The organism is Pseudomonas vancouverensis, assembly GCF_004348895.1.
Taxonomy (GTDB): Bacteria; Pseudomonadota; Gammaproteobacteria; order Pseudomonadales; family Pseudomonadaceae; genus Aquipseudomonas; species Aquipseudomonas vancouverensis.
In genome coordinates this window covers 397944-453506 of record NZ_RRZK01000007.1, presented here as the reverse complement: position 1 = coordinate 453506, position 55563 = coordinate 397944, and the positions used below count along the sequence as shown (strand labels likewise).

55 protein-coding genes and 2 pseudogenes (2 of these 57 running past the window's edge) are annotated in these 55563 nt (G+C 60.2%); 28 read left to right on the top strand and 29 right to left on the bottom strand.

What is annotated here, in order from left to right:
• From spoT to EIY72_RS06525, 4 genes are all read right to left on the bottom strand, one after another.
• A protein-coding gene (spoT, locus tag EIY72_RS06540; RefSeq protein ID WP_093228572.1) for a bifunctional GTP diphosphokinase/guanosine-3',5'-bis pyrophosphate 3'-pyrophosphohydrolase crosses the window boundary here: on the bottom strand, window positions 1–1241 show its 5' portion. It extends 865 nt beyond the left edge of the window; only the first 1241 of its 2106 coding nucleotides appear in the window; it begins with the start codon at window positions 1239–1241; its stop codon lies off the left edge, out of view.
• 57 nt (window positions 1242–1298) lie between these two features.
• Window positions 1299–1562, bottom strand: a complete 264-nt coding sequence (gene rpoZ, locus EIY72_RS06535; protein ID WP_007921129.1) for a DNA-directed RNA polymerase subunit omega — start codon at window positions 1560–1562, stop codon at window positions 1299–1301.
• Between the two features lie 167 nt (window positions 1563–1729).
• Entirely contained in the window at window positions 1730–2350 is a 621-nt protein-coding gene (gene gmk, locus EIY72_RS06530) for a guanylate kinase (RefSeq protein WP_093228574.1), read from the bottom strand.
• A gap of 12 nt (window positions 2351–2362) precedes the next feature.
• Window positions 2363–3226 (bottom strand): YicC/YloC family endoribonuclease, encoded by an 864-nt coding sequence (locus tag EIY72_RS06525; RefSeq protein ID WP_093228577.1) that lies wholly within the window; start codon window positions 3224–3226, stop codon window positions 2363–2365.
• Between the two features lie 269 nt (window positions 3227–3495).
• Here EIY72_RS06525 and rph point away from each other — a divergent pair, with 269 nt between their 5' ends.
• The 3 genes from rph (at window position 3496) to gltS (ending at window position 6193) form a co-directional block, all read left to right on the top strand.
• On the top strand, window positions 3496–4218 hold the full coding sequence (gene rph / locus EIY72_RS06520; RefSeq protein WP_093228580.1) for a ribonuclease PH: 723 nt from the start codon (window positions 3496–3498) through the stop codon (window positions 4216–4218).
• A 29-nt stretch (window positions 4219–4247) separates the two neighbouring features.
• Window positions 4248–4616, top strand: a complete 369-nt coding sequence (locus tag EIY72_RS06515; protein WP_093228583.1) for a DUF4870 domain-containing protein — start codon at window positions 4248–4250, stop codon at window positions 4614–4616.
• A 368-nt stretch (window positions 4617–4984) separates the two neighbouring features.
• Window positions 4985–6193 (top strand): sodium/glutamate symporter, encoded by a 1209-nt coding sequence (gene gltS / locus EIY72_RS06510; protein ID WP_093228585.1) that lies wholly within the window; start codon window positions 4985–4987, stop codon window positions 6191–6193.
• A gap of 77 nt (window positions 6194–6270) precedes the next feature.
• On the opposite strand, the gene EIY72_RS06505 is transcribed toward gltS, so the two are convergent.
• Window positions 6271–7050, bottom strand: coding sequence for an exodeoxyribonuclease III (locus EIY72_RS06505; RefSeq protein ID WP_053163881.1), 780 nt, complete (start codon window positions 7048–7050; stop codon window positions 6271–6273).
• 80 nt (window positions 7051–7130) lie between these two features.
• Here EIY72_RS06505 and pyrE point away from each other — a divergent pair, with 80 nt between their 5' ends.
• Window positions 7131–7775: an orotate phosphoribosyltransferase gene (gene pyrE / locus EIY72_RS06500; protein ID WP_042608114.1), complete on the top strand. Its 645-nt coding sequence runs from the start codon at window positions 7131–7133 to the stop codon at window positions 7773–7775.
• Window positions 7776–7864: 89 nt separating this feature from the next.
• Here pyrE and argB read toward each other — a convergent pair whose 3' ends face one another.
• The 4 genes and pseudogenes from argB to coaBC all read right to left on the bottom strand — a co-directional run bounded on the left by argB (window position 7865) and on the right by coaBC (window position 12108).
• Window positions 7865–8770 (bottom strand): acetylglutamate kinase, encoded by a 906-nt coding sequence (gene argB, locus EIY72_RS06495; protein WP_093228588.1) that lies wholly within the window; start codon window positions 8768–8770, stop codon window positions 7865–7867.
• Between the two features lie 17 nt (window positions 8771–8787).
• Window positions 8788–10191 (bottom strand): annotated as a pseudogene (locus EIY72_RS06490) (phosphomannomutase/phosphoglucomutase); the annotation flags it as partial.
• Window positions 10192–10438: 247 nt separating this feature from the next.
• On the bottom strand, window positions 10439–10894 hold the full coding sequence (gene dut, locus EIY72_RS06485; protein ID WP_065258173.1) for a dUTP diphosphatase: 456 nt from the start codon (window positions 10892–10894) through the stop codon (window positions 10439–10441).
• Window positions 10895–10899: 5 nt separating this feature from the next.
• A complete protein-coding gene (gene coaBC / locus EIY72_RS06480) occupies window positions 10900–12108 on the bottom strand; it encodes a bifunctional phosphopantothenoylcysteine decarboxylase/phosphopantothenate--cysteine ligase CoaBC (RefSeq protein WP_093228594.1) in 1209 nt (402 codons plus the stop codon).
• A 135-nt stretch (window positions 12109–12243) separates the two neighbouring features.
• Here coaBC and radC point away from each other — a divergent pair, with 135 nt between their 5' ends.
• Window positions 12244–12918, top strand: coding sequence for a RadC family protein (gene radC, locus EIY72_RS06475; RefSeq protein WP_093228597.1), 675 nt, complete (start codon window positions 12244–12246; stop codon window positions 12916–12918).
• 131 nt (window positions 12919–13049) lie between these two features.
• Here the strand turns inward: radC and EIY72_RS06470 are convergent, their stop codons facing one another.
• Window positions 13050–14636 carry an ABC transporter substrate-binding protein gene (locus EIY72_RS06470; protein WP_093228600.1) on the bottom strand — a complete coding sequence of 529 codons (1587 nt, stop codon included), beginning with the start codon at window positions 14634–14636 and terminating at the stop codon, window positions 13050–13052.
• 445 nt (window positions 14637–15081) lie between these two features.
• On the opposite strand from EIY72_RS06470, the gene rpmB reads away from it, so the two are divergent.
• Window positions 15082–15315, top strand: a complete 234-nt coding sequence (gene rpmB, locus EIY72_RS06465) for a 50S ribosomal protein L28 (RefSeq protein WP_003177273.1) — start codon at window positions 15082–15084, stop codon at window positions 15313–15315.
• A gap of 11 nt (window positions 15316–15326) precedes the next feature.
• On the top strand, window positions 15327–15482 hold the full coding sequence (rpmG, locus tag EIY72_RS06460) for a 50S ribosomal protein L33 (protein WP_003177274.1): 156 nt from the start codon (window positions 15327–15329) through the stop codon (window positions 15480–15482).
• Between the two features lie 107 nt (window positions 15483–15589).
• On the opposite strand, the gene EIY72_RS06455 is transcribed toward rpmG, so the two are convergent.
• Both EIY72_RS06455 and EIY72_RS06450 read right to left on the bottom strand, forming a co-directional pair.
• On the bottom strand, window positions 15590–15802 hold the full coding sequence (locus EIY72_RS06455) for a hypothetical protein (protein WP_093228604.1): 213 nt from the start codon (window positions 15800–15802) through the stop codon (window positions 15590–15592).
• 193 nt (window positions 15803–15995) lie between these two features.
• Complete coding sequence (locus EIY72_RS06450; protein WP_093228609.1) at window positions 15996–16358, bottom strand: cupin domain-containing protein; 363 nt, start codon at window positions 16356–16358, stop codon at window positions 15996–15998.
• A gap of 234 nt (window positions 16359–16592) precedes the next feature.
• Here EIY72_RS06450 and EIY72_RS06445 point away from each other — a divergent pair, with 234 nt between their 5' ends.
• Window positions 16593–18086, top strand: a complete 1494-nt coding sequence (locus EIY72_RS06445; RefSeq protein WP_093228612.1) for an aldehyde dehydrogenase — start codon at window positions 16593–16595, stop codon at window positions 18084–18086.
• Window positions 18087–18273: 187 nt separating this feature from the next.
• A complete protein-coding gene (locus EIY72_RS06440) occupies window positions 18274–19416 on the top strand; it encodes an MFS transporter (RefSeq protein WP_093228614.1) in 1143 nt (380 codons plus the stop codon).
• 40 nt (window positions 19417–19456) lie between these two features.
• Here the strand turns inward: EIY72_RS06440 and EIY72_RS06435 are convergent, their stop codons facing one another.
• Both EIY72_RS06435 and EIY72_RS06430 read right to left on the bottom strand, forming a co-directional pair.
• On the bottom strand, window positions 19457–21034 hold the full coding sequence (locus EIY72_RS06435; protein WP_093228618.1) for a phospholipase D family protein: 1578 nt from the start codon (window positions 21032–21034) through the stop codon (window positions 19457–19459).
• Window positions 21035–21094: 60 nt separating this feature from the next.
• Window positions 21095–22528 (bottom strand): aminotransferase-like domain-containing protein, encoded by a 1434-nt coding sequence (locus EIY72_RS06430; RefSeq protein ID WP_093228622.1) that lies wholly within the window; start codon window positions 22526–22528, stop codon window positions 21095–21097.
• Window positions 22529–22707: 179 nt separating this feature from the next.
• Between EIY72_RS06430 and EIY72_RS06425 the strand changes: the two genes are divergently transcribed.
• Entirely contained in the window at window positions 22708–22953 is a 246-nt protein-coding gene (locus tag EIY72_RS06425) for a DUF1127 domain-containing protein (RefSeq protein ID WP_093228625.1), read from the top strand.
• Between the two features lie 144 nt (window positions 22954–23097).
• Here EIY72_RS06425 and EIY72_RS06420 read toward each other — a convergent pair whose 3' ends face one another.
• A complete protein-coding gene (locus tag EIY72_RS06420; RefSeq protein ID WP_093228628.1) occupies window positions 23098–24411 on the bottom strand; it encodes an NAD(P)/FAD-dependent oxidoreductase in 1314 nt (437 codons plus the stop codon).
• 146 nt (window positions 24412–24557) lie between these two features.
• Between EIY72_RS06420 and EIY72_RS06415 the strand changes: the two genes are divergently transcribed.
• Window positions 24558–24911, top strand: a complete 354-nt coding sequence (locus EIY72_RS06415; RefSeq protein WP_093228632.1) for a YkgJ family cysteine cluster protein — start codon at window positions 24558–24560, stop codon at window positions 24909–24911.
• Window positions 24912–24924: 13 nt separating this feature from the next.
• Here the strand turns inward: EIY72_RS06415 and EIY72_RS06410 are convergent, their stop codons facing one another.
• Window positions 24925–25413 carry an Lrp/AsnC ligand binding domain-containing protein gene (locus tag EIY72_RS06410; RefSeq protein WP_007975155.1) on the bottom strand — a complete coding sequence of 163 codons (489 nt, stop codon included), beginning with the start codon at window positions 25411–25413 and terminating at the stop codon, window positions 24925–24927.
• Window positions 25414–25570: 157 nt separating this feature from the next.
• Between EIY72_RS06410 and dadA the strand changes: the two genes are divergently transcribed.
• The 6 genes from dadA (at window position 25571) to EIY72_RS06380 (ending at window position 31701) form a co-directional block, all read left to right on the top strand.
• On the top strand, window positions 25571–26875 hold the full coding sequence (gene dadA, locus EIY72_RS06405) for a D-amino acid dehydrogenase (RefSeq protein ID WP_093230784.1): 1305 nt from the start codon (window positions 25571–25573) through the stop codon (window positions 26873–26875).
• Complete coding sequence (locus tag EIY72_RS06400; RefSeq protein WP_093228635.1) at window positions 26847–27200, top strand: RidA family protein; 354 nt, start codon at window positions 26847–26849, stop codon at window positions 27198–27200. Before dadA ends, EIY72_RS06400 begins: the two co-directional genes overlap by 29 nt.
• A gap of 92 nt (window positions 27201–27292) precedes the next feature.
• Window positions 27293–28366, top strand: a complete 1074-nt coding sequence (alr, locus tag EIY72_RS06395) for an alanine racemase (RefSeq protein WP_093228639.1) — start codon at window positions 27293–27295, stop codon at window positions 28364–28366.
• 128 nt (window positions 28367–28494) lie between these two features.
• A complete protein-coding gene (locus EIY72_RS06390) occupies window positions 28495–29043 on the top strand; it encodes a cupin domain-containing protein (protein WP_008023455.1) in 549 nt (182 codons plus the stop codon).
• Between the two features lie 182 nt (window positions 29044–29225).
• A complete protein-coding gene (locus EIY72_RS06385; RefSeq protein ID WP_093228644.1) occupies window positions 29226–29642 on the top strand; it encodes a c-type cytochrome in 417 nt (138 codons plus the stop codon).
• A gap of 136 nt (window positions 29643–29778) precedes the next feature.
• Window positions 29779–31701 (top strand): acetyl-CoA hydrolase/transferase C-terminal domain-containing protein, encoded by a 1923-nt coding sequence (locus EIY72_RS06380; RefSeq protein WP_093228647.1) that lies wholly within the window; start codon window positions 29779–29781, stop codon window positions 31699–31701.
• A gap of 67 nt (window positions 31702–31768) precedes the next feature.
• Here EIY72_RS06380 and EIY72_RS06375 read toward each other — a convergent pair whose 3' ends face one another.
• On the bottom strand, window positions 31769–32341 hold the full coding sequence (locus tag EIY72_RS06375) for a xanthine phosphoribosyltransferase (protein ID WP_093228650.1): 573 nt from the start codon (window positions 32339–32341) through the stop codon (window positions 31769–31771).
• A 57-nt stretch (window positions 32342–32398) separates the two neighbouring features.
• Window positions 32399–34408, bottom strand: a complete 2010-nt coding sequence (rep, locus tag EIY72_RS06370; protein WP_093228653.1) for a DNA helicase Rep — start codon at window positions 34406–34408, stop codon at window positions 32399–32401.
• 264 nt (window positions 34409–34672) lie between these two features.
• On the opposite strand from rep, the gene EIY72_RS06365 reads away from it, so the two are divergent.
• Window positions 34673–36346 carry a putative bifunctional diguanylate cyclase/phosphodiesterase gene (locus EIY72_RS06365; RefSeq protein WP_093228657.1) on the top strand — a complete coding sequence of 558 codons (1674 nt, stop codon included), beginning with the start codon at window positions 34673–34675 and terminating at the stop codon, window positions 36344–36346.
• Window positions 36347–36402: 56 nt separating this feature from the next.
• Here the strand turns inward: EIY72_RS06365 and EIY72_RS06360 are convergent, their stop codons facing one another.
• Window positions 36403–37800: a NorM family multidrug efflux MATE transporter gene (locus tag EIY72_RS06360; protein WP_093230787.1), complete on the bottom strand. Its 1398-nt coding sequence runs from the start codon at window positions 37798–37800 to the stop codon at window positions 36403–36405.
• 158 nt (window positions 37801–37958) lie between these two features.
• On the opposite strand from EIY72_RS06360, the gene EIY72_RS06355 reads away from it, so the two are divergent.
• The 3 genes and pseudogenes from EIY72_RS06355 (at window position 37959) to EIY72_RS30305 (ending at window position 41042) form a co-directional block, all read left to right on the top strand.
• Window positions 37959–38879: a LysR substrate-binding domain-containing protein gene (locus EIY72_RS06355; RefSeq protein ID WP_093228660.1), complete on the top strand. Its 921-nt coding sequence runs from the start codon at window positions 37959–37961 to the stop codon at window positions 38877–38879.
• Between the two features lie 18 nt (window positions 38880–38897).
• A pseudogene (locus EIY72_RS30310) lies at window positions 38898–40187 on the top strand (Cache 3/Cache 2 fusion domain-containing protein); the annotation flags it as partial.
• Entirely contained in the window at window positions 40182–41042 is an 861-nt protein-coding gene (locus EIY72_RS30305; RefSeq protein WP_371315385.1) for a methyl-accepting chemotaxis protein, read from the top strand. The pseudogene EIY72_RS30310 and the gene EIY72_RS30305, both read left to right, overlap by 6 nt.
• Before the next feature lie 59 nt (window positions 41043–41101).
• Here EIY72_RS30305 and EIY72_RS06340 read toward each other — a convergent pair whose 3' ends face one another.
• Complete coding sequence (locus tag EIY72_RS06340) at window positions 41102–42595, bottom strand: YifB family Mg chelatase-like AAA ATPase (protein ID WP_093228668.1); 1494 nt, start codon at window positions 42593–42595, stop codon at window positions 41102–41104.
• Between the two features lie 239 nt (window positions 42596–42834).
• Entirely contained in the window at window positions 42835–43104 is a 270-nt protein-coding gene (locus tag EIY72_RS06335; RefSeq protein ID WP_093228672.1) for an accessory factor UbiK family protein, read from the bottom strand.
• 416 nt (window positions 43105–43520) lie between these two features.
• On the opposite strand from EIY72_RS06335, the gene glnK reads away from it, so the two are divergent.
• The 4 genes from glnK to sutA all read left to right on the top strand — a co-directional run bounded on the left by glnK (window position 43521) and on the right by sutA (window position 46299).
• Complete coding sequence (gene glnK, locus EIY72_RS06330) at window positions 43521–43859, top strand: P-II family nitrogen regulator (RefSeq protein ID WP_002555808.1); 339 nt, start codon at window positions 43521–43523, stop codon at window positions 43857–43859.
• A 35-nt stretch (window positions 43860–43894) separates the two neighbouring features.
• Window positions 43895–45232 carry an ammonium transporter gene (locus EIY72_RS06325; RefSeq protein ID WP_093228675.1) on the top strand — a complete coding sequence of 446 codons (1338 nt, stop codon included), beginning with the start codon at window positions 43895–43897 and terminating at the stop codon, window positions 45230–45232.
• Between the two features lie 216 nt (window positions 45233–45448).
• Window positions 45449–45874, top strand: a complete 426-nt coding sequence (locus EIY72_RS06320) for a secondary thiamine-phosphate synthase enzyme YjbQ (RefSeq protein WP_046818495.1) — start codon at window positions 45449–45451, stop codon at window positions 45872–45874.
• A gap of 101 nt (window positions 45875–45975) precedes the next feature.
• Entirely contained in the window at window positions 45976–46299 is a 324-nt protein-coding gene (gene sutA / locus EIY72_RS06315) for a transcriptional regulator SutA (RefSeq protein WP_093228680.1), read from the top strand.
• A gap of 105 nt (window positions 46300–46404) precedes the next feature.
• On the opposite strand, the gene EIY72_RS06310 is transcribed toward sutA, so the two are convergent.
• From EIY72_RS06310 to lptM, 6 genes are read right to left on the bottom strand one after another with little or no spacing between them, the layout of a single operon-like run.
• Window positions 46405–47112 carry an HAD family hydrolase gene (locus EIY72_RS06310; protein WP_093228684.1) on the bottom strand — a complete coding sequence of 236 codons (708 nt, stop codon included), beginning with the start codon at window positions 47110–47112 and terminating at the stop codon, window positions 46405–46407.
• On the bottom strand, window positions 47109–48008 hold the full coding sequence (gene xerC, locus EIY72_RS06305) for a tyrosine recombinase XerC (RefSeq protein WP_093228687.1): 900 nt from the start codon (window positions 48006–48008) through the stop codon (window positions 47109–47111). The genes EIY72_RS06310 and xerC overlap by 4 nt, the downstream gene beginning before the upstream one ends.
• Before the next feature lie 2 nt (window positions 48009–48010).
• Complete coding sequence (locus EIY72_RS06300) at window positions 48011–48736, bottom strand: DUF484 family protein (RefSeq protein WP_093228692.1); 726 nt, start codon at window positions 48734–48736, stop codon at window positions 48011–48013.
• Between the two features lie 13 nt (window positions 48737–48749).
• Window positions 48750–49580: a diaminopimelate epimerase gene (gene dapF / locus EIY72_RS06295; RefSeq protein ID WP_093228697.1), complete on the bottom strand. Its 831-nt coding sequence runs from the start codon at window positions 49578–49580 to the stop codon at window positions 48750–48752.
• Window positions 49581–49584: 4 nt separating this feature from the next.
• Entirely contained in the window at window positions 49585–50832 is a 1248-nt protein-coding gene (lysA, locus tag EIY72_RS06290) for a diaminopimelate decarboxylase (RefSeq protein WP_093228702.1), read from the bottom strand.
• Between the two features lie 12 nt (window positions 50833–50844).
• Window positions 50845–51021, bottom strand: coding sequence for an LPS translocon maturation chaperone LptM (gene lptM, locus EIY72_RS06285; protein WP_093228707.1), 177 nt, complete (start codon window positions 51019–51021; stop codon window positions 50845–50847).
• Window positions 51022–51231: 210 nt separating this feature from the next.
• Between lptM and cyaY the strand changes: the two genes are divergently transcribed.
• The 3 genes from cyaY (at window position 51232) to rnk (ending at window position 52329) form a co-directional block, all read left to right on the top strand.
• Entirely contained in the window at window positions 51232–51564 is a 333-nt protein-coding gene (gene cyaY, locus EIY72_RS06275) for an iron donor protein CyaY (protein WP_093228710.1), read from the top strand.
• Window positions 51565–51567: 3 nt separating this feature from the next.
• Window positions 51568–51792, top strand: a complete 225-nt coding sequence (locus EIY72_RS06270) for a DUF1289 domain-containing protein (RefSeq protein ID WP_093228712.1) — start codon at window positions 51568–51570, stop codon at window positions 51790–51792.
• Window positions 51793–51918: 126 nt separating this feature from the next.
• The gene (gene rnk, locus EIY72_RS06260; RefSeq protein WP_093228716.1) at window positions 51919–52329 is read left to right on the top strand and encodes a nucleoside diphosphate kinase regulator; all 411 of its coding nucleotides are present in this window, start codon (window positions 51919–51921) and stop codon (window positions 52327–52329) included.
• A gap of 7 nt (window positions 52330–52336) precedes the next feature.
• Here the strand turns inward: rnk and EIY72_RS06255 are convergent, their stop codons facing one another.
• Both EIY72_RS06255 and EIY72_RS06250 read right to left on the bottom strand, forming a co-directional pair.
• Window positions 52337–55183 (bottom strand): class I adenylate cyclase, encoded by a 2847-nt coding sequence (locus EIY72_RS06255; protein ID WP_093228719.1) that lies wholly within the window; start codon window positions 55181–55183, stop codon window positions 52337–52339.
• Window positions 55184–55368: 185 nt separating this feature from the next.
• Window positions 55369–55563: the 3' portion of a TIGR02647 family protein gene (locus EIY72_RS06250; RefSeq protein ID WP_093228722.1), read on the bottom strand. It continues 51 nt past the right edge of the window; only the last 195 of its 246 coding nucleotides appear in the window; its start codon lies off the right edge, out of view; the stop codon is at window positions 55369–55371.

Sequence of the window (55563 nt, the reverse complement as noted above, 5' to 3'; positions counted from 1 at the left end):
ACCGCGTAGGCGAAGTCGACCGCCGTGGAGCCTTTGGGCAGCTCCATGATCCGGCCTTTGGGCGTGAACACGTAGACCTCGTCCGGGAACAGGTCGATCTTCACGCTTTCGATGAATTCCAGCGAGTTGCCGGCACGTTGCTGCATTTCCAGCACGCCTTTGACCCACTGGCGGGCGCGGGCGTGAGTGCCTTTCGGTTGTTCGTCGCCGCTGGATTTGTACAGCCAATGGGCAGCGATGCCGTTGTTGGCCATCTCCTCCATTTCACGGGTGCGGATCTGGATCTCGATCGGAACACCGTGCATGCCGAACAGCGTGGTGTGCAGCGACTGATAGCCGTTGGCCTTGGGAATCGCGATGTAATCCTTGAAGCGACCCGGCAACGGCTTGTACAGATTATGTACAGCACCCAGCACGCGGTAGCAGGTATCGACCTTGTCGACGATGATCCGGAACGCGTAGACGTCCATGATCTCGTTGAAGGCCCGGCGCTTGCCACGCATTTTCTTGTAGATGCCGTAGAGGTGTTTCTGGCGACCGCTGACCTCGCCCTGGATGCCGTCGATGGCCAGGCAGTGGCTCAAGGATTCTTCGATCTTGTTGACGATTTCCTTGCGGTTGCCCCGGGCGCGTTTGACCGCCTGGTAGATCCGCGCGGAACGCATCGGGTGCATGGCCTTGAAGCCGAGGTCTTCGAACTCTATGCGAATGGCGTGCATGCCCAGCCGGTTGGCGATGGGTGCATAGATTTCCAGGGTTTCCTTGGCGATACGTCGGCGTTTTTCGCCGGACAGCACTTCCAGCGTGCGCATGTTGTGCAGGCGGTCGGCCAGCTTGACCAGGATCACACGAATATCGCGCGCCATGGCCATGGCCATCTTCTGGAAGTTTTCGGCCTGGGCTTCAGCCTTGGTCTCGAAGTTCATCTGGGTCAGCTTGCTGACCCCGTCGACCAGTTCGGCCACGGTTTCGCCGAACTGCGCTTGCAGCGCTTCCTTGGCAATGCCGGTGTCTTCGATTACGTCATGCAGCATCGCAGCCATCAGGCTCTGATGGTCCATGTGCATATCGGCAAGAATATTTGCCACCGCAAGAGGGTGCGTGACGTACGCCTCGCCGCTGCGGCGGCGCTGGCCGTCGTGGGCTTGTTCGGCGTAGAAATACGCTCGGCGGACCAGGTTGACCTGGTCCGTGCCGAGGTAGGTCGATAAGCGATCGGCGAGGGCGTCTATGCTCGGCATGATGTCTCCTGCCGTAAGCTGTGATCCCGCGCCGTGCTACGTCGACCAGGCATAGGCTTAGACGGCCTCGTTGGACTCGTCCTCGAATGCAGCGAAAAGCGGTTCATCTTCAACGATTTCGGCTTCGGCGATGGCTGCGTAGTCGATCAGGCCTTCAGCGATTTCGCGCAGGGCGACAACGGTAGGCTTGTCGTTTTCCCAGGCTACTTTCGGCTCTTTGCCGCCGGTGGCCAGTTGACGGGCACGCTTGGTAGAGAGCATGACCAGCTCAAAGCGGTTATCCACGTGTTCTAGGCAGTCTTCAACGGTTACGCGGGCCATGGTCTTCCTCGTAGCAAATGCAATATGCGCGCTGCCCGGATGGGCGAGCGGACTCAACAGTTTAAAAAATCACCAGCGATTAGGGAAGCGCTGATTTTTTGACCAAGCCCTTCAACGCGCTGCAAGTGCCAATGTAAAGCCCTTGCAGCTGTTTTGGGAAGAGCTGTTTAACCGAGCAATTCGGCCAGCAATTTGCCGTGACGCTGCTGCTGGCGCTTCTGAATCAGCTGATTGGCGCGGAAAATCGCCTTCAGATCGTCCAGTGCATGGGCGAAATCGTCATTGATGATCAGGTAGTCGTAGTCGACATAGTGGCTCATCTCGCTGACCGCCTCGCGCATACGGCCGTCGATGATCTCGTCGCTGTCCTGGCCGCGGTTGGTCAGGCGCTGGTGCAGGGCCTGTAGCGATGGCGGCAGGATGAAAATCGAGCGGGCCTGCGGCATCAACTTGCGAACCTGCTCGGCACCTTGCCAGTCGATTTCCAGAATCAGGTCGTGGCCTTCGTCCAGGGTCTGTTGCAGATGGCTTTGCGAAGTGCCGTAGAGGTTGCCGAAGACTTCGGCACGCTCCAGGAAATCGCCGTGTTCGATCATCTTCACGAACTCGCTGCGCTCGACGAAGTGGTAATTCACCCCGTTCACTTCACCTGGGCGCATGGAGCGGGTGGTGTGGGAAATCGAGACGCGGATTTCCGGATTGGCGTCGGTCAGGGCCTTGACCAGGCTGCTTTTGCCCGCGCCGGAGGGGGCGGAAATGATGTACAGGGTGCCGGTGCTGTGGGTCATGTCGGTTTTGCCTTACTCAATATTCTGCACTTGTTCGCGCATCTGCTCGATCAACACCTTGAGGTTGACCGCAGCCTGGGTGCTGCGCGGGTCGAAGGCTTTGGAGCCCAGTGTGTTGGCTTCGCGGTTGAGCTCTTGCATCAGGAAATCCAGGCGGCGCCCGGCCGCACCACCGGACTTGAGCACCCGGCGAACTTCGATGATGTGAGTGCTCAGGCGATCCAGTTCTTCGGCGACGTCGCTTTTTTGCGCGAGCATGACCATTTCCTGCTCGAGACGCTGCGGATCCATCTCGGCTTTCATGTCGGCAAAGCGGTCGAGGACTTTCTGGCGCTGGGTGGCGAGCATCTGCGGGATCAGTTCGCGCAGGGTCACCACGTCTTCTTCGATGGAGGTCAGGCGCTCGTTGATCAAGCGTGCCAGCTCCGCGCCTTCGCGCTCGCGGCCGGCCTTCAGCTCCTTGAGACCTTGATTGAACAGCGCCAGTGCTTCGGCATTCAGCGCTTGCGGATCCGTCGCGTCGCCGACCAATACGCCAGGCCAGGCCAGCACTTCCAGCGGGTTCAACGGCGCCGGGTTGTTGATCAGTCCGGCAATGGTTTCGGCAGCGGCGACCAGCTGCGCCGCGCGTGCCTGGTCAATCTGCAGGGCCTTGCCGGTGTTTTCCTCGGTGAAGCGCAGGGTGCACTCGAGCTTGCCCCGCGAAACGCCCTGACGCAGGGCTTCGCGTACGGCTCCTTCGAGGTCGCGGAAGGTTTCCGGCAGGCGCAGGTGCGGCTCAAGGTAGCGGCTGTTGACCGAGCGCAGTTCCCAGCTCAAGGTGCCCTGGGCGCCGGCTTTTTCGACGCGGGCGAAGGCGGTCATGCTGTGCACCATGGCGGTACCTCACAATGCAGATCGGCACAGAACAGCGGTTCCGGGAATCCGATATCAATGAATTAAAGCCGACTGGCAGCAAAGGCGCAGGATTGTAGCGCAGTGGCGCGGATGCGCCCAAATACCGGGCCTGACAAACGCTTGCAAACCTTTGCCGGTACGCGGTCCAGAGCCCTCGGTCGTCGGGGGATTTTTTTAAGAAGTGCCCAGTGACGGTCGGCGGCTCTATAATGCTCGGCAGTTTTCCGTCCCCAGTACAGGTATTCCCTATGATACGTCCAAGTGGTCGCGCTGCCGATCAGCTCCGCTCGATCCGCATTACCCGCAACTACACCAAACACGCCGAGGGTTCTGTACTGGTCGAGTTCGGTGATACCAAGGTTATCTGCACCGTCAGCGTTGAGCCGGGCGTGCCACGTTTCCTCAAGGGTCAGGGCCAGGGTTGGTTGACCGCCGAATACGGCATGCTGCCGCGTGCCACCGGCGAGCGTAACCAGCGTGAAGCCAGCCGTGGCAAGCAGGGCGGTCGCACCCTGGAAATCCAGCGTCTGATCGGTCGCTCCCTGCGCGCTGCGCTGGACATGTCCAAGCTCGGTGACGTGACCCTGTACGTCGACTGCGACGTGATCCAGGCCGATGGCGGTACCCGCACGGCCTCTATCACCGGCTCCATGGTTGCCTTGATCGATGCGCTGAAAGTGATCAAGAAGCGTGGCGGCCTGAAGGCTGGCGACCCGGTCAAGCAGATGATCGCAGCCGTCTCCGTGGGCATGTACAAGGGCGAGCCGGTGCTTGACCTCGACTACCTCGAAGATTCGGCCGCCGAGACCGATCTGAACGTGGTGATGACCAGCGCTGGCGGTTTCATCGAAGTCCAGGGCACTGCCGAAGGCGCGCCGTTCCAGCCTGAAGAGCTGAACGCGATGCTGGAGCTGGCGAAAAAGGGCATGAACGAAATTTTTGAACTGCAGAAGGCTGCACTGGCCGACTGAGCAGGGCTTTGAAGCGCAAGGAGAATGCGATGAGTGATGAGCAAGAGTTGCTACCCAAGCCGAGCCAGGAAGTTCGTCAGTGGGCCATGTTTTGTCACTTGTCCGCCTTGCTGGGGATCTGGATTCCATTCGGTACCATCATCGGCCCGCTGATTCTCTGGCAGATGAAACGAGAAATGGACCCGTTTATCGATGCTCAGGGTAAGGAAGCACTTAACTTTCAGATCACCGTCGCGATTGCCTCGGCGATCAGTTTCTTGCTGATGGTGGTGATAATCGGCTTCTTCCTGTTTGGCCTGGTTGCCATTGGTGCGTTGGTGCTGACCATCATCGCAGGCGTGAAGGCCAACGATGGGTTGCCTTACCGTTACCCATTCACCTGGCGATTGATAAAATAGCCTTTAGTTGAAAGTGCATGTTTGAAAATACCCTGACTTGTCAGGGTATTTTTTTGCAACTAAATAAAACTTAGTGCGTATGTAGGATTAATCTGCGAAAGATGAGTGGTGCAATAAATTTTATACCGATCGTAAACTTACATCTTTAGTCACAACTGTTACGTTCCTATGTCGTACACCTCCTTGGCAGCAAGACTTTGTGGTTGTTAAAGTTGCCGTACGTAATATTCAATCAGAAATATTTCGAGACATTCAAGCCGTCGAAGGTTCTTGAATTCCAGTGCAATCAATATTGATGCCATCAACCGATTCGTGAGGCGTTCGCAGATGCAAAGTTCGCCTCTGAATACATAGACAAGAATATCAAAATGATTCAGCTAGATTTTTATGGAACGCTCGTGGCCGCCTCACTGGTACTTCTGTTGGGGCGTGCTCTCGTGGCTCGTGTCGGTGTCCTGCGCAACTTCAACATACCCGAGCCAGTTGCCGGCGGTTTGCTGGTGTCGTTGGTGTTTTTGCTATTGCGTATGTTTGATATTCAAGTCCGCTTTGACACCTCAATGCAAACACCCTTGATGCTGGCCTTTTTTGCCACCATCGGTCTAAGTGCCGACTTTGCCAGTCTCAAGAAAGGCGGGCGCATCGTGGTTGTATTCCTGTTGACCGTCAGTGGTTTTTTGCTGCTGCAAAACGCCATGGGTATCGGACTCGCAACTGCACTGGGGCTCGATCCGCTGATGGGGTTGTTGACGGGTTCAGTGACCTTGGCGGGCGGTCACGGAACCGGTGCCGCGTGGGGAACGTTGTTCAGTGAGAAATACGGTCTGGCTTCTGCTTCTGAGCTGGCAATGGCCTCCGCGACCTTTGGCCTGGTATTGGGCGGCTTGATTGGTGGCCCCGTCGCTCGCTTGCTCATCAAGCGGGTGCATGTCACCGGCTGCAACAAGCAGGAGGCGCCTCGTCTGCCAAAGGGGTTCGAGCAGCCGAACAAGGAGCGTTCAATCACGCCGTTTTCGTTCATCGAAACCCTGGCCCTGATCGCAGTGAGCCTGCTGGCGGGCAATCTTTTGAATGGTTGGTTGCTCGGTACAGCATTCGAGTTGCCGACATTCGTTTGTGTACTGTTCGTGGGCGTGCTGTTGCGCAACGGTCTTTCGGCCCTGGGCCTGTATCAGGTGTTTGAGCGAGAGGTTTCCGTCCTCGGTAATGTCAGCCTGTCGCTGTTTCTGGCAATCGCGCTGATGTCGCTCAAGCTGTGGGATCTGGCAGCACTGGCCTTGCCGATTTTCATCATTCTGGCGGTACAGGCATTGTTCATGGCGCTGTTCGCGATTTTCGTCACGTTCAGGGTGATGGGCAGCAACTACGATGCGGCCGTATTGGCGGCAGGGCATTGTGGTTTTGGCCTGGGAGCAACGCCGACGGCCATCGCCAACATGCAAGCGGTCACTCAACGCTTTGGACCTTCGCCCATTGCGTTCCTGGTCGTGCCGATGGTGGGGGCGTTCTTCATCGATATCATTAATGTCATCGTGATCAAGCTTTACCTGACCCTGCCGTTTTTTGTCGCACTTTAAGGCGCAGCCGATTTGAATGAGGCATAAAAAATGCCCGTATCTTGCGATACGGGCATTTTTTGACTGCAAAACGGCGCTTAGATAGTCAGCGTCCAGTCGTAGTCCACGATCAGCGGCGCGTGTTGCGAGAACCGCGGCTGACGAGGCAGGCGTGCGCTGCGTACAAAGCGACGCAAGCCCGGGGTCAGCAACTGATAGTCGAAGCGCCAACCGAGGTTGAGCATTTCGGCCTGTTCGTTATCCGGCCACCAGCTGTACTGATCGCCTTCGCGGCTGACTTCGCGCAGGGCATCAACGTAGCCCATGTTGCCGACAATCTCGTCCATCCAGGCACGCTCTGGTGCCAGGAAGCCCGGTGATTGCTGGCTGTCGCGCCAGTTCTTGATGTCCAGCTTCTGCTGCGCCACGTACAGCGAGCCACAATAAATGTACTCGCGGCGCTTGCGGCGTTGTTTGTCCAGGTACTTGGCGAAGTCGTCCATGAGCTTGAACTTCTGGTTCAGGTCTTCATCGCCGTTCATGCCGGACGGGAGTAACAAGGTAGCAATACTGACTTTGTCGAAATCTGCTTGCAGGTAGCGCCCGTAGCGGTCGGCCGTCTCGAAGCCGAGACCGCTGATGACAGCCTTCGGTTGCAACCGCGAATACAAAGCCACACCACCTTGGGCGGGGACTTCGGCGTCGCAGGCATAAAGGAAGTATCCATCCAGTTGGAAGGCTGGATCGTCCAGTTCAAAGGCGGAGGCACGGGTGTCCTGCAGACAGATGACGTCGGCATTCTGTGCTTGCAGCCAACTGAGCAAACCTCGCTCGACTGCAGCCTGAATACCATTGACGTTCACACTGATGATCCGCATAAATGGCCCCAAAAATCGCGTGCGTGTATGATACACGGCGTGTACCTAATTAGCTAAATCCGTGGTATTTGGGGTTTTTCATGCAAGCGTATCAGCGCGATTTCATCCGTTTTGCCATCGATCGCGGCGTTTTGCGCTTCGGCGAGTTCACCCTGAAGTCCGGACGCACCAGTCCTTACTTCTTCAACGCAGGCCTGTTCAACTCAGGTTCCGCCCTGGCGCAGCTGGGCCGTTTCTATGCCGCGGCCATTGCCGAGAGCGGTATTCCCTTCGACGTTCTGTTTGGCCCGGCCTACAAAGGCATCCCGCTGGCGGCGACGACCGCCGTGGCGCTGGCCGAGCATCATGACCGTGACCTGCCATGGTGCTTCAACCGCAAGGAAGCCAAGGCGCACGGCGAAGGCGGCAGCCTGGTAGGCGCACCGTTGACCGGTGAAGTGCTGATCATCGATGACGTGATCACCGCCGGCACGGCCATTCGTGAAGTGATGCAGATCATTGCTTCCCAGGACGGCGCCAAGGCCGCCGGCGTGCTGATTGCCCTGAACCGCCAGGAGCGTGGCAACGGCGAGCTGTCGGCGATCCAGGAAGTGGAGCGCGACTTCGGTATTCCGGTGATCAGCATCGTTTCGTTGAACCAGGTACTGGAGTTCCTGGCGGACGATCCGCAGCTCAAGCAGCATTTGCCAGCCGTGGAAGCCTACCGCGCCCAATTCGGCGTCTGACACCGCCCGCTCCCACAAGGTAAAAGGCACAGGCAAAAAAAGACCCCGCTCAGCCAGCCTGAGCGGGGTCTTTTCGTTTACGCCAGCGCTTAAGGACGCTTGCGATTGCTGATCAGGGTACCCACGCCGGTATCGGTGAAGATTTCCAGCAGGATCGCATTCGGCACGCGACCGTCAATGATCAGCGAGCTGCCAACGCCGCCCTGGACGGCTTCCAGTGCGCATCGGATCTTCGGCAGCATGCCGCCGTAGATGGTGCCGTCGGCGATCAGTTCGTCGACCTGCTGGGTGCTCAGACCGGTCAGGACTTTGCCCGACTTGTCCATCAGGCCGGCGATGTTGGTCAGCAGCATCAGCTTCTCGGCTTTCAGTGCTTCGGCCACTTTACCGGCCACCAGATCGGCGTTGATGTTGTACGACTCGCCGTTCTCACCCACACCGATCGGCGCGATCACCGGGATGAAGTTGCCTTTGACCAGCAGGTTCAGCAGTTCGGTGTTGATGCCGACCACTTCGCCAACCTGGCCGATGTCGATGATTTCCGGCTGAGTCATTTCCGGGGTCTGACGCGTAACGGTGAGTTTCTTCGCACGAATCAGCCCGGCATCCTTACCGGTCAGGCCGATGGCACTGCCGCCGTGACGGTTGATTAGGTTGACGATGTCCTTGTTGACCTGGCCGCCGAGGACCATTTCCACCACGTCCATGGTCGCGGCGTCAGTGACGCGCATGCCGTCGACGAAATGACTCTCGATCGACAGGCGCTTGAGCAGGTCGCCGATCTGCGGGCCGCCGCCATGAACCACCACCGGGTTGATGCCCACGGCTTTCATCAGCACGATGTCGCGGGCGAAGCCGGTTTTCAGCTCCTCGCTTTCCATCGCGTTGCCGCCGTATTTGATCACCAGTGTCTTGCCGACATAACGGCGGATGTAAGGCAGCGCTTCGGACAGGACCTTGGCGGTATTGGCAGCGGCATCGCGTTCGAGGGTCATTCAGGGCTCCGGGTGAATCAGAACGGTAGTTGGAGATCAGGTGCAACACGCTTCAACTGGACTTTGAACACGTCCTTGATGCGTGCAAGTTCTGCCTCGTCATCGGCCTCGAAGCGCAGCACCAGCACCGGCGTGGTGTTGGACGCGCGCACCAGGCCCCAGCCTTTGGCGTAGTCGACACGCACGCCGTCAATGGTGGTCAGGTCGGCGCCTGCACCCCACTGCGCGTCGTGCAGTGCATCAATGATGCTGAATTTGCTCTCTTCGGTCACATGGATATTGATTTCCGGCGTGGAAATATCGTTCGGGAAGGTCGCGAAGAGCTCTTCAGCCGAGGATTTTTCCTTGCTGAGTATCTCCAGCAGCCGCGCGGCGCTGTAGATGCCGTCGTCGAAACCGAACCAGCGCTCCTTGAAGAAGATGTGCCCGCTCATTTCGCCGGCCAACAGGGCGCCGGACAGCTTCATTTTCTTTTTGATCAACGAGTGGCCGGTCTTCCACATTAACGACTGGCCGCCGTATTCCTTGATCAGCGGGAACAGGCGGCGGGTGCATTTGACGTCGAAAATGATTTCCGCGCCCGGATTGCGTGCCAGCACATCTCGGGCGAACAGCATCAGCAGGCGATCCGGATAGACGATGCTTCCGGTGTTGGTCACTACACCGACACGGTCGCCATCGCCGTCGAAGGCCAGGCCGATGTCGGCGTTGGTTTCCTTGACCTTGTCGATCAGATCGACGAGGTTTTCAGGCTTGCCCGGGTCCGGATGGTGGTTCGGGAAGTTGCCATCGACCTCGCAGAACAGCGGGATGACTTCGCAGTTCAGCGCTTCGATCAGTTGCGGGGCAATCACACCGGCCGCGCCGTTGCCGCAGTCGACCACGACTTTCAGGCGTCGGGCCAGTTTGATGTCCTGGACGATTTCAGTGGTGTAGCGGTCAAGGATCTCGACCTGGGTAACACTGCCCTGGCCGCTGCTCAGGTTGCCGGTCTTGAGCCGGTCGTGCAGCGCCTGGATCTGCTCGTTGGCCAGGGTGTCGCCAGCGATGACGATCTTGAAGCCGTTGTAGTTCGACGGGTTGTGGCTGCCGGTGAGCATCACGCCCGACTTGCCGGCCAGTACGTTGGCGGCGTAGTAGAGGGCCGGGGTCGGCACCAGGCCAACGTCACTGACATGGCAGCCGCTGTCGGCGATGCCTTTGATCAACTGCGCGACCAGCTCGGGACCTGACAGGCGACCATCACGGCCAACCGACACATTGGGTTCGCCCTGGGCGAGACTTTGCGAGCCGACGGCGCGACCGATCCAGTAAGCGGTTTCAGCATTCAGAAATTCCGGGACCGTGCCGCGAATGTCGTAGGCGCGGAAGATGCTGTCGGGGAATTTCGGGGCGACTTGGGCGGGGGTGCTCATCTGCGGGAATGCTCCATCTCGAAAGTGGCGGGACACGCCGACGATTCATTTCGACGGCAGGCTCAAACTGAAGGGTATGACGGCACTTTTCATCGAGAGTTCGTGGTGTGAAAGGGCCATGACGCCTTGTCTGTCGCCGATTTAGCCTGCCAATGCCTTGATTTTCGGTGCCAAGGCCTGACGCTGATGTTGCGCAAATTGTCTGGTGAAGGGCGCTTTTGCAAGCGCCCTCGGCCCAATGGTTTCTATCGGATCACTTGGTGCCGGAATGGCCGAAACCACCCGCGCCACGCTCGGTTTCAACGAACTCTTCAACCATCTCGAAATGCGCCTGTACCACAGGTACCAGCACCAGTTGCGCCAGGCGCTCGCCCACCGGCATGGTGAATTCGGTCTGGCCACGGTTCCAGCAGGAAACCATCAACGGGCCCTGATAGTCGGAGTCGATCAGACCGACCAGATTACCCAGCACGATCCCGTGCTTATGACCCATGCCCGAGCGCGGCAGAATCAATGCTGCGAGGTTCGGGTCACCGATATAGACCGACAGGCCGGTAGGGATCAGCACGGTTTCACCCGGTTTGATCACGATGTCCTGCTCCAGCATGGCGCGCAGGTCGAGACCGGCGGAGCCCGGTGTGGCGTATTGCGGCAACGGGAATTCGGTACCAATGCGTGGGTCGAGGATCTTGGCTTGCAAAGCGTGCATGTAAATTAAACCTGGTTCAGACGTTCGGCGATAAAAGTGACCAGCTGGCGAGCAATCTTGCTCTTGCTGGTCTGGGCGAAAACAGTGGCATGAAGCCCTCGGTCGATCACGCTGCAGGCGTTTTCTTCGCTGTTGAAGCCAATGCTCGGGTTGGCGACGTCGTTGGCGACGATCAAATCGAGGTTCTTGTCTTTCAGCTTGCGGGCAGCGTAGTCGAGCAGGTGTTCGGTCTCGGCGGCGAAACCGACACTGAACGGGCGGTCGGTACGGGTGGCGATGGTGGCCAGAATGTCCGGGTTACGGACCATTTGCAGGACAAAACCATCACCGCTTGTAGGATCTTTCTTGAGTTTTTGCGGGGCGACGACTTCCGGGCGGTAATCCGCGACCGCAGCCGAGGCAATGAAGATGTCGCAAGGCATCGCCGCTTCGCAGGCGGCCAGCATGTCGCGGGCGCTGACCACGTCGATGCGCGTGACGCGATCCGGGGTCGGCAAGTGCACCGGGCCACTGATCAGGGTGACGCGGGCGCCGGCTTCTACTGCCGCTTCGGCCAGGGCAAAGCCCATTTTGCCGGAGCTGTGGTTGGTGATGTAGCGCACCGGGTCTATGTTTTCCTGGGTCGGGCCTGCGGTGATCACCACGTGCTTGCCGGTCAGCGCCTGACGCTGGAAACAGTCTGCCGCGCATTGCGCCAGATCGGTGGCTTCCATCATGCGGCCCATGCCGACGTCGCCGCAGGCCTGGCTGCCGGAAGCCGGGCCGAAGGTCTTCAGGCCACGGCTTTCAAGGAGTTGCAGGTTGGCCTGAGTCGCCGGATCGCGCCACATCGCCTGGTTCATCGCTGGAGCGACGGCCACCATGGCGTCGGTGGCCAGTACCAGGGTGGTCAGCAAGTCGTTGGCGATACCCTGGGCCAGTCGGGCGATCAGGTCGGCGGTAGCCGGCGCGATCAGCACCAGGTCGGCCCATTTGGCCAGTTCGATATGACCCATGGCCGCTTCCGCCGCCGGGTCCAGCAGGTCCAGATGAACCGGGTGCCCGGACAAGGCCTGCATGGTCAGCGGGGTGATGAACTCGGCGCCACCGCGGGTCATGACCACGCGCACTTCGGCGCCCTGGTCGATCAGGCGGCGAACCAGGTCGGCGCTCTTGTAGGCAGCGATACCGCCGCCGACGCCCAGAACAATGCGTTTCCGATACAGCCGCTGCATAGGCCTGCCTTTCAATACGTGGGTGACATACGTGGCGAAACCCCCTCCCCAGGGTGAATTCGCCCGCAAAAAAGATGCGCTACGATATCACAGCGACCGCTACGGAACAGCGGCGCCCACAGACAGGGAGGTTTCATGAGTATTCGCAATTGGCCGGCAGCAGAACGACCGCGGGAGCGGTTGCTTGAGCAGGGCTCGGGGAGCCTTTCGGACGCCGAACTGCTGGCAATTTTCCTGCGCACAGGCGTAGTCGGCAAAAGCGCGGTAGACCTGGCGCGACACCTGTTGGCTCAGTTTGGCAGCCTGCGATCGTTGCTTGAGGCCGATCAGGAAACGTTCAGCAAGCAATTGGGGTTGGGTCCGGCGAAGTTTGCCCAGTTGCAGGCAGCTCAGGAAATGAGCAGGCGTCATCTGGCCGAGCGTGCGCGGCAGAAACCGGCACTGGAGAATCCACAGGCGGTTCGTGAGTACCTGAAATCGATGCTGCGCCACGAGCCCCACGAAGTATTTGGTTGCCTGTTCCTGGATTCCCGGCATCAAGTGCTGGCGTTCGAGGTGCTGTTTCGCGGCTCCATCGACAGTACCAGCGTTCATCCGCGGGAAGTGGTCAAGCGCGCCTTGGCCAACAATGCGGCAGCCTTGATCCTTTGCCACAACCACCCGTCGGGCAACTCCGACCCCAGCCAGGCGGACCGCGTGCTCACCAAACGCCTGCAAAAGTCGCTGGAGTTAATTGATGTGCGGGTGCTCGACCATTTCATCATCGGCGATGGAGATCCGCTGTCGATGGCTGAGTATGGGTGGATGTAACGGTTTTTCTGTAGGAGCGAGCCTGCTCGCGATGGTGGTAGGGGCGCCGAGTTCATTCAGGTGCCCTTCGTCATCGTTGAAGACCATCGCGAGCAGGCTCGCTCCTAAAGGGGTTTGCGTAGCCGGGCGGGTTATTTCAGGTTGACCCTGGAGTAATCCTGCCGACCAAACGGGCTGACCGAATAACCCTCGACATCCTTGCGCGTCAGGGCGAAGGCCGTTGGGTGAGCCAGCGGCAGCCACAGCGCCTGTTGCTGGATCTGGCTTTGCGCCTGCTCATAGAGCTTGCTGCGCACGCCTTGCTCGCCAGTGGTCTTGCCGGCGCTGATCAGCTTGTCCAGGTCCTGATTGCAGTAGCGAGCGAAGTTGGTGCCGGATTTGACCGCCGCGCAGGAAAACTGCGGAGTGAGGAAGTTGTCCGGGTCGCCATTGTCGCCGGCCCAGCCCATGAACAGCAGGTCGTGCTCACCCGCTTTGGCGCGGCGGATCAACTCGCCCCACTCGATCACGCGGATTTCGGCCTGGATGCCTATTTCCGCGAGGTCGGACTGAAGCAGCTGAGCGCCCAGGCTCGGGTTCGGGTTCAACAAACTGCCGGAAGGCCGGGTCCAGATGGTGGTCTGGAAGCCATCCTTGAGCCCGGCCTTGGCCATCAGCGCCTTGGCTTTTTCAATGTCATGCGGGTAGCCGGGCAGGTTCTTCGCATAGCTCCAGGTGTTGGGCGGGTAGGGACCATTGGCGGCTTCAGCAGTGTCTTCGAACACAGCCTTGATGTAATTGGCCTTGTCGAAGGACAGGTTGATCGCCTGGCGCACTTCGGGTTTGTCCAGCGGTGGGTGCTGACTGTTGATCGCAACGAATGCGGTCATGAAGGCGTCAGTTTTTTCGACTTTTAGTGTCGGCTCTTTCAGCGCTTGCTGTACGTCCAGTGGCTTGGGTGAAAGGGCTATCTGGCATTCGTTGCGGCGCAGCTTCTGCAATCGTACGTTGGCGTCCGGCGTGATGGCGAAGATCAGCGGGTCCACCGATGGTTTGCCGGCGAAGTAGTCCGGGTTTGCCTTGTAGCGAACCGAGGCGTCTTTCTGGAAGCGCGTGAACACGAACGGCCCGGTGCCGATGGGCTGGCTGTTGAGCTTCTCCGGCGTGCCGGCCTTCATCAACTTATCCGCGTACTCGGCGGAATAGATCGAGGCGAAACCCATGCTCAGGGTCGCGAGGAAGGTCGAGTCCGGGTGATCAAGGGTAAAACGCACAGTTTGCGGGTCCAGCGCATCGATCTTCTTGATCAGCGAGGGTAACTGCATCGATTGCGCGTGCGGGAAGCCGCTCTGGGCGACCTTGTGCCAGGCGTTGGCCGGGTCGAGCATGCGGTCGAAGCTGAAGATCACGTCTTCGGCGGTCAACTCGCGTGTCGGGCTGAAGTAGTCGGTGCGGTGGAATTTCACTTGCGGGTGCAATTTGAAGATATAGGTCAGGCCGTCGGGGCTGATTTCCCAGCTGTCGGCGAGGCTGGCGACCACTTTGCCGCTGTTGGTGTCGAAGTCCACCAGGCGATTCATCAGCACATCGGCCGAGGCGTTGGTGGTGGTTAGCGAGTTGTATTGCACCACGTCAAAGCCTTCGGGACTGGCCTCGGTGCACACGCTCAGGGCGGCCGCCTGGGCCAGTGGGCTGAGCAGAAGAGGGGCGAGCAACAGCGGTAGGGCAGCGAGGCGCATGGTCGGCTTCCTTTACAGATCGAAGGCCCATCTGCAAGTGCAGTCTGGAAAAGGCTTACCCTAGTGGGCTCGTTTACAAATGACTATCCCCTTTTTCACTTTGAGAGGACTATAGGCGCCAGATTTTGTTGTGCGGCGGGTCGCAAAACCCTCCGCTGGCGTGATGGTCGATTTTCTGCGACGAGCGGTCGCCATCGACGATAGCCTTTGTCCAAGGCGCTCGGAACCCGAAAATTGGGCTTTTTGTGAATTCAACGTACAGCGAATGTTGTTGCTCTCCAGTCTTTCTGGTATAAAGCAGCGCTCTTTTCTAGGGGCCCGGTTCCTTCACTGTAGGTGTAGCCGGTAAGACCTCTAAAGAATCGCGGCGCCTGGCGCCACAATGACTAGAGATTAAGCGGCCAACCCATGCCGGGTTGGGCATGTGGTTTTAGAGGGCTGAGGCATGTCTAGAGTATGTCAAGTTACCGGTAAGGGTCCGGTAACCGGGAATAACATTTCCCACGCAAACAACAAAACCCGTCGTCGTTTCCTGCCGAACCTGCAGCATCACCGCTTCTGGGTTGAAGAAGAGAAACGTTTCGTGCGTCTGCGCGTATCTGCCAAAGGCATGCGCATCATCGACAAGCGTGGCATCAGTGTCGTGCTGGCCGAACTTCGTCGCGATGGCAAGGTTTAAGGGAGCTAATCATGCGTGAATTGATTCGTTTGATTTCGAGCGCCGGTACTGGTCACTTCTACACTACCGACAAGAACAAGCGTACTACCCCGGACAAAATCGAGATCAAGAAATATGATCCGGTTGTTCGCAAGCACGTGATCTACAAGGAAGGCAAAATCAAGTAATTGATTTTTCCCGACTTACGAAAAAGGCCCGTATCGCGAGATACGGGCCTTTTTTGTTGCGCGTGTCAGTCCGTTTCAGATCTGACCTTTGAATGGCTCAAGGCCAATCAATTGCCCATCGTGACATGGGTGATGATGTCGTTTTCGACCAGCAGGTTGATGCGTGCGGGGTTGTAGTCTTTTGTCATGATGAATCCGACGCCTCGTGGCCGTACCGCGAGGCCAGTTTTATTGGCGAGTTCCGCGCGCAGTTCCTCGGTGTATTGGTTGCCGATGTACTGCTTTGCGGTGTCCAGGTGTTGTTGCAAATCGGTGGTCATTCAGTGCTTCCTTGCATGTGATGAGATGAGCGTATTTGCTCCCGCCAACCGTTATGGATGACGTGATGAAATCTTGGAGCAACCCAGATTTTTAATCACTTGCTGGACTGTATCGCGATGTTTGCCCTGCGCCTGGGCAGCAAAAAGCCCATCGACAGGGATGGGCTTTCGGGATGGTTCAGAGGGACTGACTTCAAGCTTTTTGTTCAAACGCCACATAGATCTTGCGGCACGGCTCCAGTACTTCCCAGGTACCACGGAACCCCGCCGGGATCACGAAGCGATCACCCGCGCGCACGGTTTTGCTGTTGCCGTCATTGTCGCGCAGTACGGAAACACCCTGCACGATTTCGCAGTATTCGTGTTCGGTGAAGTTCACTGTCCAGTGGCCGACAGCGCCTTCCCAGACACCTGCGTTCAACTGGCCGCACGGGCTGTTGTAGTGGTTGTACACCGCTTGCTCGGGATCGCCCTTGAGCACTCGGGCCGGGTCCGGGCGGTAGCGCTCGACTGCGGTGGTGGCCTGGCTGAAGTCGACGATATTCTGGATGCTCATTGTTGTATTCCCCCGTCATTGCGGTGCGAGTGGTGAAAATCACTAAAGTCTATGTTTATTAAAATGCACATCGCAAGGTCGTTTGTTGCAGTTATGTCAAATATATTGAAACTACACCGGCCGCTGGTTTAGGGTGGCGGTTGCCTTGGGCCGAAAGCAGGCTGGCCGGGCAGAATTCCTGACAGCGCCCGCGTCGAACGCGGGTGTCGTATTCAATAAGAGGAGGACACTCGCATGACCACCCTGACCCGTGCCGACTGGGAACAACGCGCCAAGGACCTGAAAATCGAAGGCCGCGCCTATATCAATGGCGAATACACCGATGCCGTCTCCGGCGAGACCTTCGAGTGCATCAGTCCGGTCGATGGCCGTCTGCTGGGCAAGATCGCCAGCTGCGACGCCGCCGATGCCCAGCGTGCTGTGGAAAACGCCCGCGCTACCTTCAATTCCGGTGTCTGGTCGCGCCTGGCGCCGACCAAACGCAAATCCACCATGATCCGTTTCGCCGGCCTGCTGAACAAGCACGCTGAAGAGCTGGCACTGCTCGAAACCCTGGACATGGGCAAGCCGATCAGCGACTCCCTGTACATCGACGTCCCGGGCGCGGCCCAAGCCCTGAGCTGGAGCGGCGAAGCCATCGACAAGATCTACGACGAAGTGGCCGCCACTCCGCACGATCAACTCGGCCTGGTAACCCGCGAGCCAGTGGGCGTGGTCGGTGCCATCGTGCCGTGGAACTTCCCGCTGATGATGGCGTGCTGGAAACTCGGCCCGGCGCTGTCGACCGGTAACTCGGTGATCCTCAAGCCGTCGGAAAAGTCGCCGCTGACCGCCATCCGCATCGCTCAACTGGCTGTTGAAGCCGGCATCCCGAAAGGCGTGCTGAACGTTCTGCCAGGGTACGGTCATACCGTCGGCAAGGCCCTGGCCCTGCACAACGACGTCGACACCCTGGTGTTCACAGGTTCGACCAAGATCGCCAAGCAACTGCTGATCTACTCCGGCGAATCGAACATGAAGCGCGTCTGGCTCGAAGCCGGCGGCAAGAGCCCGAACATCGTGTTTGCCGATGCGCCGAACCTGCAAGAGGCTGCCGAAGCCGCTGCTGGTGCCATCGCTTTCAACCAGGGCGAAGTCTGCACCGCGGGCTCGCGCCTGCTGGTCGAGCGTTCGATCAAGGACAAATTCCTGCCACTGGTGATCGAAGCGCTGAAAACCTGGAAGCCGGGCAATCCGCTGGACCCAGCTACCAACGTCGGTGCGCTGGTCGATACTCAGCAGATGAACACCGTGCTGTCCTACATCGAATCCGGTCATGCCGATGGCGCCAAGCTGGTGGCCGGTGGCAAGCGTACGCTGCAGGAAACCGGCGGCACCTACGTTGAGCCGACGATTTTCGACGGCGTGAGCAACGCGATGAAAATCGCCCAGGAAGAGATCTTCGGCCCGGTTCTGTCGGTGATCGCTTTCGACAGCGCCGAAGAAGCGGTGGCCATCGCCAACGATACTCCGTACGGCCTGGCCGCTGCGGTGTGGACTGCCGACATTTCCAAGGCTCACCTGACCGCCCGCGCCCTGCGTGCCGGTAGCGTGTGGGTCAACCAATACGACGGCGGCGACATGACCGCTCCGTTTGGTGGCTTCAAGCAATCGGGCAACGGTCGTGACAAATCGCTGCACGCGTTCGACAAATACACCGAGCTGAAGGCGACCTGGATCAAGTTGTAAGCCAGTGAAGGAGTCCGATGGTTAATCGGGCTCCTGACGTCGCAGATCCCTGTGGGAGCGAGCTTGCTCGCGATAGCGGTGTAACAGTCGACTTCAATGTTGAATGTTGCGCCACTACCGTGAGCAAGCTCGCTCCCACATTGTTTTGTGCAGCCTCGAAAAATAATTATCCACAGGAGCGTGGAACATGCGTTGGGCAACGTATTTCGCCGTTTTGGCGTCTGTCCTGAGTGTCGGCCTGGCCTTGGGCATCAGCATGCCGCTGGTTTCGTTTCGCCTCGAAAGCTGGGGTTATGGCTCGTTCGCCATTGGCGTGATGGCGGCGATGCCGGCCATCGGTGTGTTACTGGGGGCGAAAATTTCCAGCGATCTGGCGGCACGTTTCGGCACCGCCAATCTGATGCGGCTGTGCCTGTGGGCCGGGGCTGTTTCCATTGGCGTATTGGCGCTGTTGCCGAGCTATCCGATCTGGCTGGTGCTGCGCTTGATGATCGGGGTGATCCTGACCCTGGTATTTATCCTCGGTGAAAGCTGGATCAACCAGTTGGTGGTCGAGGAGTGGCGGGGGCGGCTGGTGGCGCTGTATGGCTGCAGTTACGCACTGAGCCAGTTGGCCGGCCCCGTGTTGCTGGGTTTTATCGGTACCGAGCACGATTACGGCTTATGGGTGGCTGTTGGCTTGTTGCTGGTTGCGCCCCTGTTGTTGCTGGGTCGCAGCGGTGCGCCCAGCAGCGAGGCCGCCAGCGTGACCTTGAGGGACCTGCTGGGCTTCTGCCGTGATCTGCCGGCGATTGCCTGGGCCGTGTCGCTGTTTGCCGCATTCGAAGCAATGATCCTGACGCTGTTGCCGGTCTATTGCCTGCGCCAGGGCTTCACCTCGGAAATCGCCTTGGCGATGGTCAGTACGGTGGTGGTCGGCGATGCCCTGTTGCAACTGCCGATTGGCGCCCTGGCGGATCGCCTGTCACGACGCGCCTTGTTTACCGGCTGTGCGGTGGTGTTGCTGGTGTCGAGCCTGGCGATCCCGTTGCTGATCGACACCTTGCTGATCTGGCCGCTGTGGGTGTTGTTCGGTGCCAGTGCCGGCGGGTTGTTTACCTTGTCGCTGATCCTGATCGGCGAGCGCTATCGCGACGATGCGCTGGTTCGGGCCAACGCGCACATTGCCCAGCTGTGGGGCATTGGCTGCCTGATTGGGCCTTTGCTGGCCGGCGCTGGCAGCCAGTGGATCAGCGGGCATGCGTTGCCGTTGCTGATGGCCGTGGGCGCTTTGGGGGTGTTGATCGTGGTGTCGCGCCAGGGGGCGTTTGGCACGGCGCAACCTGCATAACGACGGAAATCGACCGATCGCAGCCTGCTGGCTGCGATCCCTACAGCATCCGCTCCAGCCCGACCGTGTTGCTAAGCCAGGCATTGAAGCGCCGCCACCAGCTCCCCGGTTCTGTGGTCAGGGTGTGCAGCTGTCCGTCATCCTCGGTGACCCACACCACCTGGTCATTCTCCAGTTTCACCTCATAACTCAAGGCCGGTGCCATACCTTGCAGCGCCAGTTCGCGAACCCGCGCCGCCAGTTCCGGACTGTCTACCAGCACACCGACTTCTGTGTTCCACAGCACCGAACGCGGATCGAAGTTGAACGAGCCGACAAAGGATTTCTGACGGTCAAAGATCATCGCCTTGCTGTGCAGGCTTGAGTCGGACCCGCGATAACCCTTGCTGGAAAACAGGTGCGGGCCGCTACCGCCGCCACCGCTGCCTTCACCGGGCTGACGACGCAACTCAAACAGCTTCACGCCATGCTCCAGCAAGGCCTTACGGTAGGGCGCATAGCCACCGTGCACGGCCGGCACGTCGGTGGCTTCCAGTGCATTGGTCAGCAGACTCACCGAGACGCCCGCGTCAGCGCGTCCGGTGAGGTACACCAGCCCAGGCTGGCCGGGCACGAAGTACGCAGAGATCAGAATCAGTTCCTTGCTGACTTTTTCCAACTCCGGCGCCAATTGGGTCGTCAGCAGCAGTTGTGGATCAGGTTCGCCATCGGCCAGTACCTTGCTGGGTGCATCCCACAAAGCCTGGTTCCACGCCCAGATCAGCTCCCGGCGCCAGATATCCAGCCGCGGGTGGCGGGTGTAGCGCATCAGGTGTTGATAGAGCGCGTGGTTTTGCTGGCGAGTTTCGGCCAGGGACGCTTCCAGTTTGGCGCGGGTGTTTTCCAGGTCCCTGGCGGTCGGCTTGCTCGACAGGAATTCGTCGATCGGCTTGCTCAGGGCGCTGTTCCAGTACTGGTCGAAGCTGTGCCCGAGCTGCTCGGCAACCGGGCCGACGCCGAGCATGTCGATGTCGGTGAAGTTCATGTTCGGCTCGGCATCGAAATACTCGTCACCCAGATTGCGCCCGCCAACGATGGCCATGCTGTTGTCCGCCAGCCACAGCTTGTTGTGCATGCGTCGGTGCTGCTGCGACAGGTTGAACAGACGGCCCATGGTGCGCGTCACGCCTGTACTGCGACCCAGGTTCAGCGGGTTGAACACGCGGATCTGAATGTTCGGATGCACGGCGAGGGTGGCGATGACCAGGTCCAGGCCATCAGTGGCGGTGTCATCCAGCAGGATTCGCACGCGAACGCCACGGTCGGCGGCTTTGAGCAGTTCTTCGATCAGCATGCGTGTGCTGATGCCGTCGTGCACGATGTAGTACTGCAGATCGAGGCTGCTTTGCGCGTTGCGGATCAGTTCGGCGCGGGCCGTGAACGCTTCGGTGCTGTCAGGCAACAAGCGAAAACCGGACTGCCCTTGATAGGGGGCTGCTTGCGCCCGGACCGAACGACCGAAGGCCGAGTCTGACGCCGGCAGTGCCTGACTGGGGATGCGCTGTACGTCGACGTTGGCGCAACCGCCCAGGATCGAAGCGAGCAACAGAAGAGCGAGCAGGGATTGTCTGACTCTCACGTAGGATCGTTCCGATTGGCGGCGTGTGTTGGCATATGGACGACGGCTTCCGGATAAAGGTCAGTCGGTCAACGAGTCGGTTTCCGCCAGCAGCCTGATCGCTGTTGCGCCAACCTTGCGTACGGCTTCCTCGATGAGCGGTGTTGGCTTGGCAGCGTAGTTCATCCGCAGGCAATTGCGGTACTTGCCCGAGGCGGAAAAAATGCTGCCGACAGCAATCTGTACACCCTGATCGTGCAAGGCGCGATTGAGTTTCAGGGTATCGAAGCCTTCCGGCAGTTCGACCCAGAGCATAAAGCTGCCTTGCGGGCGACTGGCCCGGGTGCCGGCCGGGAAGTAACGGGTTACCCAGTCGATCATCACGTCGCGGTTGCGCTGGTATTGCGTACGCATGCGGCGCAGATGCGGTTCGAAGTGGCCGCCCTTGAGGAACTCGGCGATGGCGATTTGCGGTTGCGGGGCGGTGGAGCCGGTGCTGATGTACTTCATGTGCAGCACCCGCTCCAGATACCGGCCGGGTGCGACCCAGCCGATGCGCAGACCGGGTGCCAGGGTCTTGGAAAACGAGCTGCACAGCAGCACGCGGCCGTCCTCGTCGAAGGACTTGATGGTGCGCGGGCGCGGGTAGGTGTAGGCCAGTTCGCCATACACATCGTCCTCGATGATCGCCACGTCAAAACGCTGGGCGAGGTTCAGCAGCGCGCGTTTGCGCGACTCCGGCATGATGTAGCCGAGCGGGTTGTTGCAGTTGGGGGTCAGCTGAATGACCTTGATCGGCCATTGTTCCAGCGCTAGCTCCAGCGCGTCGAGGCTGATGCCAGTCAGCGGATCGGTCGGTATTTCCAGGGCCTTCATGCCCAGGCCCTTGAGGGTCTGCATGGCGCCGTGAAAGCTCGGTGAGTCCACCGCGACAATGTCCCCCGGCTCGCAGATCGCGCGGATGCTGGTGGACAGCGCTTCATGACACCCGGTGGTGATCACCAGATCGCTGGGGCTCAACTGGCACCCGGAATCGAGCATCAGCCGGGCGATCTGTTCGCGCAGCTCGAGATTGCCGTGGATGTTGTCGTAATACAGGCCTGGCATGTCCTGCCGACGACTGATGCGCGCCAGATCCCGCAGCAGCGGTTTCATGGTCGGCGAGTTGATGTCCGGCATGCCGCGCCCCAGCTGCACCACGTCCTTGCGCGGCACCGCGCGAATCAGCTCCAGCACTTGATCCCATTGGGAAATGTCCACCGGACGCTGGGCCGGGCGGCCAATCGCCGGCAGTTCAGGCAACTCACGACAGGCCGGCACGAAGTACCCGGATTTGGGCCGAGGCGTGGCCAGGCCACTGTCCTCGAGCACGCGATAGGCCTGCTGCACCGTGCTCAGGCTGACCCCGTGTTCGACACTAAGCGCCCGCACGGAGGGCAACCGGTCACCCGGGCGGTAGAAGCCCTGTTCGATACGCGTGCCGAGCAATTCGGCCAGGTTGACGTAGAGGGTCATGGTGCAGCCTCGAGGCAGGTGATTCGGTTGACCAGTACAGATCAGGCAAAAATACAGGATTCAGTCGTGTAAAAGGCAAATCTGTATGGAAATAATACAGTGGTGTTGAATCTGTAACGCTTTTGCTCACTCGCGCATCATGAAATCTCTGGCTACCCAAGTAAACAGGAGCAATCAAAATGAACGGCTTGAGCGATGTGCGGCTGACGTTACACAGTCAGGAACTGGTGGCAGGGCAGGAGGACAGTGCATGGAATTCGGCCATGCGCAATGCGCCATCCTGCATGAGCCGCTGGGATCTGTTCTGGCATCGTCTGCACACGCGCAAGGCGTTGCTGGCGCTGACACCCGAGCAGCTCAAGGATGTCGGGCTGACCCGTGAGCAGGCGCGGGAGGAGGGGTTGAAGCCTTTCTGGAGGCTCTGAGTGCAGGGCCTCATCGCGAGCAAGCTCGCTCCCACAAGGGGCGGTGGTGAACGCAAATCTTGTGTACACCGCCACACACTGTGGGAGCGAGCTTGGTCCGGGCGGCGATCCGACGATGGCGTCGGCAATGACGCAGGGAATCTTTCAGACCAACTCTTTAAGCCGATGCCACAGCATCCCCAATGCCAACAACGGCGAACGCAAATGCTTACCGCCGGGGAAGGTGATGTGCGGCACCTTGGCGAACAGATCGAACCCGCCGCCCTGTTGCCCGCTGATCGCTTCGGCGAGCAATTTGCCCGCCAGGTGCGTGGCGTTCACGCCGTGCCCGGAATAGGCCTGGGCGTAGTACACATTGGGTTGATCCTTGAGTCGCCCGATCTGCGGCAGGCGGTTGGCGCCGATGCCGATCATGCCGCCCCACTGATAGTCGATCTTCACGCCCGCCAATTGCGGGAAAACGTCGAGCATCTTCGGCTGCATGTACGCAGCAATGTCTTTCGGATCGCGGCCCGAGTAATGACAGGCGCCACCGAACAGCAGGCGCCTGTCCGCCGAGAGTCGGTAGTAATCCAGCGCCACCCGTTGATCACAGACCGCCATGTTCTGCGGCAACAGGTCATGGGCCTGCGCTTCGCTCAACGGCTCGGTGGCGATGATATAGCTGCCCGCGGGCAATACTTTGCCGCTGAGCTCCGGGTTGAGATTGTTCAGGTAGGCGTTGCAACCCAGTACCAGGGTCTTGGCGCGCACCGAGCCCTGAGCGGTATGCACCTTCACCTCGGAACCGTAGTCGATGCGGGTGACGGCGGATTGCTCGAACAGCTTTACGCCCAGTTGCTGCGCGGCAGCGGCTTCACCCAGGGCCAGGTTCAGTGGATGCAGATGCCCCGAGCCCATGTCGATCAGACCGCCGACATAGCGCTTTGAGCCGACCACGGTGTGCATCTCGTGGGCTTGCAGCAATCGCGTTTCGTAGCGATAACCGAGGCCGTGCAGTTCTTCGGCGTCCTCGGCAAATCCTTCCAGGTCTTTCGGTTTGTTGGCGAGGTCGCAGTAGCCCCAGGTCAAGTCGCAGGGGATCTGGAAACGCTTAACGCGTTGGCGGACGATTTCCACCGCCTCCAGCCCCATGAGCTTCATCTGCCGCACGCCTTCGATGCCGACTACATTGCTGAACTGATCGAGACCGTGACCGACGCCGCGAATCAACTGCCCGCCATTGCGCCCGCTGGCGCCCCAGCCGATCCTGCGTGCTTCCAGCAACACCACATTCAGGCCACGTTCGGCCAGTTCAAGCGCCGTGTTCAACCCGGAAAACCCGCCACCGACCACGCATACATCGGCCAGCACTTCACCCTTTAGCGCCGGGTATTCGGGCTGCGGCAGGCTGCTGGCGGCGTAATAGGACGCGGTGTGCTGCTGGGGCGGGGCAGGCTGTTGAGCACGGGCATTCATGTGCGTATTCCTGATTTTTGTGTTTAGAAAATTTGACGGAGCATAAGCCGGACCTTCCCGGGCGGGCAACATTGGTCGGCCAGCGCTGTCTGGATCGCGGTTTTTGCCGCACAATTGCGCTCCATTTCGCTCAAGGTCGGCGCTCGATGAGCTGCAACAGTCAGACAATTCGCACCCTGCGCCAGCAGATTCCCTCGTTCGAGTGCGTCCCGGGCTGCCATGACTGCTGTGGGCCGGTGACCACCTCACCCGAGGAAATGTCGCGCCTGCCGCGCAAGACCCGCGCCGAGCAGGACGCCGCGATGGATGAACTCAACTGTGTGCATCTGGGGCCAAACGGCTGCACCGTGTATGACGAGCGGCCGCTGATTTGCCGGCTGTTCGGCACCACCAAAACCTTGCCATGCCCGAACGGGCGTGGGCCTGTGGAGCTGATTCATCCACGGGTGGAGAAGCAGGTGTTCGAATACATGGCATCGAACCGGCAGGTGCTGGTTTAAGCGCTGCGAATCCTCAGTCCGGAATCGGCAACGTCAGGCTCTCCTTCACCTCTTCCATCACGATGTAGCTCTTGGACTCACGCACGTGCGGGAGCTTGAGCAGGATGTCACCCAGCAGCTTGCGATAGGAGGCCATCTCGGAAATCCGTGCCTTCACCAGGTAGTCGAAATCCCCCGACACCAGGTGGCACTCCAGCACATGGGGCAGTTTCAGCACCGCGCGTCGGAACTCTTCAAAGGTATCGCCGGATTTGTAGTCCAGGCTGATCTCGACGAATACCAGCAAACTACCCTTCAAATGCTGCGGATTGAGCCTGGCGTTGTAGCCCATGATGATCCCTTCGCGCTCCAGGCGCCGGACCCGCTCAGTACAGGGCGTGGTCGAGAGCCCGACCTTCTCCCCAAGCTCCGTAAACGAAATCCGCCCGTCCGCTTGCAGGATCCGCAGGATGTTGCGGTCGATCTTGTCCAGCTCACGTTTGGTCTGAGTGTTGGTACGCATAGGGGATGCGCCTCCGTGAAAAGGGTTTTTGCCGAGAATTGTCGCCAAATATAGGCGCTTATATAGTGAAAAGCACTGGCAAATCTTTTTTACACTGCGCGCATCTGTAGCTCTGAACAACAAACGTCAGCGGTTAGCCGCGATGAGGGATATGAAAATGCGCGTCATGGTCTTGGGTAGCGGCGTTATCGGTACCACCAGTGCTTATTATCTGGCCCGTGCCGGGTTTGAAGTGGTGGTCGTGGACCGGCAGCCGGCTGCTGCCATGGAGACCAGTTTCGCCAACGCCGGCCAGGTGTCGCCGGGTTATGCCTCGCCGTGGGCTGCGCCGGGCGTGCCGCTCAAAGCCATCAAGTGGCTGCTGGAGCGCCACGCACCTCTGGCGATCAAGGCCACTGGCGACATCGACCAGTACCTGTGGATGGCGCAGATGCTGCGCAACTGCACCGCCAGCCGTTACGCGGTGAACAAGGAGCGCATGGTCCGTCTGTCCGAGTACAGCCGTGACTGCCTCGACGAACTGCGCGCCGAAACCGGCATCGCCTACGAAGGCCGCAGCCTCGGTACGACTCAACTGTTCCGTACCCAGGCGCAACTGGACGGTGCCGCGAAAGACATCGCTGTGCTGAAAGAGTCCGGCGTACCCTTCGAACTGCTCGATCGCGAAGGCATTGCCCGCGTCGAACCGGCGCTGGCCAGCGTCACCGACATTCTCGCCGGTGCCCTGCGCCTGCCGAACGACCAGACCGGCGACTGCCAGATGTTCACCACCAAGCTGGCCGAAATGGCCAAGAACCTCGGTGTTGAATTCCGTTTCGGTCAGGACATCCAGAAGCTCGACTTCGCCGGTGATCGCATCAACGGCGTGTGGATCGACGGCAAGCTGGAAACCGCCGACCGCTACGTGCTGGCCCTCGGCAGCTACTCGCCGCAGCTGCTCAAGCCGCTGGGCATCAAGGCGCCGGTGTACCCGCTCAAGGGTTACTCGCTGACCGTGCCGATCACCAACCCGGCGATGGCCCCGACTTCGACCATTCTCGACGAGACCTACAAGGTCGCGATCACCCGTTTCGACAACCGCATCCGCGTCGGCGGCATGGCGGAGATTGCCGGTTTTGACCTGTCGCTGAACCCGCGTCGCCGCGAAACCCTGGAGATGATCGTCAACGACCTTTATCCTCAGGGCGGCGATCTGGCCCAGGCCAGCTTCTGGACCGGTTTGCGTCCAACCACCCCGGACGGCACCCCGATCGTCGGCGCCACGCCGTTCAAGAACCTGTTCCTGAACACCGGTCACGGCACCCTCGGCTGGACCATGGCGTGCGGTTCCGGCCGTCTGCTGGCTGACCTGATGGCGAAGAAAAAGCCGCAGATCAGCGCCGAAGGTCTCGATATTTCCCGTTATGGCAACAAAGCCCAGGAGTCCGCAAAACATGCCCGTCCAGCGCCAGCTCACCAATGAGCGCATGAGTCAGATCGTCACCCACAACGGCACGGTTTACCTGGCCGGGCAAGTGGGCGACGACTTCAACGCCGGGGTTGAGCAGCAGACGCGCGAGGTGCTCGCCAAGATCGAGCGCTTGCTCGATCAGGCCGGGACCGACAAGCAGCATTTGTTGTCGGCGACGATCTACCTGAACGACATCGACGCGCACTTTGCCGGCATGAATTCGGTGTGGGACCAGTGGCTGCCAAAGGGCGCCGCCCCGGCCCGTGCCACCGTCGAAGCGAAGATGGCCAAGCCGAGCATCCTGGTCGAGATCTCCATCGTCGCCGCCTTGCCGTAAGTATAAAGATCCCTCTCCCGGTGCGACTGGCGGTTTACGCCGTCAGCCAGCGCCGGTTTTTATTCCAATGACCCGACCAGAAGTCTGCCGCCATGCGTCCTGCCCGTGCCCTGATCGACCTTCAAGCCCTGCGCAACAACTACCGAATCGCCCGTGAACTGACGGGGGCGAAGGCCCTTGCCGTGATCAAGGCCGATGCCTATGGCCATGGCGCGGTGCGCTGCGCCCAGGCGCTGGAAGGCGAGGCCGATGGCTTTGCCGTGGCCTGTATCGAAGAGGCCCTGGAGCTGCGTGCAGCGGGTATTCGTGCACCGGTGTTGCTGCTGGAAGGTTTTTTTGAAGCCGAAGAGCTGGCGCTGATCGTCGAACATGATTTCTGGTGCGTGGTGCATTCGCTGTGGCAGCTTGAAGCCATCGAGAAGGCGGCGCTGAGCAAGCCGATCACCGTGTGGCTCAAGCTCGATTCGGGCATGCACCGGGTCGGTCTGCATCCGGCGGATTATCAGACGGCTTATCAGCGTCTGCAGGCCAGCGGCAAGGTCGAGAAGATCGTGTTGATGAGCCACTTCGCCCGCGCCGATGAGTTGCACGAGCAGGCCAGCGCCGATCAGGTGGCGGTGTTTGAAGCCGCCCGCAAGGATTTGTCCGCCGAGGTGAGTTTGCGCAATTCGCCGGCGGTGCTCGGCTGGCCGCAGATCCCGAGCGACTGGGTGCGTCCGGGCATCATGCTCTACGGAGCCACGCCGTTCGAAGAAGCCAACGAAGTGGCAGCACGTCTGCAACCGGTGATGACGCTGGAATCGAAGGTGATTTGCGTGCGCGAATTGCCGGCCGGCGAGCCGATCGGTTACGGCGCCAAATTCATCACCCAGAAACCGATGCGCGTTGGCGTGGTGGCCATGGGTTATGCCGACGGCTATCCGCGTCACGCACCGACCGGCACCCCGGTGCTGGTGGCTGGGCAACGCAGCCAGTTGATTGGCCGGGTGTCGATGGACATGCTGTGCATCGATCTCACCGACATACCGCAGGCCGGACTCGGTTCGACGGTCGAATTGTGGGGCAAGAACATCCTTGCCAGCGACGTGGCAATGGCTGCCGACACGATTCCGTACCAGATCTTCTGCAACCTGCGCCGGGTGCCACTGCTCTATTCCGGGGCTTGATGCACAAGGTTCAACGCCGAAAGTCGACTCGCTGACCAGGATTCAGGTCAAAGTGTTGTAAATACTGAACGCTGTCGCCATGATAACGTTCATTATTCCAACAATTCTGAATCCTGGAGGCGCAAGCTTTGGACGTCGGTGAGCGACTGCAATCCATCCGTAGGCTCAAGGGCCTTTCCCAGCGTGAACTCGCCAAGCGTGCGGGAGTCACCAACAGCACGATCTCGATGATCGAGAAGAACAGCGTGAGCCCCTCGATCAGTTCGCTGCGCAAGGTACTGGGCGGGATTCCCATGTCCATGGTCGAGTTCTTTTCCGAGGAAATCCTCCAGGAAAAACCCACTCAGATTGTCTACAAGGCCAATGAGCTGATCGACATCTCCGATGGCGCGGTGACCATGAAGCTGGTCGGCCGGGCGCATCCGAGCCGAGCCATTGCCTTCCTCAATGAAATCTATCCGCCAGGCGCCGACACCGGTGACGAGATGCTCACCCATGAGGGCGAGGAAACCGGCATTCTGGTCGAAGGCAAACTGGAACTGGTGGTCGGGCTTGAAACTTTTGTGCTCGAAGCCGGCGATAGCTACTACTTTGAAAGTACCAAGCCCCATCGCTTCCGGAATCCGTTCGATGTGCCTGCGCGACTAATCAGCGCAGCTACCCCGGCGAATTTCTAAGAAAAGAGGCGTCCTGCCAGTATCGCAGAGGCGCCCGGGCTGTTTTTCCGTCGCGAGCTAAGACCCCTTTGACTTTAGGGTTGTTTCAGAGCGACGGGCTTACCGCTATACTTGCGCCCGCCTGCGAACCGTGGCCGTAGGCGTGACTAGCCACCATTGAGGGTGAACGCGTGAATCTAATTATGAAAATGCTGGCTGCACCAGCAACCGTTTTGGCCCTATGGGCTGTCAGCGCTCAAGCTGCGACGAATGACGATATTGCCAAGCGCCTTGAACCGGTCGGTCAGGTCTGTGTTCAGGGTCAGGAGTGCAAGGGGATGGAAGTGGCAGCCTCCGCAGGTGGCGGCGGTGGTGCCAAGACCCCGGACGAAGTGATTGCAAAACATTGCAACGCTTGCCACGGCACTGGCCTGTTGGGCGCACCGAAAATCGGTGACGCGGCAGCCTGGAAAGACCGTGCCGATCACCAGGGCGGCCTCGACGGCATTCTGGCCAAGGCCATTACCGGTATCAACTCGATGCCGCCAAAAGGCACCTGCGCCGACTGCTCGGATGAAGAGCTGAAGGGCGCGATCCAGAAGATGTCCGGCCTGAAATAAGCGCGCATCTTTCGCGAAAAAGCCGCTTTCGAGCGGCTTTTTTGTGCCCGCGATTTGATCTTGATGGCTGTTCATTGCAGCAAAGACCCGGCAAGCTCGGTCCAACCCCAGGTCATGGAATGTAAGGGAGGATCCGATGGTTCAGCTGTGTTCTATCGAGCAAGCGGTCGATGAGGTGTTGGCGAGGTTGCCGACGCATATCCACATGGGTCTGCCGTTGGGTCTTGGCAAGCCGAACCCCTTCGTCAACGCCTTGTACCGGCGTATCGCCGCGCTGCCCGAACGCCGACTGACGATCTACACCGCCTTGTGTCTGGGGCGCCCAGCCTTGGGTGACGGGTTGCAGAAACGCTTCCTTGAGCCCTTTATCGAGCGAGTATTCGGCGACTACCCGGAGCTGGAGTTCCTCACCGATCTGCACCGCGACAGTCTCCCGGCCAACATCCACATTGAGCAATTCTTCATGCAGCCTGGCAGCCTGCTCAACAGTGCGGCCGCCCAGCAGGATTACGTCAGCAGCAACTACAGCCACGCCGCCCGCGACATCAACGCCGCCGGCTTGAACCTGGTGGCGCAAATGGTCGCCAGCCATGCCGATCATCCTGATCGCCTGAGCCTGAGCTGCAACCCGGATATCACCCTCGATCTGCTGCCTAAGATCGCCAAACGCCGCGCTGCCGGCGAGACCATCCTGATGCTCGGCCAAGTGCACAATGACTTGCCCTACATGCCCGGCGACGCGGAACTGGGTATCGACGACTTCGATTTGCTCATCGATGCCAAGGACAGCACCACGCTGTTCTCCACGCCAAACATGCCGGTGGGCTTTCAGGATCATTTCATCGGCCTGCACGCCAGCACCCTGGTGCGCGATGGCGGCACCTTGCAGATCGGCATTGGTTCGATGGGCGATGCGGTGACCGCGGCTTTGTTGGCCCGGCAAGCCGATAGCCAGGGTTACCAGGCGTTGCTGGCGGACGTGAACCTCAGCCAATGGGCGCAACTGATCGCCCGTGAAGGCGGCCTCGAACCATTCGCCAAAGGCCTCTACGGTTGCAGTGAAATGTTCGTCAACGGCCTGTTGGTGCTGGCGGACGCCGGAGTTTTGCGGCGCAAGGTTTACCCGGATGTGGAAACCCAGCAGCGCGCCAATACCGGCACGCTGGATGAAACGGCGCAAACCGATGGCATCTCGGTGCACGGCGGCTTCTTTCTCGGACCGCGCAGTTTTTATGAACGCCTGCGTGAGTTACCGCAGAGCAAGCGTCTCGAATTCAACATGACCCGTATCAGCTACATCAATGAGCTCTACGGTCAGGAGGAGCTCAAGCGTCTGCAGCGCCTCGATGCGCGGTTCATCAATACGGCATTCACCGTGACCTTGCTCGGCGCCGGTGTGGCCGATCAACTGGAAGACGGGCGCGTGCTCAGCGGCGTAGGCGGGCAGTACAACTTTGTGGTGCAAGGCCACGCGCTCGAAGGTGCTCGTTCGATATTGCTGCTGCGCAGCTGGCGCGAATCCGCCGGTGAGGTCAGTTCGAACATCGTCTGGGAATACGGCCACTGCACCATCCCCCGGCACCTGCGCGACATCGTCGTGACCGAGTACGGCATCGCCGATCTGCGGGGCAAAACCGATGCGGCGGTGATTGAAGCGTTACTGAACATCAGCGACTCACGCTTCCAGCAGGGGTTGATCGAGCAGGCGCAGAAGGTAGGCAAGTTGCCGAAGGATTTTTGTCTCGATCCGCGTTTTACCGACAACAACCCACAGCGTTTGCAGGACATTCGGGCGCGTCATCAGCAGCTGTTTCCGGAGTATCCGCTGGGCAGTGATTTCACCGAGGTGGAGCGCGATGTGTTGCGGGCGCTGAACTGGCTCAAGAGCAAGTTCAAGTTGAGCGAGATTCTGCAGTTGGGCAAGGCTGCGCTTGACGCGCCAGAGCCTTCGTCATTTCCCGAGCATTTGCAGCGCATGCAACTGAGCAACCCGGACGGGCTGAAGGAGGATTTGTATCAGCGGTTGTTGCTAACCGGCCTGAAGGCCACTGCGCAGTAACAGCCACACAAAACACTGTGGGAGCGAACTCGCTCCCACAAGTCTTGCGGCGTAGTTGTGTCAGTGATCAGTCGATGAAGGTCACGACACCGCCCGCCAGCGACTTCACACGCGCCAGCGATTCAACGCGATAGCCCTGCGAATCCAGCTCGGCACGGCCGCCCTGGAACGACTTCTCGATCACGATGCCCAGGCCGGCAACGGTCGCGCCGGCCTGCTTGATGATCGAAATCAGCGCCTGGGACGCCTTACCGTTGGCCAGGAAGTCGTCGATGATCAGCACGCGGTCGCTGCTGGTCAGGTGGCGCGGGGAGATGGCCACGGTGCTCTCGGTTTTCTTGGTGAACGAGTAAACGGTTGCCGACAGCAGGTTTTCAGTCAGGGTCAGGGACTGTTGCTTGCGGGCAAAAATCACCGGCACACCGAGGTTCAGACCGGTCATGATCGCCGGGGCAATGCCCGAGGCTTCGATGGTGACGATCTTGGTGATGCCCGAATCCTTGAACAGCGTGGCGAATTCGTCGCCGATCAGCTTCATCAGGGCCGGGTCGATCTGGTGGTTCAGGAAGGCGTCGACCTTCAGGACCTGGTCGGAAAGCACGATGCCTAGTTCGCGGATTTTCTGCTGCAATGCTTCCATGAAGCTGTCCTCATTTGGCGCTTTGTGCGCCGAAGGTCTAGTAAAATGTGGTCAATTCTAGCGCTTTAACATCGCGCGTATATCAGCCAATGCGCTATTGCCCCGCACGGCTTTGACTTCGGTCGGTGTGTCGTCGTTGCCTTCCCAGGCCAGATCGTCCGGCGGCAGCTCATCGAGGAAGCGGCTTGGCGAGCAATCGATGATCTCGCCGTATTGCTTGCGCTTGGCGGCGAAGGTGAAAGCCAGGGTCTGGCGCGCACGGGTAATGCCCACGTAGGCCAGGCGGCGCTCTTCTTCGATGGTGTCGGCTTCGATGCTGGAGCGGTGCGGGAGGATTTCCTCTTCCATGCCCATGATGAACACGTAGGGGAATTCCAGGCCCTTGGACGCATGCAAGGTCATCATCTGCACGCCTTCGGCGCCGTCCTCTTCTTCCTGCTGGCGTTCCAGCATGTCGCGCAGGACGAGTTTGCCGATGGCGTCTTCAACGGTCATTTCGCCGTCTTCGTCTTTTTCCAGGGTGTTCTTCAGCGCCTCGATCAGGAACCACACGTTACCCATGCGGTAATCGGCGGCCTTGTCGCTGGAGCTATTGGTGCGCAGCCAGTTCTCGTAGTCGATGTCCATGACCATGCTGCGCAGCGCCGAGATCGGGTCTTCGCCGGCGCACTGCTCGCGGACCTTGTCCATGAAACGCTTGAAGCGCGACAGGCGATCGGTGAAACGGCTGTCCAGATGCTCGCCCAGGCCGATTTCATCGGTGGCGGCGTACATCGAGATCTTGCGTTCGGTGGCGTAGTTGCCGAGCTTTTCCAGGGTGGTCGAACCGATCTCGCGACGCGGAACGTTGATCACGCGCAGGAAGGCGTTGTCGTCGTCCGGGTTCACGATCAGGCGGAAGTAGGCCATCAGGTCCTTTACTTCCTGGCGTCCGAAAAAGCTGTTACCGCCGGACAGGCGATACGGCACCTGGTGGTGCTGCAATTTCAGCTCGATCAGCTTGGCCTGGTAGTTGCCGCGATAGAGGATCGCAAAGTCGCTGTACGGACGGTCGGTGCGCAGGTGCAGGCTGAGGATTTCCACGGCCACACGTTCGGCTTCGGCGTCTTCGTTGCGGCAGCGGATCACGCGAATCTCGTCACCGTGGCCCATTTCACTCCACAGCTGCTTTTCGAATTCGTGGGGGTTGTTCGAGATCAGCACGTTGGCGCAGCGCAGGATGCGGCTGGTGGAGCGGTAGTTCTGCTCCAGCATCACCACTTTCAAGGACGGGTAGTCTTCCTTGAGCAACATCAGGTTTTCCGGGCGCGCGCCTCGCCAGGCATAGATCGACTGGTCGTCGTCGCCTACCACGGTGAACTGGTTGCGTTTGCCGATGAGCATTTTCACCAGCAGGTACTGGCTGGCGTTGGTGTCCTGGTATTCGTCCACCAGCAGGTAACGCACCTTGTTCTGCCACTTCTCCAGGATGTCGGCGTGTTCTTCGAACAGCTTCACCGGCAGCAGGATCAGGTCGTCGAAGTCCACCGCGTTGAACGCCTTGAGTGTGCGCTGGTAGTGGGTGTAGACGATGGCGGCGGTCTGTTCCTTGGGGTTGCGTGCGTTTTCCAGGGCCTGGGCCGGGAGGATCAGGTCGTTCTTCCAGGCGCCGATCATGTTCTTGATCTCGTCGACGCCGTCGTCGCCGGAGTATTCCTTCTGCATGATGTCGGTCATCAGGGCCTTGACGTCGGTCTCGTCGAAGATCGAGAAACCGGGTTTGTAGCCCAGCCGCACATGTTCCTTGCGGATGATGTTCAGGCCCAGGTTGTGGAAGGTGCAGACCGTCAGGCCGCGGCCCTCGCCGGCGCGCAGCAGGGTGCCGACCCGTTCCTTCATCTCGCGCGCGGCCTTGTTGGTGAAGGTCATGGCGACGATGTACTGGGCGCGGATGCCGCAGTTCTGGATCAGGTGCGCAATCTTGCGCGTGATCACGCTGGTCTTGCCGGAGCCAGCACCGGCGAGCACCAATAGAGGGCCGCCGACGTAGTTCACGGCTTCTTGCTGCCGGGGATTGAGTCGGGACATACGAAAATTCGGGAGTCGTTGACGAAATGGGCCGGCATTTTAACAGGCTCAGCGAATTGTGCTGCTCTGTCCGACTTGTGACGTACCACGCTATCTATATTTGCCGGTTTTGATACTTTCACGCAGGATGCGCAACGAATATACGGCTAATGTTCGTAATTCCGGATACAAAGGCCTCGTTTGATAACTGATGTCATTGGTCATTGGTTAACAGCACGGCATAATGCCTGCCGCCTACATCATTGCAGAGTCTAGGGAGCTAGCTTGTCTACGCCTGTCGAACCCTTGCGTTTGCTGCTACTGGCCGAAGAGCCAGCGTGGGCAGCGTTGTTGCGCGAGTGTCTGGCTCCAATGGGGAGCTCGGCCGTGCTCATCAGCGCGCCGAGTTGGGAGTCGGTCAGCAGTCTGTTCGATGACAACCGCAGCGCGGTGTTGTTGACGATCCCGGAACTTCAACCGGCGCCAGGCCGTTGCAGCCTGCCGACGGTATTGTTGCTCGACCATGAGCCGCTGACCCCACCTGACGGTGTGAGTGACTGGCTGGTGCGCGACCTGCTTGATCCCGGCATGCTGCGCCGGTGCCTGCGGCATGTGCGCGAGCGTGGTGTGCTGGAAACCACTCTGCAACGCCTGGCCGAGCAAGACCCGCTCACCGGCATCGCCAATCGCCAGGGTTTCCAGACCCTGCTGACCGCACGGCTGGCGGAAAACGACGGCCGTGGCCTGGCCCTCGGCCATCTCGATCTCGATAACTTCCGTTACGCCAACGACGCCCTTGGCCATCAGGCCGGTGATCGCCTGATCCTGCAAGTGGTTGCGCGGCTGAAGAACCAGCTCGAAGCCGGTGATCAACTGGCGCGGCTGGGCAGTGACGAATTCGCCTTGTTGATCGACACCCGTCGTGCGCCGCAACGCGCCGAGTGGATGGCCGAACGCATCAGCGAAGCCCTGGCGGAACCCTACTGGGTCGACGGCGAGAGCCTGTTGATCGGCTCCAGCCTGGGCATCGCCCATGCCCGCGCCCAGGCAGGTGCAGACCCCTTGATGTGGCATGCGCATATCGCCATGCAGCAGGCCAAGAGCACCCAGGGCTGCACCTTTCATATTTTCAACGAACGCATCAACCGCAATGCCCGCAGCATCGCCGACCTCGAAACCGAGTTGCGCCGGGCGCTGCGCCGCGATGAGCTGGAGTTGCACTACCAGCCGCGCTTGAATCTTGAAGACGGCCAGATCGTTGGCCTCGAAGCCCTGGTGCGCTGGCGCCATGGCGAGCGTGGCTTGCTGCCGCCGAGCGAGTTCGTACCGCTGGCCGAGCAGAGTGGCTTGATCGTGCCATTGGGTTACTGGGTGATTTCCCGGGCCCTGCGCGACATGCAGGCGCTGCGTGAGCGTGGCATCCCGGCGTTGCACATGGCGATCAACCTGTCGTTCCGGCAGTTTCAGGACAGCCAGTTGCTCCCGACGCTGAGCCGGTTGATTGCCGAACGCGGCGTCGAAGCGCAGTGGCTGGAATTTGAACTGACCGAAACCGCCGTCATGCGCCGCAGCGATCTGGTCAAGCAGACCATGGATGCCCTCGGGCGTCTTGGTGTGCGCTTCTCCCTTGACGACTTTGGCACCGGCTTCTCCTCTTTCGTGCACCTCAACAGCCTGCCGATCACCTTGCTGAAGATCGACAAGAGCTTTGTCGGCGGCATGGAGCAGCGCGAGGAGAACCGCAAATTGGTGCACGCGATGATCAACCTGGCGCACAACCTCAATCTCGAGGTGGTGGCGGAAGGCGTGGAGACACCGGAACAACTGGACTTGCTTCGCGGGTTCGATTGCGATCAGGTGCAGGGATATCTGATCAGCAAGCCGTTGCCGCTGGCGGATCTGGTGGAATACCTGACGTTTGGTTCCAGTCAGCAGCCCATGCTGGAAATTGTTAGCTGATCCCGATTCTTCATTCGGCAAATAACCTGTGTGAGCAAGCTCGCTCCCACAGGGGCTCAGTCTGGCTGAGCGACTGTGAAACCATTCTGTTGCGCCGGCTCTCGCCGGATCATCCGCTTCATTTTCCACTCGAAGGCCAGCGTCAGACTCACTGCCGCACAGGCCAGGCCAAGCGCTAACCCCCACCAGACACCCGTCGGTCCCCAGTTCAAGTGGAAGGCCATCCACCAGGCGGCCGGTGCGCCGATCAACCAATAGCAACCCAGCCCCACCAGGAAGGTGGTCTTGGCATCCTTGAGCCCGCGAATGCAGCCCATGGCGATGGTTTGCGTGCCGTCGAACAGCTCGAACCATGCCGCCACCGCCAGCAGGCTCACGGCCAGCTTGATGACCTCCTGAAACGCCGGGTCATTGTGGTCCAGGAACAGCCCGACCAACTGATTGGGCAGCAGCCAGAAGACCATCGCGAAACACAACATCGCTGCGGCACCGAAGGCCAGGCCGACCCTTCCGGCCAGGCGCGCGCGCAGCAGTTGCCCGGCGCCGTAATGCTGGCCGATGCGCATGGTGATCGCGTAGGACATGCCCGCCGGGACCATGAACGCCACCGAGACGATTTGCAGGGCAATCTGGTGCGCGCCCAATTGCGTGCTGCCCATGGTGCCCATGCACAGCGCAGCAAAGGCGAACAGACCCACTTCCACTGCGTACGTCCCGCCAATCGGCAAGCCGAGGCGCCACAGTTCCTTGAGATATGGCCGATTGAGCCGCGACAGACCCTGACGCAACGGGTAGGCGTCGTACGCCGGATGCCGGCGGATGTGCCACGCCAGGGCCAGGGCCATCAGGTTGGCGACAATCGCCGTGACCAGGCCGATGCCCATCAAGCCCAGTTTCGGCAAGCCGAACATCCCGGTGATCAACGCATAGTTGAGCAGGAAGTTGGCAACCGTACCGGCAAGGCTGATGACCATCACCGGCGTGGCGCGGCCGATGGCGCTGGTGAAACCGCGCAGGGCCATGAAGCTCAGGTAACCGGGCAATGCGAACGGCAGGAAAATCAGGAACTGCCCGGCCGAATGGACGTTGGTTTCGGTCTGGCCGAACAGCAGCAGCACCGGTTTGAGGTTCCACAGCAGCAGGCCGGCAACCAATGCCATCAACCAGGCCAGCCACAGCCCGGCCTGCGTCAGGCGGGTGGCGCCGACGATATCGCCGGCACCCTGACGGATCGCCACCAGGGTGCCCACCGCCGCGATCACGCCGATGCAGAAAATCGACACGAAGGAATAGCTGGCGGCGCCGAGCCCGCCACCGGCCAGGGCTTCGGGGCTCAGGCGCGCCATCATCAGGGTGTCTGTGAGGACCATCAGCATGTGCGCCAACTGCGAAGCAATCAACGGCCCCGACAGCCGCAGGATGGCCCAGAGTTCTGTACGTGCTGGATGCTGCATGATCATCACGCTCGACTTTCAAAGTGGACAGGAAAGCACCGATTCTCGGCGCTTTACGGGGGTTGCACAAAGGGATAAAAAGGATGGGTTGCATGATTTAAACTCATGCTGGAGAGTGCGAGCATATTTGTGCAAATTGCGCTGTAGGAGCTTTCCTGATGTCACGTCGTCTACCTCCCTTATATGCCTTGCGCGCATTCGAAGCGGCGGCGCGGCACAGCTCCTTTACCCGGGCTGCTGAAGAACTGTCGATTACCCAAAGTGCCGTCAGCCGGCATATTCGTACCCTCGAAGAGCACTTTGCCTGCCGCCTGTTTCATCGCAGTGGTCGCAATCTGCAACTGACCGAGTCGGCCCGCTTGCTGCTGCCGGGTATCCGTGAAGGTTTCGGTGCCCTGGAGCGCGCCTGCAATACGTTGCGCGCCGAGGACGACATCCTGCGTATGAAGGCACCGTCCACTCTGACCATGCGTTGGCTTTTGGCGCGTCTCAGCCGTTTCCGTCATTTGCAGCCGGGCAATGAAGTGCAGTTGACCAGTGCCTGGATGGACGTCGATTCAGTGGATTTCAACCATGAGCCGTTCGACTGCGCCGTGCTGCTGGGCAATGGTCATTTCCCACCGGACTGGGAAGCCAGTTACCTGTTTCCGGAAGAGTTGATCCCGGTGGGGGCGGCCAACCTGCGTGACGATCAGCCGTGGGATGTCACGCGCCTGGCCAGCACGGAGCTGTTGCACCCGACGCCGGATCGCCGCGATTGGCGCTATTGGCTGGAGCGCATGGGGCTGACCGATCAGGTGTCGCTCAAGGGTGGGCAGGTATTCGATACCCTGGAGTTGGGCATGATTGCCGCTGCACGCGGATATGGCGTGTCCATGGGCGATCTGCTGATGGTCGCCGAGGATGTCGCCCAAGGGCGCTTGAGTCTTCCCTGGCCAACAGCGGTGGCCAGCGGCCTGTGTTATTACCTGGTGTGGCCGAAAACCCGCCCTGGGGGCGAGCGCATGCACAGGCTCAGTGACTTCCTGCAGGGTGAAGTGCGGGCCATGGAACTGCCAGATGTCGAACATCTGAGCTGAAACGATGAAGCTGTCGCAATGACGGCTTCAAGTTATCTCCCGGTGAAGCACTCAAGTATTCACGTTAGCCGCCGAATATTGGCACATGGAACCTTCGTACAGGTTCGTCGAATTTCCCCCATTACCGAAAAATTTGCTGAGTGTGGCCGTGATCAGGACGATCCGCTTGCTCGGCCAGGAGTCGTCATGTCTCAACCTCGCGCCCGGATCGCCTCGCAACTGGGGCTCGCGCTCGCCGTGATACTGGCGATCGTCATCAGCGCAAGTACTTTGTTCGCCTTGCGTTCGCTGGACAGCGCCAACCTGGCGACCCGCGAAGAACACCTGGCCAGTGAAGCGCGTTTGCTGGCCGATCAGCTGAGCACATTCCACGGCACCCTGCGTGAAAGCACCCAGCGTCTGAGCGGCCTGTTCGAAAAGCGCTTCAGTGCTGGCCTGAGTGTGCATCCCGATGAGCCGGTGACGGTTGCCGGGGTGCGGACACCGGGCCTGCATCTGGGGAGTGAGGTGCTCAACAACAACTTCAAGGAAGTCGACGAGTTCAAGCAAATGACTGCCGGTGTGGCGACCCTGTTCGTGCGCAGCGGTGAAGACTTCATCCGGGTCAGCACATCCCTGACCAAGCAGGACGGCAGCCGTGCCATCGGTACGCTGCTCGATCATGGGCATCCAGCCTATTCGCGTCTGATCGCGGGGCAGGGCTACGTGGGCCGAGCCTTGTTGTTTGATCGCTCATACATGACGCAATACACGCCGGTGCGGGACAGTGCGGGCAAGGTGATCGCGGTGCTGTTTGTCGGCTTCGATTACACCGACGCGCAAAACGCACAATTCGCCAATCTCACCCGCTTCCGCATCGGCCAGAGCGGCTCCCTGGCGTTGCTGGACGAACAGAGCAAGTGGCTGGTGCCGATTGCCGGCGTACAGGCGCAGGATCCGGCCACTTCAACCATCGCCCAGTTGGCGAAGACGCCGGGCAAAGGTGAGTTCTGGAGCGACAAGGGTGAAGACTTCTACAGCCTGGCCGTGCCGTTCGAAGGCGGTCCGTGGTCAGTGGTGGCGAGCATGCCGAAACGCGAAATCAGTGCCGTGACTTGGAGTGTCGGAATTCAGTTGGCCATCGGCAGCTTGCTGGCCATGTTGGTAGCGGTCGGATCTGCGGTCTGGCTGTTGCGCAGTAAACTGGCGCCGCTGGGCGATCTGGTGCGTCAGGCTGAAGCCTTGGGCGCCGGCGATTTGAGCGTGCGTCTCAATGTGTCCAGCCACGACGAAATCGGCCAGCTGGCCCGTGCTTTCAACCAGATGAGCCAGGCGCTGTCGACCATGGTCGAGCACATCCGCCAGGCGTCACAGGAGGTCAACAGTCGTGCTCAGGTGCTGTCCGGATTGTCCGGCGGCGCTTATGAAGGCATGGAGCAGCAGTCCGGTGAAATCACCAGCATGGCCGGTGCCGTGGAAGAATTCAGCGCCACGTCGCTGAACATTGCCGACAACATGGGCAACACCGAGCGTCTGGCCCAGGAAAACGCCCGGCAAACCCGCATCGGCCGTACGTCGATGGATGAAGCGTCGGCATCGCTTGAACAAATCGCTGGCGCGCTCGGTAGCACAGCGACGGTGATCAACACCCTGGGTCAGCGTTCTCAGGAAATCGGCGGCATTGTTGGGGTCATTACTTCGATTGCCGAGCAGACCAACCTGCTGGCGCTCAATGCCGCCATTGAAGCGGCGCGGGCCGGCGAGCAGGGGCGTGGTTTCGCGGTGGTTGCCGATGAAGTGCGTAACCTGGCGTCCCGCACTCGCGAAGCCACTGATCAGATTTCCGGAATGATTCTGAGCATCCAGCAGGAAACCGGCAATGCCATCAGCACCATGGAGCAGGGCAATGTGCTAATGCAGGAAGGCTTGTCGCGCAATGCCAACGTAGCCAGCGCGCTGGCGCAGATCGATGAGCAGAGTCGTTCGGCAGGTCAGCAGTTTGCCGCGATTACCACGGCCACCCAGGAGCAGAGCAGTACGGCGACATTGCTCAGCAGCAATCTGCAAAGCATTGCGTTGGCCAACAGTGAGCAGCGGGAAGTGGTTTCGCATCTTGCGGTGACGGCCAAAGAGCTGGAAAGCCTGGCCGCGGGATTGCGATCCGAAGTGGACCGGTTTCGTTGAGGGGGTGATGAAACCGTCTTCGCGAGCCTGCTTGCGAGCAGGCGATTCGGTTTCAGAGCTTATTGGGTCGCCGGCCGATACTGCAACGCCTCCGCCAGATGCTCACGGCTGATCCCGTCAACCTGCTCCAGGTCCGCCAGCGTCCGCGCCACCTTGAGCAACCGATGCGCGGAGCGCAGCGACAGGGTCAAGCGTTCACATGCCGATTCCAGCCAGTGTTCATCCGCTGTGGATAACGCGCAGTGCCGCCGCAGCCCAGGCAGATCAAGAAAGGCATTGGCGCAGCCCTGGCGCTTTTGCTGGCGCTCCCTGGCGTCGGCAACCAAAGCTGCAGCGCTGGCGCTGTCATCCCCGGGTTTGCTCGTTGGATTCAGCGCGGTGGCCTCGCGGGCAACCGTCAGGTGCAGGTCGATACGATCCAGCAAAGGCCCGGAAAGCTTGTTGCGATAGCGCTGCACCATGTCCGGTGTGCACGAACATTTGCCGCTCGGCTCGCCGAGATATCCACAGGGGCATGGGTTCATCGCCGCGACTAACTGGAATCGCGCCGGGAACCGTACGCGATCCCTGGCCCGGGAAATCACGATGTGCCCTGACTCCAGCGGCTCACGCAACACTTCCAGCACTTTGCGATCGAACTCGGGCAGTTCATCGAGGAACAGCACGCCATGGTGGGCGAGGGTGATCTCGCCCGGTTGCGGTTTCGATCCGCCACCCACCAGTGCAGGGCCGGATGCGGAGTGATGGGGTTGGCGGAAGGGGCGTTGCGGCCAATGGCTCAGAGGTACACAACTGGCGACCGATTGGATCGCGGCAACTTCCAGGGCTTCGCTTTCCACCAGAGGGGGCAGCAACCCTGGCAGGCGACTCGCCAGCAGCGTCTTGCCCGTCCCCGGTGGCCCGCTGAACAGCAGGTTGTGCGCGCCCGCAGCGGCAATCAGCAAGGCGCGTTTGGCGGCCATTTGTCCTTGTACCTCGTTCAAATCGGGGTATGGCTTGCTCGCATGCATCAAGCCATCGGAGACGTATGGCTCGACCGGTGTGTGGCCGTTGAAATGCGCCACTGCTTGCAGCAGATGATCGACGGCGATTACCTTCAAGCCCGAGGCCAGACACGCCTCTTCGGCATTCGCCCGAGGCACCATCAGCGAGCGCCCGGCCTTGCGTGCGGCCAAGGCAGCCGGTAATACCCCGCGAACGGCACGCACGTCGCCGGAGAGCGCCAACTCTCCGAGGCACTCCACATCGTCGAGCGTCAGTGTCGGTACCTGCACGCTGGCCGAAAGAATTCCCAAGGCAATCGCCAGGTCGAACCGCCCGCCGTCCTTGGGCAAATCCGCAGGCGCCAGATTCAGTGTGATGCGCCGCGCCGGAAACTGCAGCCCGGAATTGATGATCGCGCTCCGCACCCGGTCCTTGCTTTCCTTCACCGCCGCTTCGGGCAAGCCGACCATGGTCAGTGATGGCAAGCCATTGGCCAGATGAACTTCAACGGTGACGGCAGGCGCTTCCACACCGACCTGAGCACGGCTGTGGACAATGGAGAGGGACATGGTCGTTCCTTGAAATGACAGAGACCGCTTCCTGCGGTTTTTCAAGGGTAGTCGGGGGAGGAGGTATTGCCGGGGGAGTCGCGGGGGTAAACATTCACTGGATGTTGCGGGGAGAGGCGAAGGGCGCCTGCAAGAGCGAGTTCGTTGGCGAAAAGCGCAGGACGCCGATCAGCATCCGGGTTTACGCGTTTTCGTTCACGACCATCGCGGGTAAGCCTGCTCCCGCAGGGGCCGTGATGTTATTCGGCTGGGTTGCTTGGTGGATTCAGCTTCGCTTCCATTTCCGCGACTTTCGCTTCGAGGCTTTCGAGGCGAGCGCGGGTGCGGGCGAGCACGACCATCTGGCTATCAAATTCTTCCCGGCTGACCAGGTCCAGTTTGCTGAAGGCGCTTTGCAGCAGCATTTTGAATTGGCTTTCGATTTCGGCTTTCGGCAGCGGGGTATCACCGCTGAACAGGCGCGAGGCGGTGCCGGTCAGGGCGTCGAGGAAGTCTTTTGGCGCGAGCATGGGCAATGTCCTGGAAACAATGTCGGGCAGTGTACCACGCAGTCTTGGTCGTCAATCCAGGCGAGGCAGTTGCACGCTTTTCGCGCATGGGGACGAATGGTCTCGCACCGTTGTTGTGCGTAACGTGTCGAGTGTGGTTGCGAAGTGGCCAGCATCCGCTGGTAACGGCTTGAAAACAGTCAGTTTTGTGGAGATGGCAAGCTTTCTGCTTAGATGCTGATGACCCATGCACTGATGCAGTCGCTGTGACGAATGCAGTGCGCCAAGCGAAGCGGGGAAGTTTCGTACGGAGCGGTTTAGCTGGCGTCGAACGGGCAAGTCGGGCCGACGATGCGTTACAAAGCCAGGCACTGCGCTTAGACTTGAGACGGGTTTGTTTTCCTGGGGCAAGTCCACCAATTCGGGAGAGAGTTTTCATGAAGCTAGTCACTGCCATCATCAAGCCGTTCAAGCTGGACGACGTACGCGAGTCGCTGTCCGAGATCGGCGTGCAGGGCATTACCGTTACTGAAGTCAAAGGCTTTGGTCGGCAGAAGGGTCACACCGAGCTGTATCGCGGCGCGGAGTACGTGGTCGATTTCCTGCCCAAGGTGAAGATCGACGTCGCCATCGACGACAAGGATCTGGACCGGGTAATCGAGGCCATCACCAAGGCTGCCAACACCGGCAAGATCGGTGACGGCAAGATCTTCGTGGTCAATCTGGAACAGGCGATTCGCATCCGTACCGGCGAAACCGATACCGACGCTATTTAAGCCGCCACAAACCCAACGCCCCAGGAGAAAACAATATGACTCTGCGTAAATTCGCAGGGCTAGGAGCCCTGTTGTCCATCGTAATGCCCGGCCTGGCTATGGCGGCAGATCCGGTGGCGGCTCCAGTCCTCAATTCCGGCGATACCGCCTGGATGTTGACCTCGACAGCCCTGGTGCTGTTCATGACCATTCCCGGCCTCGCGCTGTTCTACGGCGGCATGGTTCGCTCGAAAAACATTCTTTCCGTGATGATGCAGTGCTTCGCCATCACCGGTCTGGTCACCATCCTGTGGTTCCTTTATGGCTACAGCATGGCGTTCGACACGACGGGTATGGAAGCGGGCGTCGTCAACTACAACTCCTTCGTGGGTGGTTTTGCCAAGGCTTTCCTCGCCGGCATTACCCCGGCCAGCATTACCGGCCCTGCGGCGCTGTTCCCAGAGGCGGTATTCGTCACCTATCAGATGACCTTCGCGATCATCACCCCGGCACTGATCGTCGGTGCGTTCGCCGAGCGGATGAAGTTCTCCGCGATGCTGATCTTCATGGGCGTTTGGTTCACCCTGGTGTATGCGCCGATTGCACACATGGTCTGGAGCGGTCCGGGTTCGCTGCTGGGCGACTGGGGCGTGCTGGACTTTGCCGGTGGCACCGTGGTGCATATCAACGCCGGTGTGGCCGGGCTGGTGGCTTGCCTGGTACTGGGCAAGCGCAAAGGCTTCCCGACCACGCCGATGGCGCCGCATAACCTCGGTTACACACTGATGGGCGCAGCCATGCTGTGGGTCGGCTGGTTCGGCTTCAACGCCGGTTCCGCCGCTGCCGCCAACGGCACCGCCGGTATGGCGATGCTGGTGACGCAAATTGCCACCGCTGCCGCGGCGCTGGGCTGGATGTTCGCCGAATGGCTTACCCACGGTAAACCAAGCGCCCTGGGTATCGCTTCGGGTGTGGTGGCCGGTCTGGTGGCGATTACCCCGGCGGCCGGTACTGTAGGCCCGATGGGCTCGTTGATCATCGGTCTGGCGGCCGGTGTGGTGTGCTTCTTCTGCGCCACCTCCCTGAAACGCAAACTCGGTTATGACGACTCCCTGGACGCCTTCGGTGTGCACGGTATCGGCGGTATTCTCGGTGCAGTCCTGACCGGTGTCTTTGCTGCGCCGTCCCTGGGTGGCTTTGGCACCGTGACCGACATCGCCGCACAAGTGTGGATTCAGTGCAAAGGCGTTGGCTTCACGGTGATCTACACCGCGATCGCCACCTACATCATCCTTAAAGTCCTGGACATGGTCATGGGCCTGCGGATCAACGAAGAAGAAGAGGCTGTCGGTATCGATCTGGCGCTTCACAACGAACGCGGCTACAACTTGTAAGCACGCGCATGAAAAAACTTGCCCGGCTTGCCGGGCATTTTTTTGCCTGCAATTTGTCATTGAAAGAAACAGCTGAAAGGTTTTTTCCTACAGGTTTTACGTAGTTTGTGCCGGGTGTTTTTGTGCGGTCGAAGGCTTACAGGAATGAAGGAATATTAGGGCCTTTGTTTTTTCACAGAGCGCGCTAGAATGCGCCCCGAACGTGCGGAGAACTGTATGTGGCAACAGACTCTGATTACCCTGCGGGCGAGGCCCCGGGGCTTTCATCTGGTAACGGACGAGTTACTCGCCGGCCTGCCTGAACTCAAGGCGTGCCGGGTCGGTCTGTTGCATTTGTGGCTGCAGCATACCTCGGCGTCGTTGACCATCAACGAGAACGCCGATCCGGCGGTACGTCGCGACTTCGAACGATTTTTCAATCGTCTGATCCCACAAGGAACAGACGGCTATGAGCATAACGACGAAGGCCTGGACGACCTCCCGGCGCACTTCAAGGCCAGCGTACTTGGCTGTCAGCTCAGTTTGCCGATTTCGGCGGGCCGACTGGCGTTGGGCACCTGGCAAGGCGTTTACCTGGGCGAGCACCGTGATCATGGCGGTGCCCGTAAAGTCCTCGCCACCTTGCACGGTGAAGGGGCATAACCGCTGGTCAGCAGCGGTTGTTGAATTTTTTCTGGCAGCCTTCGACAGATGGCGAAGCTGGGCTATAACTAATCTGCTTTTCGCAAGTCATGAGGTAGAACATGAGCGACGATGATCTGGAAAACGACGACCTCGAAGTAGGCGACGAAGACGAGGGCGAAGAAGGCCTGGAAGCGGCGGCGGAAGACGTCGCTGAAGACGACGGTGGTGATGCGCCGGTTCCGACTGCCAAAGGCAAGGCCAAGGCAGCGGTATCGGTCGATGAGCTGCCGAGCGTAGAAGCCAAGAACAAGGAACGCGACGCCCTGGCCAAGGCCATGGAAGAGTTCCTGGCTCGTGGCGGCAAGGTGCAGGAAGTGGAGGCCAATGTGGTCGCCGATCCTCCCAAGAAGCCTGACAACAAGTACGGCAGCCGGCCTATCTGAGGCGGTTGTCTGCTTGCTGAAAAAGCCCGCCGTCGCTGCGGGCTTTTTCATGCCTGAAAGAAAACTCTCGAGCGCGACACAGGCTCGCCCCTGCAGGGTGTCGCGTCAGGCTAAAGGCGCGTTCCACCGTGTCAACAACTCCGGTAGCTCGGTGAGGCTTTGGATTTCTGCATCAGGTAGCCGATCGGCTTCCCAGACCTTCCCGGTCGGATTGAACCAGATCGCCCGCATCCCCGCTTGTTGTGCACCGGCAATGTCATCGCCCGGATGATCACCAATGTGCACGGCCGCCTGAGCGCTCGCGCCACCGCGTTGCAGGGCTTCATGGAACAGACGCGCATCCGGTTTGGCGATGCCGATGTCTTCGGCGCACAAGGCAAACTTGAAGTAGTCCGCCAGACCCAGTCGACGAACATCGGCGTTGCCATTGGTGACTACGCCCAAGGCGTAGTGATTGGCGAGAATCTCCAGGGTGGGCTCGACCTCGGGGAACACTTCGATCTGATGCCGGGCATGCAGGAATACTTCAAAGCTTTTGTCGGCCAGATCCGAGGCTTCGGCCTGTGCGTAACCGGACTCTTGCAGCGCATGAAACAGCACCCGGCGGCGCAATGCACTGATGCGATGTTTCAGGGCCGGCTCGCTGCTCAGCACGCGTTCGCGAATGGCCCACAGGTGCTCCACCGGTACTGCGCCTAGGTTTGGGGCGTGCTCGCTCAGCCATTCTCGCAAAACGGCTTCGGCACTGACGATCACCGGGGCGGTGTCCCAGAGCGTGTCGTCGAGGTCGAAGGTGATCAACTGAATACTCATGAATCGTCGCCTTTCATGCGTTTTGCCCGTGGGTGGGCGCTGTCGTAGACCGCTGCCAGGTGCTGGAAGTCCAGGTGGGTGTAGATCTGCGTGGTCTTGATGTCCGAATGGCCGAGCAATTCCTGTACGCCCCGCAGGTCTTGAGAAGACTCCAGCAGATGGCTGGCAAAGGAGTGCCGCAGCATGTGCGGGTGCAGATTCTGCCCCAGCTCGCGTTCGCCGGCAGCCTTGACCCGTAGCTGAATCGCGCGGGGGCCGAGGCGTCGGCCCTGCTGGCTGACAAACACTGCATCGTCCACCGGATTGGCCATGGCCCGTAGCGGCAGCCACTGTTCCAGCGCCTCGCGGGCTTTGCTGCCCACCGGCAGCAGGCGGGTCTTGCTGCCCTTGCCGAGTACCTGAACCATGCCGTCGCCCAGGTCGAGCTGGTCGAGATTGAGCCCGGTCAGCTCTGACAAGCGCAGGCCAGAGGAATAGAACAGCTCCAGGATCGCCTGATCACGGCGTGCCAGAAAATCATCCTCAACCCCGCCCTCGAGCAGTTGCAAGGCGCGGTCGGTGTCGAGGGTTTTTGGCAGGCGCCGTTCGCCCTTTGGTGGTGTCAGGCCATTGGCCGGGTCGTGGTCGCACAGGCCTTCGCGGTTGAGATAGTGATAGAGCCCGCGCACCGCCGAGAGCAATCGTGCCAGGCTGCGGGATGATTGGCCCTGGGCGTGCAAGCGCGCAATCAGGCCGCGCAGGCGCTGGATATCCAGTGCTGCCCAGCTGCCGATGTTCTGCTTGAGGCACCAGTTGAGGACTTTATCGAGGTCGCGGCGGTAAGCCGACAGGGTGTGCGGCGACACCTGCCGCTCACTGCGCAGGTGTTCGCAGTAAGCGTCCAGTTGTCGTTCCATGATCAGCGTACCGAGCGCAGGGGGTTGTTGACCCGTGGCAGCACGCGGCCCATGACTTCGGCTATGTAGCTCAGGAACAAGGTACCCACCGAGCTTTTGTAGTGCTGCGGGTCGCGACTGGCGATGGCCAGGATGCCGTGAATGCCTTGATGGCTGATGGCGACGACGGCGGTCGAGCCGATCTGCTTGCGCTGCTCTTCACCGAAAAGGAAGTCCAGCTCATGCTCGCGCAGGCTGCCGCTGACACTCTTGTCTTCCGAGAGCAGCCCGCCAATGGCCACCTGCGCCTCGGCATGAGTCGCCCAGCGGCCGACCGGCATGGCGTTGTCGCCGAGCAGGATGAGGCTGACGAAGGGCACCTGGAATTCCTGGCGCAGACTGTCTTCGACGCACATCACCACGTCTTCCAGGCTGGCTGCGTCCATCAACGCCAGAATCAGGCGACGGGTCTTTTCGAACAGCCGGTCGTTGTCCCGGGCGACGTCCATCAACTGCGAGAGGCGGTGACGCATCTCGATGTTGCGGTCGCGCAGGATGGCCATCTGGCGTTCCACCAGCGACACGGTGTCACCGCGACGGTGGGGGATACGCAGGGTCGTCAGCAGCTCTTCGTGATCAACGAAGAAATCCGGATGAGCTTCGAGGTAGGCGGCAATGGCTGCCGCCTCGGGGCTTTCGGACGCTGTTTCTTCGGCCGGTCGTGCGGGTACCTGAGGCTTATCGGTCATGGCTTTCGCTCACTTAAAGACGCACTTGTCCTTCGTATACTCGCACAGCCGGGCCGGTCATCATGACCGGTTGGCCAGGGCCTGCCCATTCAATGGACAGACGCCCGCCCGGCAGGTCGATCAATAGCGGCGAATCCATCCACCCCTGGCTGATCGCAGCCACTGCCGCGGCACAGGCGCCGGTGCCGCAAGCCTGGGTTTCCCCGGCACCGCGCTCCCAGACACGCAACTGCGCGCGACCCCGGTCGATGACCTGGAGAAAACCGACGTTGACCCGGGCTGGAAAGCGCGGGTGATGTTCGATTTTCGGCCCCAGTTCATGCACCGGTGCATTGTTGATATCGCTGACCCGCACCACGGCATGGGGGTTGCCCATGGACACGGCGGCCAGGTCGACCGCAGTACCGTCGACATCCACCGAATAGCTGGTGGCCTGCGCTGTTGCCTGAAACGGAATGTCCGCCGGCACCAGGCGCGGAGCGCCCATGTTCACGCAGATCTGGCCATCATTACGCACATCCAGTTCGATGATGCCGCTTTTGGTTTCGACGCGGATCAGGCGTTTCGCGGTCAGACGCTTGTCCAGCACGAAACGCGCGAAGCAGCGCGCGCCATTGCCGCACTGTTCCACTTCCGAACCGTCGGAGTTGAAAATCCGATAGCGGAAGTCCACGTCCGGGTTGCTCGGCGCCTCGACGATCAACAGCTGGTCGAAACCGATGCCGGTGTGCCGATCACCCCATTGCTTGGCGTGCTTGGGCAGGATGTGCGCGTGCTGGCTGACCAGGTCGAGGACCATGAAGTCATTGCCCAGGCCGTGCATTTTGGTAAAACGCAGCAGCATGGGTTTACTCCGGCAGCAGGCTTTCGCCAGCAAACAACTCGGCTACCGTTTCACGGCGACGCACTTCAAATGCCTGATCACCGTCCACCAGCACTTCGGCGGCGCGACCGCGGGTGTTGTAGTTGGAACTCATGACAAACCCGTAGGCGCCGGCCGAATGCACGGCCAGCAGGTCGCCTTCTTCCAGCGCGAGCTGACGATCCTTGGCGAGGAAGTCGCCGGTCTCGCAGATCGGGCCGACGACGTCGTAGGCGCGGGCAGCGGTGTCGCGCGGACGCACGGCCGTGACGTCCATCCAGGCCTGGTACAGCGCAGGGCGGATCAGGTCGTTCATGGCGGCGTCGACGATGGCGAAATCTTTGTGTTCGGTGTGCTTGAGGTACTCGACCTGGGTCAGCAGTACGCCGGCGTTGGCCACGATGAAGCGGCCCGGTTCGAAGACCAGGGCCAGGTCACGGCCGACCAGGCGCTCGCGCACGGCCTTGATGTAGTCTGCAGCCAATGGCGGCTCTTCATCGCGATAACGCACGCCCAGGCCACCACCGAGGTCGATGTGGCGCAGGTGGATGCCGCAATCGCCGAGACGATCGACCAGGGCCAGCAGGCGGTCGAGGGCGTCGATGAAGGGTTCCAGGGTCGTCAGTTGCGAACCGATGTGGCAATCGACACCGACCACTTCCAGGTTGGGCAAGTGAGCGGCACGCACATACACGTCTTCCGCGTCGGCGATGGCGATGCCGAATTTGTTTTCCTTGAGCCCGGTAGAAATGTACGGGTGGGTGCCGGCGTCGACGTCCGGGTTCACGCGCAGCGAAATCGGCGCGCGCACACCCAGCTCGGCGGCGACCACTTGCAGGCGTTCCAGCTCGTCGGTGGATTCGACGTTGAAGCAGTGCACGCCGACTTCCAGGGCGCGACGCATGTCGTCACGGGTCTTGCCGACGCCGGAGAACACGATCTTGTCGGCACTGCCACCGGCGGCCAGTACACGTTCCAGCTCACCACGGGAAACGATGTCGAAACCGGCGCCGATGCGCGCCAGGACATTCAGCACACCCAGGTTGGAGTTGGCCTTGACGGCAAAGCACACCAGGTGCGGCATGCCGGCCAGTGCGTCGGCGTAAGCCCGGTATTGGCCTTCGATGTGCGCGCGGGAGTAAACGTAGGTCGGTGTACCAAAGCGTTCGGCGATGGCAGACAGGGCAACACCTTCCGCGAACAGTTCACCGTCACGGTAGTTAAAAGCGTCCATGAGGTTCCCTTATTATTGGTAGACGTCGTGCTTGTGCGCCTTGGAAGCAGGCTGCTGTTGCGACGATTTGGCTTGCTCGGCAGGGTCCTGCTTGTCGTCAGGCAGGTACAGCGGGCCTTTTTGACCGCAGGCCGACACCAGGCAGGCAACCGCGAGGAGCGCAGCAAGGGAGGAGATCAGGCGCTTCATGGCGAAATCCTTGAAAATGCATTAATTGCGCCGGAGTATACCGGCCACCCGTCAGCTTGCCTATGCAACGGACCGCCCGTCCGGCGGGCCTTGGCCGGATGATGGTCGGTATCATGCAGGCCTCGTGGGTCTTTATTCTTTGCAATCGACGGTGCTCGGCCGTATCTTGCGGCGCTTGAGCGTGATCAGACATTTTTTGAGGTTGCCGCAATGAGTTTGTCCGAAGCCCGTTTCCATGATTTGGTCGATGCCACCCAGCAAACCCTGGAGGACATCTTTGAAGAAAGCGACCTGGATATCGATCTGGAAAGTTCGGCCGGCGTACTGACCGTCAAATTCGAGAGCGGCAGCCAGCTGATCTTCAGCCGTCAGGAGCCGCTGCGTCAGCTGTGGCTGGCGGCAGTATCCGGCGGTTTTCACTTCGACTACGACGAAGAGAGCGAGCGCTGGTTGTGCGATAAAAGCGAAGAGCAACTGGGCGAGATGCTCGAGCGTATTGTCTGGGAGCAGGCGGGCGAGAAGTTTGAGTTCGAGGGGCTGTAATCCGTGAGTCAGCCCGCTACCGTCCGGCCACCCAAGCCGCTCTACAGCAATATCAGCCCGGCGGTGCCCTCGCCGTGCAGCGGCGTGTGTCGGCTGGATGAGCAGAAAGTTTGCCTGGGTTGCTTTCGTCATGTCGAAGACATCCGCGAATGGCGCTCGGCGGATGACCAGCGTCGACGGGTTATTTGTGACCAGGCATTGCAGCGCAGGCAGCTCGCCGGGCCATGACTTGTATATTTATTGAGCTGTGATAGTGTCCGGCTACGCCTCAACCCATCGAGGCTTGTGAAAACCCCGCCTTCTTCTGGCGGGGTTTTGCTTTTTTCGTGCAGAAGAAAGGAGTCTGCCCTGATCATGACCGCACCTTCCATCACCCTTACCCGTCTGGACGTACAGCGTCTGGAGCGTCTGATCGACAGCCTGGATGACACACTGCCTGGCGTTATTGCGTTGCAAACCGAACTGGACCGCGCCGACGCCGTCGTCGGCCACGAAGAAGTGCCGGCGGATGTCGTGACCATGAATTCCCGTGTGCATTGCCGTGAAGAAGGCAGTGGCAAGGATTATCACCTGACCCTGGTGTACCCGAAGGATGCGAACGCCGACGAAGGCAAGATCTCGATCCTCGCGCCTGTGGGCAGCGCGTTGCTCGGCCTGAAGGTTGGCCAGCACATCGATTGGCCGGCACCGGGCGGCAAGACGCTCAAGCTGACCCTGCTGGAAGTCGAGTCGCAACCGGCCAATGGCGGTGCGTTCCCGGAGTAACATCCCTTCAGACCTGATCGAGCGCCTCATTCAATGCACGCTCCAGGTCAGCCTTGTAGTGCAGGTACAGATGAGTGGAGCCCGGCCCGTCACCGAGCAGGCCGGACAGATCCAGATCAGTGATGTAGCAGCGGTAGCGTTCGGTCTCCCGACGCTGCCCGACGATCTCTCGGGCGACCACGCTGAACAGTTGGTCGCCATGCTCCAGCGCTGAAAACTCCCTTTGATTGCAGTACAGCGTGACCTGCACCTGGCCCGGTGCGGATTTGCCGACGATGGCCTGTACGTCGTAGAACGGTTTGTTCACCGGAGTTTGCGGCACGGGGCGGGCCTCGATCCGGCGTGCCCGGCCCGGCCCCGATGGCAGCAGCTGGCAATACAGCGTGTCGAGATTCAGCGGCTGGCTCGTCTCCATCGGCAACAGGGCATCGCGCCGGTACTGGATCGACTGCAGGAAACGCTGCAATGGCACCAGCAGACTCTGCTCGTCGTGCCAGGGCAAACGCTGCTGCCACAGCGTGTTGAGCTCATCGAGCACATACAGATCGGCCTGGTCTTCGTAGACCCGGTAGAACACCTGAACGCATTCGGGCTGGCCGGTTGGCAGGAGCAGCGCGAGATCGTGATCTTCAAGTGCTTTGGGGTCGAGATGCAGCGGGCTGTAGCTTGTGCGCTCGACAGCCAGGTAATCGATCAAGGCTGGCAGGGACTCCAGAGCGATATGCCGGACCTGCCCGGGGTTCAATTCAAGTACGTGATAACGCTGTTCCACCTGTATCAGGTAACGATGATTGAGGCGGCTCAGCAGCAGGTCGTGTGCCGTCTCTATGATGTCTTCGACTCGTTGCGCAATGAATTGCGCGCGGTTGTGGCAGAAACAGCGCACCCGCAGTTTTGGCTGCTGCGGCCCGTCCGGCAGGTTATTGAGGTAATCGCTGATGCAGTCGAGCAGGGCGTGGGGGCCGTCGAAGCGCTTGACCAGCACTTCGTTCCAGCTGTTGAGCGTGACCTGATCCAGCGTCAACACCAGGTTCTCCCTGACGCCGGCATAGCTCAGTGAGTCGGTGCGTTCGGTGGTCATCAGGATGTTCAGGTCACGGTGGTGCTTGAGCGGATCGATGCCGACGTTCACCAGGATCAGCACCTCGCTCGGTACGGCAGCACGTAGCAAAGGTTCTTCGGCTACCGTCGGCAGAGGCAGGGCAATGGTCTGTTGCAGGCTGCCCAGCAGGTTGAACAACTCGAATTCGCTCAAATCACTGCTGCCCGGGTGCAAGGCCAGGCGGGTGCTGCTGTCGATCACACCGTTGCGATGACACCAGGTGAGCAGCTCAAGCAGGTGGCGGCTGCGCTTGATCGGCGCGAAATGCTCCCACTCCAGCGCGGTCAGGCTGCCGTTGTACAAGCCCCACTGATATTGCCCGGGCTCTTTGCGATCCGGTGCGTGCACCAGGGTCAGAGTGTCCTCGGCCAAGTCCGGCGCGATACCGGGGTTGATGAACTCGACCTTGCCCGCCTTGCGCTCGAACGCCGCATACAGGCGTCGCCCCAGCACGCTGAGATCGCGTTTGTTGATGCGGCTGGCGGTTTGTTCGTTGCGGGCAAATTGCGTGAGGAAGCGATAGCTGTAGTTCAGCTCGTTGACCAGGGCTCGTCGTTCGGCACCGACCTGGCGGACCTTCCATTGGCTGCGACTGTCGAGCAGCGCCAGTTGCCGCTGGTCCCAGTGCCATTCCTGGGCCAGGCGTTCGAGCAGGGCTCGTTGCCAGCTTGGGTTGCGACTGTTGCTCCCCGTGAGCTTGCGATTGACCTTCAGATACAGTGCGCGCCGCACCAGCTCCAGGCGTTCCGTTTCGTTGCGGGCGATGAGGTATTCCTCGATTCGCCGGTACACCACTACGTAGGGGTCCAGCTCGTCCAGGTCCAGCTGGTTGGCGAACACGGCTTGCTTGAAACGCAGGCTCAGGCAGTGAACCCTAGGGTGCTCGCTGGCGTAAACCTCGGTCAGCAACAACTTGAGGACTGACTTGTAGGGAGACTCGATGCCTTTGAACAGTTGCCAGAGGCCGGCGCCGATGTATTCACCGGGTGGAATAAAGGCAAGGTGCCCCAAGTCCAGGGTTTCATCGGCGCGGATGAAGCGCTTGGACAGTAACGTGTGGGTATAGCGGTCGTAGCTGGACTCTTCATAGACCGGCACCAGCCACCAGATCGGCGTGCGCCCGGCCAGCCAGATCGCGGTGCGATAGAACTCGTCCAGCAACAGATAGTGCTGGGTGGTACCGCAGTCTTCCGAACTTAGTTGGGTGTCGCGCTCGCCGCGGACAAAACGCGCGGGATCGATCAGGAAGAAATGCGCTTCAGCGCCCTGGCTCGCTGCCCAGGTTTCCAGCAACTGGCACTTTTTGCGTAGCTCGGCGAGTTCGCTCTCGCTCAGGTCCGGTCCGTGGCAAACCCAAACGTCCATGTCGCTCTGGTCGGCCTGTGCCAGGGTGCCGAGGCTGCCCATCAGGAACAGGCCGTGAATCGGTCGTGGCGGATTGCTGCCGTGGCGAGGTTTGTAGGAAAACGAACGGGTCAGGCGCTGGGCTTCGGCCAAGGTATCGGCATCGGGCTCGTAGTTCGACAGGCCGGCCGGTGTACTGCCGGAGACATAGCCGGGCAGCAGCGGATGGTTGACGTGGAAAAACAGCGGCAACAGGCTCAGCACGCCCTGCTGGCGGGTCGACAATCCTTCCATGGCGCGTGCCATGCGTCCTTCGTTGAGCTTGAGAAAACGTGCGCGCAGCTGGCTGAGCACCTTGCGGTCGATTCCCTCATCCAGATCGGGGCGGATTTCGTGGTTGCGCGTCATGTCAGCTCAAACCGGCTCGCGGGGCTCGGAAATGGAAGGCCTCAGGGTGAGGGGCAGTTTAGCGCCTTGGCCACGGGACTTTTAAGCTGAATTTGCTTTTCTGGCGTCAGATTTCTATCGGTTGGCGACAGCGTGCGCCCGCGGAACTCCATTCGACAGGAGTTTCCGTGGGCGATGGGGGGAATTCAGGCTGTTTCTTCGGCGTTGAGAATGGTCAGCAAGGTCTGCACATTTTGTGCGGCGTCTCGGCCAAGGCTGGTCAGGTAACCACCGTCGGGTTGATCGATCAGTTCTTTTTCGAACAGGCGTTGGGCAGCGGCGATGTGGTGCGGGGCAGCGGTCTGATGAATTTTCAAACCTTCCTGGGAACTGTCCAGGTT

Bases quoted from the DNA above. Each gene is read 5' to 3' on its own strand.
- radC (WP_093228597.1), top strand. From the start codon at position 12,244: ATGAGTATTCGCAATTGGCCGGCAGCAGAACGACCGCGGGAGCGGTTG.
- lptM (WP_093228707.1), bottom strand. From the start codon at position 51,021: ATGAAGCGCCTGATCTCCTCCCTTGCTGCGCTCCTCGCGGTTGCCTGC.
- EIY72_RS06360 (WP_093230787.1), bottom strand. From the start codon at position 37,800: ATGCAGCATCCAGCACGTACAGAACTCTGGGCCATCCTGCGGCTGTCG.
- EIY72_RS06450 (WP_093228609.1), bottom strand. From the start codon at position 16,358: ATGAGCATCCAGAATATCGTCGACTTCAGCCAGGCCACCACCGCAGTC.
- EIY72_RS06415 (WP_093228632.1), top strand. From the start codon at position 24,558: ATGAGCTGCAACAGTCAGACAATTCGCACCCTGCGCCAGCAGATTCCC.
- rpmG (WP_003177274.1), top strand. From the start codon at position 15,327: ATGCGTGAATTGATTCGTTTGATTTCGAGCGCCGGTACTGGTCACTTC.
- rep (WP_093228653.1), bottom strand. From the start codon at position 34,408: ATGTCCCGACTCAATCCCCGGCAGCAAGAAGCCGTGAACTACGTCGGC.
- EIY72_RS06420 (WP_093228628.1), bottom strand. From the start codon at position 24,411: ATGAATGCCCGTGCTCAACAGCCTGCCCCGCCCCAGCAGCACACCGCG.
- gltS (WP_093228585.1), top strand. From the start codon at position 4,985: ATGATTCAGCTAGATTTTTATGGAACGCTCGTGGCCGCCTCACTGGTA.
- EIY72_RS06445 (WP_093228612.1), top strand. From the start codon at position 16,593: ATGACCACCCTGACCCGTGCCGACTGGGAACAACGCGCCAAGGACCTG.
- EIY72_RS06440 (WP_093228614.1), top strand. From the start codon at position 18,274: ATGCGTTGGGCAACGTATTTCGCCGTTTTGGCGTCTGTCCTGAGTGTC.
- argB (WP_093228588.1), bottom strand. From the start codon at position 8,770: ATGACCCTCGAACGCGATGCCGCTGCCAATACCGCCAAGGTCCTGTCC.
- EIY72_RS06320 (WP_046818495.1), top strand. From the start codon at position 45,449: ATGTGGCAACAGACTCTGATTACCCTGCGGGCGAGGCCCCGGGGCTTT.
- EIY72_RS06300 (WP_093228692.1), bottom strand. From the start codon at position 48,736: ATGACCGATAAGCCTCAGGTACCCGCACGACCGGCCGAAGAAACAGCG.
- EIY72_RS06400 (WP_093228635.1), top strand. From the start codon at position 26,847: ATGCCCGTCCAGCGCCAGCTCACCAATGAGCGCATGAGTCAGATCGTC.
- dut (WP_065258173.1), bottom strand. From the start codon at position 10,894: ATGCACGCTTTGCAAGCCAAGATCCTCGACCCACGCATTGGTACCGAA.
- EIY72_RS06385 (WP_093228644.1), top strand. From the start codon at position 29,226: ATGAAAATGCTGGCTGCACCAGCAACCGTTTTGGCCCTATGGGCTGTC.
- EIY72_RS06255 (WP_093228719.1), bottom strand. From the start codon at position 55,183: ATGACGCGCAACCACGAAATCCGCCCCGATCTGGATGAGGGAATCGAC.
- cyaY (WP_093228710.1), top strand. From the start codon at position 51,232: ATGAGTTTGTCCGAAGCCCGTTTCCATGATTTGGTCGATGCCACCCAG.
- dadA (WP_093230784.1), top strand. From the start codon at position 25,571: ATGCGCGTCATGGTCTTGGGTAGCGGCGTTATCGGTACCACCAGTGCT.
- EIY72_RS06375 (WP_093228650.1), bottom strand. From the start codon at position 32,341: ATGGAAGCATTGCAGCAGAAAATCCGCGAACTAGGCATCGTGCTTTCC.
- dapF (WP_093228697.1), bottom strand. From the start codon at position 49,580: ATGCTGCTGCGTTTTACCAAAATGCACGGCCTGGGCAATGACTTCATG.
- EIY72_RS06505 (WP_053163881.1), bottom strand. From the start codon at position 7,050: ATGCGGATCATCAGTGTGAACGTCAATGGTATTCAGGCTGCAGTCGAG.
- EIY72_RS06380 (WP_093228647.1), top strand. From the start codon at position 29,779: ATGGTTCAGCTGTGTTCTATCGAGCAAGCGGTCGATGAGGTGTTGGCG.
- EIY72_RS06455 (WP_093228604.1), bottom strand. From the start codon at position 15,802: ATGACCACCGATTTGCAACAACACCTGGACACCGCAAAGCAGTACATC.
- EIY72_RS06310 (WP_093228684.1), bottom strand. From the start codon at position 47,112: ATGAGTATTCAGTTGATCACCTTCGACCTCGACGACACGCTCTGGGAC.
- EIY72_RS30305 (WP_371315385.1), top strand. From the start codon at position 40,182: ATGAGCCAGGCGCTGTCGACCATGGTCGAGCACATCCGCCAGGCGTCA.
- EIY72_RS06470 (WP_093228600.1), bottom strand. From the start codon at position 14,636: ATGCGCCTCGCTGCCCTACCGCTGTTGCTCGCCCCTCTTCTGCTCAGC.
- rnk (WP_093228716.1), top strand. From the start codon at position 51,919: ATGACCGCACCTTCCATCACCCTTACCCGTCTGGACGTACAGCGTCTG.
- pyrE (WP_042608114.1), top strand. From the start codon at position 7,131: ATGCAAGCGTATCAGCGCGATTTCATCCGTTTTGCCATCGATCGCGGC.
- EIY72_RS06340 (WP_093228668.1), bottom strand. From the start codon at position 42,595: ATGTCCCTCTCCATTGTCCACAGCCGTGCTCAGGTCGGTGTGGAAGCG.
- sutA (WP_093228680.1), top strand. From the start codon at position 45,976: ATGAGCGACGATGATCTGGAAAACGACGACCTCGAAGTAGGCGACGAA.
- xerC (WP_093228687.1), bottom strand. From the start codon at position 48,008: ATGGAACGACAACTGGACGCTTACTGCGAACACCTGCGCAGTGAGCGG.
- lysA (WP_093228702.1), bottom strand. From the start codon at position 50,832: ATGGACGCTTTTAACTACCGTGACGGTGAACTGTTCGCGGAAGGTGTT.
- EIY72_RS06515 (WP_093228583.1), top strand. From the start codon at position 4,248: ATGAGTGATGAGCAAGAGTTGCTACCCAAGCCGAGCCAGGAAGTTCGT.
- rpmB (WP_003177273.1), top strand. From the start codon at position 15,082: ATGTCTAGAGTATGTCAAGTTACCGGTAAGGGTCCGGTAACCGGGAAT.
- alr (WP_093228639.1), top strand. From the start codon at position 27,293: ATGCGTCCTGCCCGTGCCCTGATCGACCTTCAAGCCCTGCGCAACAAC.
- rph (WP_093228580.1), top strand. From the start codon at position 3,496: ATGATACGTCCAAGTGGTCGCGCTGCCGATCAGCTCCGCTCGATCCGC.
- rpoZ (WP_007921129.1), bottom strand. From the start codon at position 1,562: ATGGCCCGCGTAACCGTTGAAGACTGCCTAGAACACGTGGATAACCGC.
- EIY72_RS06325 (WP_093228675.1), top strand. From the start codon at position 43,895: ATGACTCTGCGTAAATTCGCAGGGCTAGGAGCCCTGTTGTCCATCGTA.
- EIY72_RS06525 (WP_093228577.1), bottom strand. From the start codon at position 3,226: ATGGTGCACAGCATGACCGCCTTCGCCCGCGTCGAAAAAGCCGGCGCC.
- EIY72_RS06430 (WP_093228622.1), bottom strand. From the start codon at position 22,528: ATGACCCTCTACGTCAACCTGGCCGAATTGCTCGGCACGCGTATCGAA.
- coaBC (WP_093228594.1), bottom strand. From the start codon at position 12,108: ATGCAGCGGCTGTATCGGAAACGCATTGTTCTGGGCGTCGGCGGCGGT.
- EIY72_RS06355 (WP_093228660.1), top strand. From the start codon at position 37,959: ATGTCACGTCGTCTACCTCCCTTATATGCCTTGCGCGCATTCGAAGCG.
- EIY72_RS06335 (WP_093228672.1), bottom strand. From the start codon at position 43,104: ATGCTCGCGCCAAAAGACTTCCTCGACGCCCTGACCGGCACCGCCTCG.
- EIY72_RS06410 (WP_007975155.1), bottom strand. From the start codon at position 25,413: ATGCGTACCAACACTCAGACCAAACGTGAGCTGGACAAGATCGACCGC.
- EIY72_RS06425 (WP_093228625.1), top strand. From the start codon at position 22,708: ATGAACGGCTTGAGCGATGTGCGGCTGACGTTACACAGTCAGGAACTG.
- glnK (WP_002555808.1), top strand. From the start codon at position 43,521: ATGAAGCTAGTCACTGCCATCATCAAGCCGTTCAAGCTGGACGACGTA.
- gmk (WP_093228574.1), bottom strand. From the start codon at position 2,350: ATGACCCACAGCACCGGCACCCTGTACATCATTTCCGCCCCCTCCGGC.